The sequence below is a fragment of the Glaciimonas soli genome (assembly GCF_009497155.1).
Classification (GTDB): Bacteria; Pseudomonadota; Gammaproteobacteria; order Burkholderiales; family Burkholderiaceae_D; genus Glaciimonas; species Glaciimonas soli.
Genome location: NZ_WINI01000007.1, coordinates 295,494 through 352,510, shown reverse-complemented (window position 1 = coordinate 352,510; position 57,017 = coordinate 295,494). Strand labels below are relative to the sequence as shown.

General features: G+C 48.5%; 57 protein-coding genes (2 of these 57 cut by a window edge). 30 read left to right on the top strand and 27 right to left on the bottom strand.

From position 1 onward, the window contains the following. From coaBC to GEV47_RS13815, 5 genes are all read right to left on the bottom strand, one after another. Positions 1-1,011, bottom strand: the 5' portion of a protein-coding gene (coaBC, locus tag GEV47_RS13835; RefSeq protein WP_153235338.1) for a bifunctional phosphopantothenoylcysteine decarboxylase/phosphopantothenate--cysteine ligase CoaBC. 207 nt of this gene lie to the left of the window's left edge; 1,011 of the gene's 1,218 nt are visible here — the first part of the coding sequence; it begins with the start codon at positions 1,009-1,011; its stop codon lies beyond the left edge, outside the window. Between the two features lie 45 nt (positions 1,012-1,056). After that, on the bottom strand, positions 1,057-1,566 hold the full coding sequence (gene lspA, locus GEV47_RS13830) for a signal peptidase II (protein WP_153235337.1): 510 nt from the start codon (positions 1,564-1,566) through the stop codon (positions 1,057-1,059). Between the two features lie 84 nt (positions 1,567-1,650). Then, positions 1,651-4,548: an isoleucine--tRNA ligase gene (ileS, locus tag GEV47_RS13825; protein WP_153235336.1), complete on the bottom strand. Its 2,898-nt coding sequence runs from the start codon at positions 4,546-4,548 to the stop codon at positions 1,651-1,653. Between the two features lie 123 nt (positions 4,549-4,671). After that, the gene (locus tag GEV47_RS13820; RefSeq protein ID WP_153235335.1) at positions 4,672-5,649 is read right to left on the bottom strand and encodes a bifunctional riboflavin kinase/FAD synthetase; all 978 of its coding nucleotides are present in this window, start codon (positions 5,647-5,649) and stop codon (positions 4,672-4,674) included. Between the two features lie 179 nt (positions 5,650-5,828). Then, entirely contained in the window at positions 5,829-6,305 is a 477-nt protein-coding gene (locus GEV47_RS13815) for a YidB family protein (protein ID WP_153235334.1), read from the bottom strand. Positions 6,306-6,745: 440 nt separating this feature from the next. Between GEV47_RS13815 and GEV47_RS13810 the strand changes: the two genes are divergently transcribed. Beyond that, positions 6,746-8,779: a prolyl oligopeptidase family serine peptidase gene (locus GEV47_RS13810; RefSeq protein WP_153235333.1), complete on the top strand. Its 2,034-nt coding sequence runs from the start codon at positions 6,746-6,748 to the stop codon at positions 8,777-8,779. Positions 8,780-8,882: 103 nt separating this feature from the next. Here GEV47_RS13810 and GEV47_RS13805 read toward each other — a convergent pair whose 3' ends face one another. The 5 genes from GEV47_RS13805 to yjgA form a co-directional block, all read right to left on the bottom strand. Next, entirely contained in the window at positions 8,883-9,503 is a 621-nt protein-coding gene (locus tag GEV47_RS13805) for a lipid-binding SYLF domain-containing protein (RefSeq protein WP_153235332.1), read from the bottom strand. Between the two features lie 241 nt (positions 9,504-9,744). Continuing rightward, positions 9,745-10,419, bottom strand: coding sequence for an alpha/beta hydrolase (locus GEV47_RS13800; RefSeq protein ID WP_153235331.1), 675 nt, complete (start codon positions 10,417-10,419; stop codon positions 9,745-9,747). Positions 10,420-10,493: 74 nt separating this feature from the next. Continuing rightward, the gene (locus GEV47_RS13795; protein WP_153235330.1) at positions 10,494-11,510 is read right to left on the bottom strand and encodes a TRAP transporter substrate-binding protein; all 1,017 of its coding nucleotides are present in this window, start codon (positions 11,508-11,510) and stop codon (positions 10,494-10,496) included. A 46-nt stretch (positions 11,511-11,556) separates the two neighbouring features. Beyond that, positions 11,557-12,171 (bottom strand): molybdopterin adenylyltransferase, encoded by a 615-nt coding sequence (mog, locus tag GEV47_RS13790; RefSeq protein ID WP_153235329.1) that lies wholly within the window; start codon positions 12,169-12,171, stop codon positions 11,557-11,559. Continuing rightward, complete coding sequence (gene yjgA / locus GEV47_RS13785) at positions 12,158-12,805, bottom strand: ribosome biogenesis factor YjgA (protein WP_153235328.1); 648 nt, start codon at positions 12,803-12,805, stop codon at positions 12,158-12,160. Before yjgA ends, mog begins: the two co-directional genes overlap by 14 nt. A 260-nt stretch (positions 12,806-13,065) precedes the next feature. On the opposite strand from yjgA, the gene pmbA reads away from it, so the two are divergent. Then, a complete protein-coding gene (pmbA, locus tag GEV47_RS13780; protein WP_153235327.1) occupies positions 13,066-14,430 on the top strand; it encodes a metalloprotease PmbA in 1,365 nt (454 codons plus the stop codon). A gap of 190 nt (positions 14,431-14,620) precedes the next feature. On the opposite strand, the gene GEV47_RS13775 is transcribed toward pmbA, so the two are convergent. Then, positions 14,621-15,688, bottom strand: coding sequence for an NAD(P)-dependent alcohol dehydrogenase (locus tag GEV47_RS13775; RefSeq protein WP_153235326.1), 1,068 nt, complete (start codon positions 15,686-15,688; stop codon positions 14,621-14,623). A 340-nt stretch (positions 15,689-16,028) separates the two neighbouring features. Here GEV47_RS13775 and GEV47_RS13770 point away from each other — a divergent pair, with 340 nt between their 5' ends. Genes GEV47_RS13770 through GEV47_RS13760 form a run of 3 tightly spaced genes read left to right on the top strand, consistent with a single transcriptional unit; the run spans position 16,029 to position 17,284 of the window. Then, a complete protein-coding gene (locus tag GEV47_RS13770) occupies positions 16,029-16,577 on the top strand; it encodes a hypothetical protein (RefSeq protein ID WP_153235325.1) in 549 nt (182 codons plus the stop codon). Then, positions 16,577-17,077, top strand: a complete 501-nt coding sequence (locus GEV47_RS13765) for a hypothetical protein (RefSeq protein WP_153235324.1) — start codon at positions 16,577-16,579, stop codon at positions 17,075-17,077. Before GEV47_RS13770 ends, GEV47_RS13765 begins: the two co-directional genes overlap by 1 nt. Positions 17,078-17,122: 45 nt before the next feature. Then, complete coding sequence (locus GEV47_RS13760; RefSeq protein ID WP_153235323.1) at positions 17,123-17,284, top strand: SDR family NAD(P)-dependent oxidoreductase; 162 nt, start codon at positions 17,123-17,125, stop codon at positions 17,282-17,284. A gap of 85 nt (positions 17,285-17,369) precedes the next feature. On the opposite strand, the gene GEV47_RS13755 is transcribed toward GEV47_RS13760, so the two are convergent. Then, the gene (locus GEV47_RS13755; protein ID WP_153235322.1) at positions 17,370-17,900 is read right to left on the bottom strand and encodes a hypothetical protein; all 531 of its coding nucleotides are present in this window, start codon (positions 17,898-17,900) and stop codon (positions 17,370-17,372) included. A 161-nt stretch (positions 17,901-18,061) separates the two neighbouring features. On the opposite strand from GEV47_RS13755, the gene GEV47_RS13750 reads away from it, so the two are divergent. The 3 genes from GEV47_RS13750 to GEV47_RS13740 all read left to right on the top strand — a co-directional run bounded on the left by GEV47_RS13750 (position 18,062) and on the right by GEV47_RS13740 (position 20,504). After that, positions 18,062-18,304, top strand: coding sequence for a hypothetical protein (locus GEV47_RS13750; RefSeq protein ID WP_153235321.1), 243 nt, complete (start codon positions 18,062-18,064; stop codon positions 18,302-18,304). Positions 18,305-19,021: 717 nt separating this feature from the next. Then, a complete protein-coding gene (locus GEV47_RS19870; RefSeq protein WP_153235320.1) occupies positions 19,022-19,528 on the top strand; it encodes a DUF4189 domain-containing protein in 507 nt (168 codons plus the stop codon). Between the two features lie 226 nt (positions 19,529-19,754). Next, positions 19,755-20,504 carry an SDR family oxidoreductase gene (locus GEV47_RS13740; RefSeq protein ID WP_153235319.1) on the top strand — a complete coding sequence of 250 codons (750 nt, stop codon included), beginning with the start codon at positions 19,755-19,757 and terminating at the stop codon, positions 20,502-20,504. A 6-nt stretch (positions 20,505-20,510) separates the two neighbouring features. On the opposite strand, the gene GEV47_RS13735 is transcribed toward GEV47_RS13740, so the two are convergent. From GEV47_RS13735 to GEV47_RS13680, 12 genes are all read right to left on the bottom strand, one after another. Then, the gene (locus tag GEV47_RS13735; protein WP_153235318.1) at positions 20,511-21,401 is read right to left on the bottom strand and encodes a TauD/TfdA dioxygenase family protein; all 891 of its coding nucleotides are present in this window, start codon (positions 21,399-21,401) and stop codon (positions 20,511-20,513) included. Positions 21,402-21,524: 123 nt separating this feature from the next. Next, positions 21,525-22,271 carry an ABC transporter ATP-binding protein gene (locus tag GEV47_RS13730; RefSeq protein ID WP_153235317.1) on the bottom strand — a complete coding sequence of 249 codons (747 nt, stop codon included), beginning with the start codon at positions 22,269-22,271 and terminating at the stop codon, positions 21,525-21,527. Continuing rightward, positions 22,268-23,044: an ABC transporter ATP-binding protein gene (locus tag GEV47_RS13725; RefSeq protein WP_153235316.1), complete on the bottom strand. Its 777-nt coding sequence runs from the start codon at positions 23,042-23,044 to the stop codon at positions 22,268-22,270. The genes GEV47_RS13730 and GEV47_RS13725 overlap by 4 nt, the downstream gene beginning before the upstream one ends. Continuing rightward, a complete protein-coding gene (locus GEV47_RS13720) occupies positions 23,044-23,904 on the bottom strand; it encodes a branched-chain amino acid ABC transporter permease (protein WP_153235660.1) in 861 nt (286 codons plus the stop codon). The genes GEV47_RS13725 and GEV47_RS13720 overlap by 1 nt, the downstream gene beginning before the upstream one ends. A 38-nt stretch (positions 23,905-23,942) precedes the next feature. Next, positions 23,943-24,824 carry a branched-chain amino acid ABC transporter permease gene (locus tag GEV47_RS13715; RefSeq protein ID WP_153235315.1) on the bottom strand — a complete coding sequence of 294 codons (882 nt, stop codon included), beginning with the start codon at positions 24,822-24,824 and terminating at the stop codon, positions 23,943-23,945. Between the two features lie 77 nt (positions 24,825-24,901). Beyond that, the gene (locus tag GEV47_RS13710) at positions 24,902-25,276 is read right to left on the bottom strand and encodes a DUF1622 domain-containing protein (RefSeq protein WP_153235314.1); all 375 of its coding nucleotides are present in this window, start codon (positions 25,274-25,276) and stop codon (positions 24,902-24,904) included. A 55-nt stretch (positions 25,277-25,331) separates the two neighbouring features. Beyond that, a complete protein-coding gene (locus GEV47_RS13705) occupies positions 25,332-26,501 on the bottom strand; it encodes an ABC transporter substrate-binding protein (RefSeq protein WP_153235313.1) in 1,170 nt (389 codons plus the stop codon). 87 nt (positions 26,502-26,588) lie between these two features. After that, positions 26,589-27,983: an argininosuccinate lyase gene (gene argH, locus GEV47_RS13700; RefSeq protein ID WP_153235312.1), complete on the bottom strand. Its 1,395-nt coding sequence runs from the start codon at positions 27,981-27,983 to the stop codon at positions 26,589-26,591. Between the two features lie 171 nt (positions 27,984-28,154). Beyond that, positions 28,155-29,474 (bottom strand): molybdopterin molybdotransferase MoeA, encoded by a 1,320-nt coding sequence (moeA, locus tag GEV47_RS13695; RefSeq protein ID WP_153235311.1) that lies wholly within the window; start codon positions 29,472-29,474, stop codon positions 28,155-28,157. Positions 29,475-29,482: 8 nt separating this feature from the next. Beyond that, a complete protein-coding gene (gene mobA, locus GEV47_RS13690; protein WP_153235310.1) occupies positions 29,483-30,127 on the bottom strand; it encodes a molybdenum cofactor guanylyltransferase MobA in 645 nt (214 codons plus the stop codon). Between the two features lie 6 nt (positions 30,128-30,133). Further along, complete coding sequence (moaA, locus tag GEV47_RS13685; protein WP_153235309.1) at positions 30,134-31,282, bottom strand: GTP 3',8-cyclase MoaA; 1,149 nt, start codon at positions 31,280-31,282, stop codon at positions 30,134-30,136. A gap of 176 nt (positions 31,283-31,458) precedes the next feature. After that, positions 31,459-34,512 (bottom strand): Rne/Rng family ribonuclease, encoded by a 3,054-nt coding sequence (locus GEV47_RS13680; protein WP_153235308.1) that lies wholly within the window; start codon positions 34,510-34,512, stop codon positions 31,459-31,461. A gap of 923 nt (positions 34,513-35,435) precedes the next feature. Here GEV47_RS13680 and GEV47_RS13675 point away from each other — a divergent pair. From GEV47_RS13675 to GEV47_RS13665, 3 genes are all read left to right on the top strand, one after another. Further along, a complete protein-coding gene (locus GEV47_RS13675) occupies positions 35,436-36,461 on the top strand; it encodes an RluA family pseudouridine synthase (RefSeq protein WP_153235307.1) in 1,026 nt (341 codons plus the stop codon). Positions 36,462-36,553: 92 nt separating this feature from the next. Further along, the gene (locus GEV47_RS13670) at positions 36,554-37,213 is read left to right on the top strand and encodes an HAD-IIIA family hydrolase (protein WP_153235306.1); all 660 of its coding nucleotides are present in this window, start codon (positions 36,554-36,556) and stop codon (positions 37,211-37,213) included. 20 nt (positions 37,214-37,233) lie between these two features. Further along, positions 37,234-37,596 carry a Rieske (2Fe-2S) protein gene (locus GEV47_RS13665; protein WP_228124708.1) on the top strand — a complete coding sequence of 121 codons (363 nt, stop codon included), beginning with the start codon at positions 37,234-37,236 and terminating at the stop codon, positions 37,594-37,596. Here the strand turns inward: GEV47_RS13665 and GEV47_RS19725 are convergent. After that, on the bottom strand, positions 37,593-37,715 hold the full coding sequence (locus tag GEV47_RS19725; RefSeq protein WP_265588509.1) for a hypothetical protein: 123 nt from the start codon (positions 37,713-37,715) through the stop codon (positions 37,593-37,595). The two genes, GEV47_RS13665 and GEV47_RS19725, sit on opposite strands and share 4 nt — an antisense overlap. A gap of 63 nt (positions 37,716-37,778) precedes the next feature. Between GEV47_RS19725 and GEV47_RS13660 the strand changes: the two genes are divergently transcribed. After that, positions 37,779-38,729 carry a S49 family peptidase gene (locus GEV47_RS13660; RefSeq protein ID WP_153235304.1) on the top strand — a complete coding sequence of 317 codons (951 nt, stop codon included), beginning with the start codon at positions 37,779-37,781 and terminating at the stop codon, positions 38,727-38,729. A 673-nt stretch (positions 38,730-39,402) separates the two neighbouring features. On the opposite strand, the gene GEV47_RS13655 is transcribed toward GEV47_RS13660, so the two are convergent. Both GEV47_RS13655 and GEV47_RS13650 read right to left on the bottom strand, forming a co-directional pair. Next, positions 39,403-40,155, bottom strand: coding sequence for an SAM-dependent methyltransferase (locus tag GEV47_RS13655; RefSeq protein ID WP_153235303.1), 753 nt, complete (start codon positions 40,153-40,155; stop codon positions 39,403-39,405). A 26-nt stretch (positions 40,156-40,181) separates the two neighbouring features. After that, complete coding sequence (locus GEV47_RS13650) at positions 40,182-40,814, bottom strand: Maf family nucleotide pyrophosphatase (RefSeq protein ID WP_153235302.1); 633 nt, start codon at positions 40,812-40,814, stop codon at positions 40,182-40,184. Between the two features lie 137 nt (positions 40,815-40,951). On the opposite strand from GEV47_RS13650, the gene GEV47_RS13645 reads away from it, so the two are divergent. The 18 genes from GEV47_RS13645 to rnc form a co-directional block, all read left to right on the top strand. Continuing rightward, positions 40,952-41,449, top strand: a complete 498-nt coding sequence (locus GEV47_RS13645; protein WP_153235301.1) for a YceD family protein — start codon at positions 40,952-40,954, stop codon at positions 41,447-41,449. Positions 41,450-41,640: 191 nt separating this feature from the next. Further along, positions 41,641-41,823 carry a 50S ribosomal protein L32 gene (gene rpmF, locus GEV47_RS13640; protein ID WP_014006864.1) on the top strand — a complete coding sequence of 61 codons (183 nt, stop codon included), beginning with the start codon at positions 41,641-41,643 and terminating at the stop codon, positions 41,821-41,823. Positions 41,824-42,049: 226 nt separating this feature from the next. Then, positions 42,050-43,132 carry a phosphate acyltransferase PlsX gene (plsX, locus tag GEV47_RS13635; RefSeq protein WP_153235300.1) on the top strand — a complete coding sequence of 361 codons (1,083 nt, stop codon included), beginning with the start codon at positions 42,050-42,052 and terminating at the stop codon, positions 43,130-43,132. Positions 43,133-43,140: 8 nt separating this feature from the next. Beyond that, positions 43,141-44,127, top strand: coding sequence for a beta-ketoacyl-ACP synthase III (locus GEV47_RS13630; protein WP_153235299.1), 987 nt, complete (start codon positions 43,141-43,143; stop codon positions 44,125-44,127). A gap of 65 nt (positions 44,128-44,192) precedes the next feature. After that, on the top strand, positions 44,193-45,125 hold the full coding sequence (gene fabD, locus GEV47_RS13625; protein WP_153235298.1) for an ACP S-malonyltransferase: 933 nt from the start codon (positions 44,193-44,195) through the stop codon (positions 45,123-45,125). A 121-nt stretch (positions 45,126-45,246) separates the two neighbouring features. Next, positions 45,247-46,008 carry a 3-oxoacyl-ACP reductase FabG gene (gene fabG / locus GEV47_RS13620; RefSeq protein ID WP_153235297.1) on the top strand — a complete coding sequence of 254 codons (762 nt, stop codon included), beginning with the start codon at positions 45,247-45,249 and terminating at the stop codon, positions 46,006-46,008. A 193-nt stretch (positions 46,009-46,201) separates the two neighbouring features. Further along, positions 46,202-46,444 (top strand): acyl carrier protein, encoded by a 243-nt coding sequence (gene acpP / locus GEV47_RS13615; protein WP_153235296.1) that lies wholly within the window; start codon positions 46,202-46,204, stop codon positions 46,442-46,444. A 75-nt stretch (positions 46,445-46,519) separates the two neighbouring features. Further along, a complete protein-coding gene (gene fabF, locus GEV47_RS13610) occupies positions 46,520-47,761 on the top strand; it encodes a beta-ketoacyl-ACP synthase II (RefSeq protein ID WP_153235295.1) in 1,242 nt (413 codons plus the stop codon). Positions 47,762-47,866: 105 nt separating this feature from the next. Further along, on the top strand, positions 47,867-48,355 hold the full coding sequence (locus GEV47_RS13605) for a protein YgfX (protein WP_153235294.1): 489 nt from the start codon (positions 47,867-47,869) through the stop codon (positions 48,353-48,355). A 94-nt stretch (positions 48,356-48,449) separates the two neighbouring features. Continuing rightward, on the top strand, positions 48,450-49,052 hold the full coding sequence (gene rpoE / locus GEV47_RS13600) for an RNA polymerase sigma factor RpoE (RefSeq protein ID WP_153235293.1): 603 nt from the start codon (positions 48,450-48,452) through the stop codon (positions 49,050-49,052). Positions 49,053-49,110: 58 nt separating this feature from the next. Next, entirely contained in the window at positions 49,111-49,746 is a 636-nt protein-coding gene (locus GEV47_RS13595) for a sigma-E factor negative regulatory protein (protein WP_153235292.1), read from the top strand. Positions 49,747-49,760: 14 nt separating this feature from the next. Next, positions 49,761-50,777, top strand: a complete 1,017-nt coding sequence (locus tag GEV47_RS13590; protein ID WP_153235659.1) for a MucB/RseB C-terminal domain-containing protein — start codon at positions 49,761-49,763, stop codon at positions 50,775-50,777. A 22-nt stretch (positions 50,778-50,799) separates the two neighbouring features. After that, complete coding sequence (locus tag GEV47_RS13585) at positions 50,800-52,290, top strand: DegQ family serine endoprotease (RefSeq protein ID WP_153235291.1); 1,491 nt, start codon at positions 50,800-50,802, stop codon at positions 52,288-52,290. 110 nt (positions 52,291-52,400) lie between these two features. Next, positions 52,401-52,661 carry a glutaredoxin family protein gene (locus GEV47_RS13580; RefSeq protein WP_153235290.1) on the top strand — a complete coding sequence of 87 codons (261 nt, stop codon included), beginning with the start codon at positions 52,401-52,403 and terminating at the stop codon, positions 52,659-52,661. A 242-nt stretch (positions 52,662-52,903) separates the two neighbouring features. Beyond that, on the top strand, positions 52,904-54,697 hold the full coding sequence (gene lepA / locus GEV47_RS13575) for a translation elongation factor 4 (protein WP_153235289.1): 1,794 nt from the start codon (positions 52,904-52,906) through the stop codon (positions 54,695-54,697). Then, positions 54,694-55,611 (top strand): signal peptidase I, encoded by a 918-nt coding sequence (lepB, locus tag GEV47_RS13570; RefSeq protein ID WP_153235288.1) that lies wholly within the window; start codon positions 54,694-54,696, stop codon positions 55,609-55,611. Before lepA ends, lepB begins: the two co-directional genes overlap by 4 nt. Before the next feature lie 197 nt (positions 55,612-55,808). Further along, positions 55,809-56,186, top strand: a complete 378-nt coding sequence (locus GEV47_RS13565; RefSeq protein ID WP_153235287.1) for a DUF4845 domain-containing protein — start codon at positions 55,809-55,811, stop codon at positions 56,184-56,186. A gap of 156 nt (positions 56,187-56,342) precedes the next feature. Beyond that, positions 56,343-57,017, top strand: the 5' portion of a protein-coding gene (gene rnc, locus GEV47_RS13560; RefSeq protein ID WP_153235286.1) for a ribonuclease III. The gene runs 228 nt beyond the window's last position; the window shows 675 of its 903 coding nt (coding positions 1-675); the start codon lies at positions 56,343-56,345; its stop codon lies off the right edge, out of view.

The window sequence follows — 57,017 nt, the reverse complement described above, 5'->3', positions numbered from 1 at the left end:
TAAATTTTCAGATTCTGCTGCAAAACCGACGCAATAGGGAGCAGATGGTAGTGCTGCGACTGTTGCCAAAATATCCGGATTTTGTTCAAACGATAATGCGGGTGCACTGCCATCGGGATTCTTTTTCAGCTTTTGTTCGCTGGCGTTGGTGACGCGCCAATCGGCAACTGCAGCGACCGCGACAAAGATATCTTGTCCTGCAATCTTTGATAAAACGGCATCATGCATTTGCTGCGCACTGAGTACGTTGATACGTTGGACGCCGTAAGGTGCAGCGAGGGCAGTTTGGCCGGAAATCAACATCACCTCTGCACCGGCTTCGCGTGCTGCACGGGCAATTGCGTAACCCATTTTTCCGGAAGACAGGTTGGTGATGCCGCGAACCGGGTCAATCGCCTCAAAAGTCGGGCCGGCGGTTAATAACAAGCGTTTGCCGCGCAAGACTTTGGTCTGAAACGAGGCAATGATTTCTTCTAGCAGCTGCGCAGGCTCCAGCATGCGTCCCATGCCAACTTCACCGCATGCTTGCTCTCCTGCATCGGGACCGAGTAAAGCAATGCCATCAGCTTGTAATTGTTTAACATTGCGTTGCGTAGCGGGGTTTTGCCACATCTCGACATTCATCGCAGGTGCGATCAATAGTGGCATGCTGGCAGGTCGCGCCAGGCACAAGGTAGAAAGCAGATCGTCGCACACGCCGCGTGCCAGCTTGGACATAAAATCCGCAGAGCAGGGGGCGATCACAATCGCATCAGCATGCGTATCGCCGTGACGCGACAGATCAATATGCGGCATGTTGTTGTCGACACGAGCGTCCCACTGATCAAAAAAAACCGGCTTACCAGACAGCGCTTGCATGGTCACTGCTGTGATGAATTGTGTCGCTGCCTGGGTCATTACCACCTGTACCGACGCGCCTGCTTTGATCAAGGCCCGCGTTAATTCCGCCGCCTTATAACAGGCGATGCCACCGGTGAGCCCGAGTATTATTTTTTTGCCAGCGAGATCCATGTTTTCTCCTATTGCCGCTGCAGCCGTACTTAATTGACTGCGCGCTTACTTTTTCACGCGTCGCAGTTCGTCCAGTATAAACAATATTGCGCCGATACAAATTGCGCTATCGGCGATATTGAAAGCGGGCCAATGCGCGCGGCCAATGTGGAAGTCCAGAAAATCAATCACGTGTCCATAAGCGATGCGATCTGTCACATTGCCAATGGCACCGCCGAGTATCAACGACAGCGCCCAGCAAAACATGCGCTGACCAGCGTGACGCATCAGCAAGTAAATAATAAAGATTGCGGCGCCAATACCGATGGCAGTAAACAAATAACGTTGCCAGCCAGATGCCGCGCCAAGAAAGCTGAATGCCGCTCCCGGGTTATAGATCAACACTAAATTAAAGAAGTCGGTAATCGGACGCGATTCGCCGTAGGTAAACAAACGTGTGATGGTGACTTTGGATAACTGATCAGCCAACAGAACAATGGCGGCAATACCGAGCCAAGGCAGCAGGGCGGGAGTGGAAGAAGAACGGGGAGGGCTGGAACGTTTTTTAGTAGCCATAGTTATATGTGTAAGTGATGTTGCCGCATTAATTACATGCTTTTCTCCTCTCGCTCGCAAGCGAGCAAGAGGAGTTATTTGTTGTTAAGCAAAACGTCGTTCTTCGCCGCGACCGAACAAGTTCGCTACGCAACGACCGCACAAACCGGCATGTTCTGCATGCTGACCAACATCGGCACGATAATGCCAGCAACGTTCGCATTTTGGCTGCGTTGATGGCGTCACAACGATGGCTTGTTCCGCTTCGCTTGCCACCTGCGTAACGGTAGCGCCCGAAGTGATCATCACGAATTTCAGGTCGTCTTCAAGGCTACTCAGCAATGCAAATTTATCTGCAGTCGCTTTGATTTCGATTTCAGCCTGTAACGACGAGCCGATATTGCCGGCAGTACGCACTTCTTCTAACTGTTTAGTGACGTCGGTGCGAATGCTGCGTAACGCATCAAATTTAGCGATTAATGCAACGCCATTGTCGATCTCTGGCAAGCTGTAAAAGGTTTGCGTGAAAATGGTTTCATCGCTGGCGGCAAAAGCTTCTTTGCTAGCGAAGAACGCCCAAGCTTCTTCGGCAGTAAATGACAAGGTTGGTGCGATCAGACGCAACAAGGCTTGCGTGATATGCCACATCGCAGTTTGTGCCGAACGACGCGCGTGTGATGTGACACCGCTGGTATATAAGCGATCTTTTAAGATATCCAGATAGAAACCGCCCAAGTCTTCTGAGCAGTACATCTGCAATTTCGAAATCACGGGATGGAATTCGTAATCTTCATAGTGCTGCAAGACATCTGTTTGCAGTTGCGTCATGCTGGCAATTGCATAACGATCGATTTCCAATAATTCATTGATCGCGACCGCATCTTTGGCTGCATCGAAATCCGAGGTATTCGCCAGCAAAAAGCGCAAAGTGTTACGGATACGGCGATAGGTTTCTGTGACGCGTTTCAGAATTTCATCAGAAACGGTTATTTCCCCGGTGTAATCGCTGGAAGCCACCCACAAGCGCAAAATTTCCGCACCCAAGGTATTTGATACTTTCTGCGGTTCGATACCATTGCCCAATGATTTGGACATTTTCCGGCCTTCGCCGTCAACCACAAAACCATGTGTAAGCAAGGCTTTGTAAGGCGCGCATCCATTTAACATGGACGAAGTGAGCAGCGAAGAATGGAACCAGCCGCGATGTTGATCCGAACCTTCCAGATATAAATCGGCCGGGAAGCTATTTAACTGCTCTTTGTGCGAGCCACGCATCACGGTTTGATGGGTACAGCCAGAATCAAACCAGACATCCAGTGTGTCTTTGTTTTTGATATACATGTCTGCTTCGTCGCCCAGCAAATCTTTAGGCTCAATCGCTTGCCATGCTTCGATGCCCGATTTTTCGATTAACTTTGCTACTTGCTCCAGCAATTCAGGTGTGCGTGGATGCAATTCACCCGTTTCTTTATGGATGAAGAACGCCATCGGCACGCCCCATTGACGTTGACGTGACAAAGTCCAGTCAGGGCGATTGGCGATCATGCCATGCAGACGCGCTTTACCCCAGGTCGGGAAAAAGCTGGTTTCGTCGATCGCCTTTAAAGCAGTGGTGCGCAGACTATCACCACTGTCTTTTGGCGCGTTATCCATGCTGGCAAACCATTGCGAAGTGGCGCGATAAATGATCGGTGTTTTATGGCGCCAGCAATGCATATAACTATGATCAAACATCACCAGTTTGAACATGGAACCAACTTCTTCCAACTTGCTGCAGATCGGTTTGGATGCTTCCCAGATTGTCATGCCGTTAAACAACGGCAGCCATGAAGCATAGCGACCATCAGCCATCACCGGACTGATGATGTCTTCATCCTTCATGCCGTGCGCTTTGCAAGAGATAAAGTCTTCGATACCGTAAGCAGGAGCAGAGTGAACAATACCCGTACCGCTGTCGGCGGCGACATAATCGCCCAGATAAATCGGCGACAAGCGGTCATAACCTTTGTCGACGCTAGACAACGGATGTTTGAAATTGATCGACGACAAAGCCGCACCGGTACAAGTGGCGATAACGCTGCCTTCCATGCCATAGCGTTGCAAACAGTCAGCCACCAAATCTTGTGCCAGTATCAATAGCAGTGGCTCGCCATTACGCGTGGTTTGCACCAGTGCATAGATGATCTCAGGATGCACATTCAACGCTTGATTTGACGGAATGGTCCACGGCGTGGTGGTCCAGATGACGATATAACCTTGATCGGTTGGCAATTTGGCTAAACCGAAAGCTGCGGCGAGTTTTTCCGGTTCAGCAAACGGGAAGCCAACGTCGATAGACGGATCGCGTTTGTCTTGATATTCCACCTCCGCTTCTGCCAGTGCAGAGGCGCAATCAAAGCACCAGTTGACCGGTTTCAAACCGCGATAGACATAGCCTTTTTCCAGAATAGTACCCAGTACGCGCAACTCATCGGCTTCATTGCTGAAGTTCATGGTTTTGTAGGGATTATCCCATTCACCGAGAACACCAAGACGGATGAAATCAGTGCGTTGCAGGTCGATTTGCGTCTCAGCATAAGCACGTGCTTTGGCTTGCACTTCTGCGACAGGCAAATTTTTGCCGTATTTCTTTTCGATTTGGATTTCGATTGGCATCCCATGACAATCCCAACCCGGTACGTATGGCGCGTCAAAGCCCGACAGTGTGCGTGCTTTGATGATCATGTCTTTGAGAATTTTGTTGACCGCGTGACCAAGATGGATGGCGGCATTGGCATACGGCGGGCCGTCATGCAGAATGAATTTTGGGCGGCCTTTTGCAGCCTTACGAATCCGCTCGTATACCTTTTTTTCTTGCCATTCTTTGATCCATTGTGGTTCGCGTTTTGCTAAATCGCCACGCATAGGAAATGGCGTTTCGATCATGTTGACCGGATATTTACTTTGCGGCTTAGCTTCTTTGGCCGGTTTAGCTGTTTTAGGTGGCGTATTCTGATCGGACATAATTTTCTTTGTTTAAAATCAGTATGTTGACTGAGTGGTGAATGCGGTACTGCGTTTTGTGCCGATATATACCTTCAAAGACACACGCAGAAATTAGGGGAGAAAGAGCGGCTAACAGCCGCTTCAAATTCGATCTGTCGCAGAAATTGCTATGCTGCCTTGCTGCCGGAAATACGCACGTGCCTGGTCGACATCACGATTGATCGCAGCAGTTAACGTCGGCAAATCGACAAATTTTTCTTCATCGCGCAACTTGTGCAAAAACTCAATTTGCACCAGCTTGCCATAGCTATTACCGCTGTAATCCAAAACAAATGTCTCGAGTAACACGCGGCCGCTGTCATCTACGGTTGGACGGGTACCGATACTGGCGACGGCAGGTAAGGGGTGATCTGCCAAACCGTGCACTTGCACCACGAAGATACCGGACAATGCCGGGTGTTTATGTGGAACCCGCAGGTTCAGTGTCGGAAAACCGATAGTGCGCCCCAATTTCTGACCGTGCACCACATGACCAGAAATCGAATAAGCGTGACCGAGCAAGCTGTGTGCCTGGGCAAAATCACCTTTTGCCAATGCGGCACGGACTGCTGATGACGAAACGCGTTCACCGTCATTCAATACATTCGGCAAAGTATGCACCTGAAAGCCATATTTTTTACCAGCTTCGATCAAGGTTGCGACATTGCCAGCGCGACGTGCGCCAAAGCAAAAATCTTCGCCAACCATCAACCACTTAACGTGTAAACCTTGTACCAATATTTTTTCAATAAATTCTTGCGGAGACAGCGACGAAAAATGCGCGTTGAAATGTTCAACGATGACACGATCTATTCCTGCTTGTGCCAGCGCATTCAATTTGTCGCGCAGATTGGCAACGCGGGTTGGCAGATTGACCGGATGCTTGGACTGCTGCGCAAAAAATTCGCGCGGATGCGGTTCGAAAGTCATCACGGCTGCATCTATCCCCAATTCGGTCGCGGCTTTGCGTACGTGCGACAGCAATACTTGATGACCGCGATGGACGCCGTCAAAGTTACCGATGGTCAGTGCGCAAGGCGCACGTGACACAGCATTAGGAAGTCCGCGAAATACCTTCATAGAGGAATGATAAGAATACTATTTGCAAAACCTTAGATTATAAAGCCATTCGGGGCTTAGGCTGTGTTTAGTGGCGCAATGAAATCAAGGAAAGATGCTTAGAAATGTTGGCTAAATAAAAAATCGCCCGAAAGGGCGATTTTGATAACAAAATGATCAGTGTATTTTTTACATTGACATCAAGCTTGTTTATTGCCGCCCAAAAAGCCAGATAGTAAATTCCCCAACCCACCTAAGTCAGGTAGTGCTGCGCCAGCTGCTGGAACCTCACCATTTGGTGTCAAATGATTAATTGCACCCGGTAAAATTTCTGCCAAATGACCTGATACCGCTTCAGGAGTGATGCCAGCTGATTGTGCTAATTGTTGCAATAAAGGTGAAGAGCCCAATGCTGCATGGATTTGATCTGCAGAAACCGGGAGATTTGCACCGTTGCCAACCCATGATTTGACCTGGTCGCCCAGTCCGCTGGCTTCCAGTTGGCCCAGAATCGCGCCAATTCCACCACCCGCAGCGGCTGTGCCAGCAGCTTGCTGGCCGCTGAATGCGTTCAATAAGCCACTTACTATTGCTGCTTTTGGATCATTTGCCTGGCCTTGTTGCCCGCCCAATAGTCCGCCAGCTAATTGACCTAATACGCCGTCTAATAATCCCATGATTTTCTCCTGTATAAAATTGCTAATAAATTCGAATAAAAAATTAAACACCAGCCAAAGGCGACTTGTTCTGTCAATGTACATACCAGTCTGATAATTCATCTTACAACGCAGAAATAAGTTTGAATAGTTGCGACATGGAAAAATATGTAGGCAGTTGTCATCGCCGCATCACATTATGCTGTTACATGATGCGCCGAATTAGAATTTTTTACCGCCACAATGTTAAGGAATGTTAACGCGGAAAATTAAAGCGTATTAACTCGCGGTTGCCACGAGCGCGTCGCCAAACGTAGTTACGCAGTTTACCGGCGCAGCAATGCCAAAATTCAGTCGGGCGATGTGTGTTTGATGAGTATTAAAAAATTTCCACGAAGAAATTGATTGCTACAATAAGCGCACATTTTTTCCCGATAAAAATTATTCGTTGGTGACTGCATATGGCATTTTTAAATTTACAAAGAATCAGTTGTTGCATTCCGATTTTGCTGTTTTCATTGCTTGCAACTACGCCGTCAACGGTAGTTTACGCCAACACCAGTACGGCCACTTCACTTCCCAGCGTCGAAAGTTTTTTTGAGTACCCGGCGATGAGCAGCGTTGCTTTGTCTCCGAATGGCCGTAACGTGGCGATGTTAGTGGCGGACAAAGAGGGCAAGCTGCGGCTGGGCGTTATGGATGTGGTGGAGCGCAAACCTAAGGTGCTTGCCAGTCTTGATGATGCTGATGTTAGCCAGTTCCATTGGGTGAATAATGACCGACTGGTGTTTAGCGCTGGTGATCATACGATAGGGCAGGGGAATCAGCAGGGCGGGCCTGGTTTATACGCGATTGATCTCGATGGTAAAAATTTCCGGCAATTGGTGGATCGCAGTGCTTCGATGCTAACGGGTAGAAATTCCAATGTGCAAGGTATTTTGCCGTTCAATACTATTTTTTATACGACCGACGCTAAAAAAGATAGCGATGATATTTATGTTCTGCAATTAGGTACGCGCAATAATCTGGTGAATGATAGTCACCGTCAGCCAGCAAATTTATTGCGTTTGAATACCAGAACGGGTCATGCAACGATTATTGATCGCCCCGGTTTTACCACCGGCTGGATCATGGATCAGCAAGGCGAGCCGCGAGTAGCAACGACGGAAGATGGCGATATTGCTTCGGTATTTTATAAAGATACGAGCGATGAGAAATGGCGCAAACTGGCTTCATTCAATATTTTGTCGAATGGATTTATACCTGAATTTATTGGCCCGGATGGCGTTTTATATGTACGTTCGCATAATGGCGGCGATAAAGAATCTTTATATCGCTATGACTTAAGCAAAAATGCGATTGACCCGACGCCAGTGGTGTCGCTGAAAGGTTACGACTATGCGGGCTCGGTGGTCTATAACGACAAAAAATTCCTTGGTGTGCATTATGAAACTGATGCAGACGACACGCTGTGGTTTGACAAAGATATGCAAACGATGCAGCAGCAGGTCAACGCATTGTTACCGGGCACAGTCAATCGTATCAATGTTGCGCGCAGATCAGAAACGCCATATGTATTGGTGACATCATTTTCTGACGTGTTGCCGAGTACCTTTTTTCTATATGACAGTGCCGCGCAAAAATTGATACTACTCGGGCGGACGATGCCGCATATCGATCCGCAGCAAATGGCGACTAAAGACATGGTGCATTACAAGGCACGCGATGGTTTGGATATTCCGGCGTATTTGACTTTGCCGAATGTGGCAAAAGGCAAAGACAAGAAAAATCTTCCATTGGTCGTATTGGTGCACGGCGGTCCTTGGGTGCGTGGCGGTGATTGGCGTTGGAGCCGTGAAGTGCAGTTTTTAGCATCGCGAGGTTATGCGGTACTGGAACCGGAATATCGCGGTAGCATGGGTTTTGGCTGGAAGCATTTCCACGCAGGCTGGAAACAATGGGGTTTGGCGATGCAAGATGATGTCGCCGATGGTACCAAGTGGGCGATTGCGCAAGGCATCGCCGATCCAAAACGGATTTGCATCGCGGGTGCCAGCTATGGCGGCTATGCTACTTTGATGGGCCTGATCAATGATCCAAAATTGTATAAGTGTGGTTTTGAATGGGTGGGCGTGACGGATATTAATCTGATGTACAACGTGACGTGGAGTGACGCGTCCGATGAATCGAAGAAATATGGAACGCCGGTTTTGGTGGGGGATCAGGTAAAAGACGCTGCTCAGTTGAAAGCCACTTCACCACTGGAAAATGCCGCAAGGATTACGCAACCATTGCTGATGGCTTATGGTGGTTCTGATGTGCGCGTACCACAAATTCATGGCAGCAAATTTTATGATGCGGTCAAAGCTAATAATCCAAATGTGGAGTGGATCACCTATCCAGAAGAAGGACACGGCTGGCGCTTGATGAAAAATAACGTGGATTTCTGGACGCGGGTTGAAAAATTCCTGGATAAAAATATTGGCGCGCAGTGATCGTATCGTCGTAGCTGTATATATCGTGGCGCGAGGAAATTTGATCTGACAGTATCAACGGATAACTGCCAGATCAAATCGCGATTACAGTAAAAATAATGTGTTAATCAGGTGTATTGAGCTGAGCATCTGGTTTGTACATTACTCCACCCCAGTTTGCTTGCAGTAAGACACCTTGATCAGTGAATTGATAAACCGAAAGATTAGGATCAAAGGAGATGCTGCCATCCAAAGCAGAACCACCTTTACCATCTATCTTTGCTGTGGCATCGGCTGATGCGCTGACATCTGCACCGATTGAACGAAATTTTTCAAGTAATTTTTTGCTCTTGAAAATCACAACTTGTCGATAAGTTTTGTAACCGACTCCTGGACCCGTGCCAATTTTATCCAGACTCATATAGGTGTTTTGGCCGCTATCGTTGTCAACTAAAACACCATCCCCAAGTGAGCCTAATACCAATAAGACGTTGACTTGTCGGCCTTCAAATACGCCGTATCCTGCTGCTTGTTGCAGTTCATTTTTTGTTTCTGGTTTTTGTGTATAAAGCTGAGCGAGAGTGTCATCTCTCACTTTTAAGATGGCTGCACGTTTTTGGTCTTTTTGCGCTGCAGTCAACGTTGGCTGAGTTGGTGTGAGCGCGTCGATAGACGATCCTATGGTGCTGCAACCAGATAGCGTAATTGAGATGCTGAGTAAGAGTAATGATTTGTTTATTTTCATTTCTGATCTCTCTGTTATGTTGGTATAGGTGCCAGCTGGTGTGCAATTGCCTTAATATAAATAATTGTATTTTGAAAAAGTATATACCGATTAAGAAATTTGAAAGGTAGTTAAGTGAGGGACTCCCTCTATTGAAAGAGGGCATCCACGCCATTAAAATCTGTCGAAATTGAAAATTACAGACCTCAATGTGTCATTGATAGGGTATGTGCGTTGCGCACTACGCCCTATTTGAAAATACCTATGCGGCAGCCAAAACGCTACGCAACCATTTGCCAATATCGCCCACTTCGTCAGCACACACCGAATGCGGCATCATGTATTCATGCCATTCAATCTGATATCCAAGCTGCTTTAGCAAGTCGCGCGATTTTTCTGCGCGATCAAGCACAACAACTGGATCCATTCGACCATGTGCCATAAAAATAGGCGTGTCTTGATTGGCGACGTTGCGTTCGGCAGCTATTTTGTCTGACAGCGGTAAATAGCCGGACAAACACATCAAGCCAGCCAATTTTTCCGGATGACGCAAACCAATTTGCAAGGCCATCGCACAACCTTGAGAAAAACCAGCGATGATAATTTTATCGGCCGCGATGCCGCGTGCGCGTTCTTGTGCAATCAATGCTTCAATCTGTGTTTGCGATTTGCGCAATCCAGCTTCGTCTTCGCGTTGGATCAAATCTCCGGAACGAATGTCATACCAGGCTGGCATTACGTAACCATTATTGATGGTCACCGGCATGGTCGGCGCATCAGGGAAAATAAAGCGGATACCTGGGCAACCAGTTAAATCGAGTTCTTTTACGATTGGTACAAAATCGGAACCATCAGCGCCAAGACCGTGCATCCAGATAACACTGGCGGTGGGAGATGATGAGGTCGTGATTTCGGTGGTGTGGAGGAGTGTGGTCATGGTGTGAGTGGTTTTGACAGGATTGAAATACGTTGTTGATTGGTGGATGCTGGTTTATTGCCAAGATGTAGCGCTCAATTGTCTTTGAGTTTGTTCTTAATACAGGATCCCACAATATCGGTAGCATTGATTTTTTGCCGCCAGTTCGATATTTGCGTACGCGCGGCATTGCGCAGACTATCTTGTATCTCAGGCGCAGGTGTCAGATTCAGCGACACGTCATGCTCGCGCATACGCGTGTAATTGGCCTTGATGCGATCTTTGACGTTGTTCCATGAGGTTGCCGCTGTGCGCTTGGCGGCCTCGGTCAGTATTGCCTGCTGCTCCGGTTGCAACTGTTGCCAGACATCTTGATTAATAACGGTGTAACTAAGTGGTATGGAGTAGTTGATTGCAGTGAAATTTTTTAACTGTTCCCATAGTCGGTTACCAGCACCACCATCACCAGAGGACAGCACGGCATTCAGTTCTCCCGCAGCCAGCTTGGCTGGAACTGCCGAAAATGGCAGGTTAGCGCTATGTGCGCCAGCCAGTGCGAACACAGCGCGGCTATTCTCATCGTAGGTACGAATCTGCAGCGCCCGCAATGTCGCGGCATCAGTCATTGGTACCGAAGACCAGATGCCCGAAGGCGGCCAAGGGGTGATGTACAACAGATGCGCATTCAGTTTGAGCAGGTGTTGTTCTATCGTCGGTTGGGCGCAGTTCGCGAGTGCTCTTGCATCATCGAAATTGCTGACAGCGAACGGTAGTGAGGACAGCAGAAAGAGTGGATCATTGGCACCGATAATGCCGGAGAAAAGCGTCGCTATTTCGATTTTTCCTTCGCTGAGCGCATTAACTTGGGCATTGCCTTTGAACGGATTCTGATTTTCCTGTTCGGTGGTAATCGTCAATGTGTTTCCTGCCAATTGCTTGACGTTTGCTGCGAACTGCAAGTCGGCCACGGCAGTGATCGAGGTTGCCGGATATTCGTTAATCAGGCGCAGCGTCTGAGTTTGCGCTAGCAGCGGCGATGCCAGTGCTAGCGTCAAGATCGGCAGAAGTAAAGCTTGGGCAAGACGAGATTTAGAAATAGCTATTGGCAACATGTATGCTGTCTGCTGAATAGAGTGATGCGCGACGGGTTGAAAAGGATTATTTAGGTTTGATTGCCGACTTTGGTCGAAACACCTTACAAACCGCTTCGTTGGTTTCTATATACGGACCACCGATCAGGTCTATGCAATACGGAATGGCGGCGAAAATGCCAGCGATTTTTTGCTTGCCGTCGGTATCTTTCAAGCCTTCCAATGTTTCTTTGATCGCTTTGGGCTGACCCGGAAGATTCAGGATCAATGCCGCATGATCTGCTGTTTCGCGGATCACGGCAACCTGACGCGACAGAATCGCTGTTGGTACAAATTGCAAGCTGATTTGACGCATTTGCTCACCAAAGCCGGGCATTTCTTTGGTAGCGATGGCAAGTGTTGCTTCGGGCGTCACATCACGTCGTGCCGGACCTGTGCCGCCGGTGGTCAGCACTACATCACAATGCTGACCATCGACTAATTCGATCAAGGTTTTTTCGATGACATCACGTTCATCCGCAATCAAACGCGTTTCGATCTGCGAAGGCGTGGTGAGGGCGCTGGCTAACCATTCCTGCAAAGCCGGGATGCCTTGATCTTGATACACGCCAGTGCTGGCGCGATCAGAAATGGAGACTAAGCCGACTTTTAAAACACGCTCAATTGGATTAAGCATCGCCATATTGATCTTGTGCGTCGTTATCGTCTTGGGGATTATGATCTTCGAAATCATCATCGTCGTCATGATCGACATCATTATCGCCAGCGTCGGCCTTGGATTTTTGCAATTCTTTTAATAATTGGAAAATTTCGCGATAGGCTTTTGGCGGTTTGTTTTCAGCTTGTTCTTTACGAGCATTGCGTATCAACGTGCGTGTATGCTGCACATCCAGTTCAGGATGTTGTGCTAGTAGCAATGTTAATGCGCCATCATCCTTTAACAAACGATCGCGATGGCGTTCCAACGCATGCATATTGGCTGTGTCTGATTTAGATAAGCCTCTCCAGCTGTCTAGTGTTTTTTGGATTTCCGCGATTTCATGCGGTTCCAGCGTGCGCATTTTTTTACCGACATACTGGGTTTGGCGACGACGACCTTCGTGATCCTTGATTTGCTGGCACACGAGGATGGCTTCGCGCACGTCTTCTGGCATGGGAACGCGCTTGACGCGGTCACGCGATTCAGCGATAAGTTCTTCACCCAGCTTTTGTAGCGCAGTCATTTCACGCTTAAGTTGGGACTTTGAGGGACGTTCGTATTCTTGTTCAAACTCACTGGACTGAAAGCCGCAGGAGCCACGATTTGGATTTGGCATGATATTTATATGTGAGGACTTAAGCAGAGCGGTGACGGATAGGCCATTTAGTGCTCTTTACAGCGTATTTCAGAAAGAAAGTCATTAGTCTGAGATGGCAGTGCAGGCATAACCTTCGCCAATATCTACGGCATAAGGCCGTGAATATAAAGTGGCATATCCGTCACTGCTCTGCGTAACATCAGTAACTAAGGTGTAACTATTCTTGTAAACGACTGCTATGATAACCGTTTTACACGTTCTCTATAGAAAACCAGCTCATGAGCGCATCAGTATTTACATATAGTCAAGATCAATTACAGCAACTTTCTCAAGATGTTTTGCGCTACGCGCGAGAAAAAGGCGCGTCGCACGCCTCTGTCGATATCAGCGAAGGCAGTGGCCTTTCGGTGGCAGTGCGCAAGGGTAGCATCGAAACCATAGAACAAAATAAAGACAAAGGGATGGGCGTGACCGTCTATCTGGGAGAAGAAGGCCATACCCGACGCGGTAATGCCAGCACTTCTGACTTTTCCGCCAAAGCGTTGCAAGATACGGTTGAAGCCGCCTATAACATCGCTCGTTTCACGGCAGAGGATGACTGCGCTGGCCTGCCTGACGCTGACGATCTGGAAATGCATCCACGTGACTTTAAACTCTGTTCGCCCTGGTTGATTTCGGCCGAAGAAGCGGTGGAGTTGGCAAAACGTGGCGAAGCTGCTGCATTTGCAGTCGATAAGCGCATCACCAATAGCGAAGGTGCTGGCGTCTACGCGCAGCAATCGCATTTCATCAGCGCCAACACGCGTGGTTTCATGGGCGGTTACCCGTTCTCGCGTCATACGATTTCGGTAGCACCGATTGCCGGCAAAGGCAGCAAAATGCAGCGCGATGACTGGTACAGCTCGATGCGCGATCCGAAAAAACTGGCAAAGCCAGAAGCAATTGGTCGTTACGCTGCTGAGCGCGCTTTGGCGCGTTTGAACGCACGTCAGCTCGATACGCGTAAATGCCCGGTCCTGTTTGATGCGCCATTGGCTGCAGGCTTGTTGGGTGCATTTGTGCAAGCAGTGTCGGGTGGTGCGTTATATCGCAAATCGACTTTCTTGCTCGATAGTTTGGGCAAGACGGTATTTGCTCCACACATCCAGATTGTTGAAGATCCGCATGTGATCGGCGCGGTCGGTTCCGCACCATTCGATGACGAAGGCGTGAAGACGCATCAACGTGATGTGGTGAAAGACGGCGTGGTCCAAGGTTATTTCCTTTCTACTTATTCAGCGCGCAAGCTTGGCATGAAAACGACCGGTAACGCTGGTGGTTCACATAATCTGTCTATCACTTCTTCGCTGACCAAACCTGGCGATAACTTCAAAACAATGTTGAAGAAGCTGCACACTGGTTTGCTGGTTACCGAATTGATGGGGCAGGGCGTTAATTATGTGACTGGCGATTATTCACGTGGCGCATCTGGATTTTGGGTGGAAAACGGCGTGATTCAATATCCTGTAGAAGAAATTACCATCGCCGGCAATATGAAAGACATGCTGACGCAGATTGTTGCCATCGGCAGCGATACGCTGATTCGTGGTACCAAAGAGACTGGCTCGATTTTGATTGAGAGTATGACGGTGGCGGGTAATTAACTTTGTCAGATTGACTGCAAGATAGAAGCAAAAAAATGGTCATCGCCGGAATTTCCGGGATGACCATTTTTTATGATGCTAAGTCAGAACAAGTAAGCAATTTCAAAATCGTCGTCATCCCCGCGTTCGCGAGGATGACGTGGGTATTTTCAAATTAATTATTTGGTATTACTTAAGTAGTTGTATCAAATCAAGCAGCACTTTGTTCTTTTGTCAGAGATGCCATATCAATTACAAAGCGATATTTCACGTCGCTTTTGAGCATTCTTTCATAAGCCAGATTGATATCCTGAATCGGAATTAATTCGATATCAGAAGTGATGCCGTGTTCGGCACAGAAGTCTAACATTTCTTGCGTTTCTTTAATCCCGCCGATGAGTGATCCAGCCAGCGTACGACGCTTCATGATCAGGTTAAATACATTCGGTGATGGATGCGATTCGGCTGGTGCGCCTACCAATGTCATCGTACCGTCTCGCTTGAGCAAATTCAGAAAATTGTCCAGATTATGTGGTGCAGCGACAGTATTGAGGATGAAGTCAAAACTGTTGGCGTGTTCAGCCATTTGCTGTTCGTCTTTAGAAATGACGACTTCGTCAGCGCCTAAGCGTAATGCATCCTGCTTCTTGTCTGGAGACGTCGTAAATAACACGACATGCGCTCCCATCGCATGGGCAATTTTTACGCCCATATGACCAAGACCGCCCAAACCAACGATTCCCACTTTATGTCCTTTGCTCACGTTCCAGTGACGCAATGGCGAGTAGGTGGTGATGCCAGCGCATAGCAGAGGCGCGGCAGAGGCCGGATCGAGTTTGTCTGAGATGTGAAGAACGAATTTCTGATTGACCACAATGTTGTTAGCGTAACCGCCATAGGTGACGCCACCACTATGTTTGTCTTCAGCATTATAGGTGCCGGTGAAACCGTTTTCGCAATATTGTTCCAGGTCTTCGGCGCAACTTGGACAGTGTTGACAGGAGTCAACCAAACAGCCGACACCAGCCATTTCACCCACTTTGAAATTCTTTACATGCTCACCGACTTTGATCACCCGACCAATAATTTCATGACCCGGGACAGTCGGAAATACAGTGTTCTGCCATTCGTTGCGTGCAGTATGAAGATCGGAGTGGCACACGCCGCAATACAATATCTCGATCTGGACATCATGCGGCCCAGGTTCCCGACGTTCAAATGCAAACGGTGCTAACGGTGTTTGCGCAGTCTGCGCGGCATATCCAATAGCTTTAAGCATGGTAATTTCCTTTGTTGAGTAAAAACAAACAGCAACAAACAGCAAATTTCTGCCATTTAAGTCGATCATGGTAACGTCATCGGGAAAATAATTCTGAGCGACTCAAATTATGAATCGTCATCAAACAATGAAAGGTGAGCGGGGAGTACGTGTCGAAGAATAGTCAACTGATTGTGCATGATATCCGCTTTATCCTATCGAGCCGAAAGGAGGTGAATTTTCCAATTGCGCGTCATCACTTGCGTGGTTTTAACAATGTTTAAACCTTTTGCATGTCGAAGGAACAAAAAACTCCCATAGAATGTCAGTAGTCCTTCGTCTACTTTTATTGGGTTGAGTAATGCAGTCAAAACGGCAGTTAAAACAGCAGCAGGCAAAAAAGGTAAGTGCAGTTGTCATCATGCTGTGCGTCGCAATAGGTTTAAGTGGTTGTAATTCTCTCCTCACCGAAGGCTCAGCCAGCGCCGCTGGTGTCGGTGGTGCGGCGTTAGCGACTGCGGTGACCAATAACGCAGCGGTAGCAACTGGTATCGGTCTTGGTGTACAAGCCGGAGCACGCGCAGGCCTGCAATACTATCAACGTCAAATTCATGGGCAAGAGCAAGATACGATCGCACAATTGGCTGGCGACCTGCAAGTCGGTGGTGTGACGAACTGGGAATTTACGCCATCAATGCCGATTGAAGATGCTGGTAAAGGCCGCGTCACTGTCAGTCGTTTGATCAGCACGCAAACGATGAACTGCAAAGAAATCATTTTTTCGGTTGATACCGTCGAAAATAATCAACCACACAGCGCCTTCTACATTGCCAACATTTGCCGCGATGGCAAACAATGGAAGTGGGCTTCAGCAGAACCCGCTACCGAACGTTGGGGAGCGTTGCAGTGATGGCGGTAAGAGATCATTGTTACCGTTTATTTGCGGTTGGGTTGATGGCCGTCGTACTCACCGCGTGTAATTCAATTGGTGGATTTGCTGGTGCCGCTGCCGGCGTTGCTACCGGTGCTGTGAGCGCCAATCCTGCCGTGGGCTACGCAGTTGGTATTGGCGTACAGGCTGGCACTGATGCGGCGACTAAATACCTGTTTCGCAATATGCAGCAAGCTGAGCAAGATGCTTTAGCATCAGTGATCGGCCAATTGCAAGAAGGTGAGACCAGTTCGTGGCAGAACGATAGCAGGCTATCGTTTTCCAGAGGGCGCGGTAAAGTGACTGTCACTCGCGTGGTGCAATCGTCATTAACCGTTTGCAAGGAAGCTATTTTCTCATTGGATGATACTGACAAAATGAAGCGCGAATGGTTTACCGTGAGCGCTTGTCAGCAAGGTGAAAAGTGGAAATGGGCGGTAGCGGAGCCCGCAGTGGATAGATGGGGAAGTCTGCAGTGATGTTATTGTGAGGCTGTTCATAGGCAACCATATCAGGAGTAAACCATGCAACAACCAGTCATCATCATCACTGGCGCTGGTCGTGGAATCGGAGCCGCCACCGCAAAACTGGCAGCGGCCAAAGGCTATGCTGTATGCGTCAATTACCTTCACAATCAGAGCCCCGCTCAACGGGTAGTGGAAGACATCATTCGCAGCGGCGGCTGACGTTGCGATAGAGGCGGACGCTGCCCTTTGACCGGTGTCTGGTAGGCATTCTGCGAGAGCAGGGCGTAGTCGGATGTGCTGACCGTCATGGGGTGATCTCCTCGGCGGTCAACGTGGCGGAGAAGGTGCTGGTGGGATCTTTGTATTCCTCACGACGTGCGCGGCCGCTGTCCGTCAGGGAGGGCGCGTCTGGCTTGGTCGACTCTTCGTAGAAATGTTTGGAGAAGTAGGTGACGACTGGCGTGCCGGCTTTGATGTTCTTTAAGAAAATCGATGGGCTGAAATCCATCTTGCCGATCTTCAGCTCGATGCCGGCGGCCACCAGTTTCCATTGGCAAACGCCAAGGCCGTAGTAGTCCTCATCGACAAAGCGATCCGCATACAAGGTGCCCTTGTAGACGTTGACGCTCACATGCGTGAGTGTCAGGGGAATGTGCTCCTGCGGTACGACCGTGGCACCACTGATGGGCGTCAGCGGCACGCAACGACCATTGCTGACCTGGTAGTCAACCGAGCCGGCCACGCTGTCGAAGGAGCCCGGTGCCCCGTCGATCCTGAGCGTGATGTCGTAACGCTGCTTGGGAGTCGGATTCTGCTTGATATCAGGCTTTTTCATAGGACTACCGCAGGCGGTGGTGATCAGGGCAAGGGACAGGAGCAATGCTCCCCCAAAGAGCGGACCAAGAGCGGCCCTAGGTCGGATCATCAACATGACCGATACCTCCAGACTGTGCAACAGATGGTTTTGACCGGCGTGCGGCGACAGGCGGCGAGCACATGCCGATGGCTGACGTGATGCAGATGGTAGTGCATCATGGCTTCGCCTCCAGAGTGCATTCCTGGTCCTTCAGTCGTGAATCGCACGCCGACCTTGCCAAGATATTTCATCCACTGCGTGATTTCGTCCTTGGACGGCTCATGATGAAAGGCCACCTGCACGACGTAGGCGCCGTCATGTCCCTTGATCATCTTGAACCAGGCGATCTCTGGCTTGCGCTTTTCGTCGTTGAAGTGACATGAGTGCACCCAGAGCTGAAAGGCGTAACCGTTCTCGTCACCGTCCTTGACGGACGCGGATTCAGCGGTATTCCCGGTTCCCGACGCTCAAATGCAAACGGTGCTAACGGTGTTTGCGCAGTCTGCGCGGCATATCCAATAGCCTTAAGCATGGTAATTTCCTTTGTTGAATAAAAATAAACAGCAACAAACAGCTACAAACAGCAACAGACAGCAAATTTCTGCCATTTAAGTCGATCATGGTAACGTTATCGGGAAAATAATTCTGAGCGTTTCAAATTATGAATCGTTATTAAACAATGAGAAGTGAGGGGGAAGTACGTGTCAAAGAATAGTCAACTGACTGTTTATAATATCCACTTTATCGTGTCGAGCCGGGAGGGCGTGAATTTTCCAATTGCGCATCATCACTAGTGTTGTTTTAACAATATTTAAACCTTTTGCATGTCGAAGGAAAAAAAACTCCTATAGAATGTCAGTAGTCTTTCGTCTACTTTTATTGGGTTGAGTAATGTGGTCAAAACGGCAGTTAAAACAGCAACAGGCAAAAAAATTAAGTGCAGTTGTCGTCATGCTGTGCGTCGCAATAGGTTTAAGTGGTCAAACCGGCCAAACACAGCTGCACGGCAGTGGTGGGTTCAGCAATCTCGCCACAACGCCTCGCGGTCTCGCTCAATCCGTAGCCAACCAAGACGCCGTCAAATCCGGGGACATGCAAATATGAAAGCCTTCACTCTGATGTGCCTAATGCTTGTCATGAGCGCGATGTCTTTGCATGCAAACGCACAAAGTGCCGGATGCGCTCCTGGGGATATCCTCTCGACCGCCGGAGGCGTGAGCACCTGCTTACCGGGCAATGGGCCACCTCCGGAGCAATCTCAATCACTCGAACCCCCGCCCCCTAGGTGGGAATCGCGATGGGGCGCCATCGCCTCGGATGAGCCACATGGCGTGCTTGGCGTCTCCATCGACCAATTAAGCCAGAGCGCTGCAGAGCGAGCAGCCATGACTGATTGCAAACAAAAAGGCGGGGTCGCATGCAAAATAGAAATACCCTACCAGAACGGCTGCGTTGCGTTCACGGTAAGTGATTCTGGTTACAATGCCGCTGCCGATTCCACTATCGAGAAAGCCTCACAAAGAGGCATGAGCACATGCAAAAGCGCCGGCGCCAACAATTGTCACACTTACTACACCGCGTGCAGCCGTCCTGTCCAAGTTCACTAGACCTGCGCAAGAAGGTGAGACCAGTTCGTGGCAGAACGATAGCTGGCTATCGTTTTCCAGAAGGCGCGGTAAAGTGACTGTCACCCGCGTGGTTTACCGTAAGTGCTTGTCAACAAGGTGAAAAGTGGAAGTGGGCGGTAGCGGAGCCTGCGGTGGATAGATGGGGAAGTTTGCAGTGATGTTATTGTGAGGCTGTTCATAGGCAACCACATCAGGAGTAATCCATATGCAACAACCGGTCATCATCATCACTGGCGCTGGTCGTGGAATCGGAGCCGCCACCGCAAAACTGGCAGCGGCCAAAGGCTATGCTGTATGCGTCAATTACCTTCACAATCAGAGCTCCGCTCAACGGGTAGTGGAAGATATCATTCGCGGCGGCGGTAAAGCCTTGGCAGTAGCGGCTGACGTTGCGATAGAGGCGGACGTGCTGCGGTTGTTTAAAACCGCGACTGAACAATTGGGATCTGTCACTGCGTTGGTCAATAACGCGGGAATTTTGGAAACGCAGATGCGCGTTGATCAGATGGAGATTGCCCGATTGCAGCGCGTATTTAATACCAATATTATCGGCAGCTTTATTTGCGCACGTGAAGCAATCAAATGCATGTCTACCAGACTTGGTGGTAACGGTGGCGCAATCGTTAATCTTTCCTCTATCGCAGCACAGCTTGGTGCGCCAAATGAGTATGTGGATTACGCAGCTTCTAAGGGCGCAATTGATGCCATGACGATAGGTTTAGCCAAAGAAGTTGCAGATCAAGGCATCCGTGTCAATGCCGTGCGGCCGGGCGTGATATATACGGATATTCACGCCAGTGGCGGCGAAGCGGGGCGTGTGGATAGAGTCAAGGCCACGGTGCCGATGCAACGCGGCGGTACTGCCGACGAAGTAGCGCAGGCGATTATGTGGTTGCTATCTACAGAGGCATCGTACGTGACCGGAACATTTATTGATGTCTCAGGTGGGCGTTAATTAAAATCACTCGGGAATATCGCCCTCAACCGTAGTCCGATACAAAGTGCGCCGCAGATGCTCTGGTGTGATGGCAGCAAAATGCTGCGTACTACGGTTATCCCAAAACACCATATCGTGTGCTTGCCAATGATGACGATAAATGTTTTTCGCTGCGATAGTATGTTGATGTAAATACTGCAGCAGAGCGTCGCTATCCGCTTTATTCATGCCAACGATATGCGAGGTAAATCCTTCGTTGACGAACAATGTTTTTCGCCCGGTTTCAGGATGCGTTCTGATGACCGGATGTTCGACCTCAGGCACGGCATCTATCTGCTTTTGCGTCAGATCAGCACGCCACGGTGACAGCTTTTGCAAGCGACGATAACGGTACACATAAGAATGTACTGCGCGTTTTCCTACTAAAGTTTTTTTGATTTCCAATGGCAGCGTTTCATAGGCGTTGACCGTATTGGCGAACAGCGTATCGCCCTGCTCTGGTGGCAACTCCTGCGAGTGCAGCAATGAACCCAAACTTGGTTTTGGCATATACGATAAATCAGAATGCCAATCTGCACCCGCATCAACCAAGCCTATAGGCTGGCCATTTTCGATGACGTTGGAAACTACCAGAATTTCTGGATACCCGGCCAAATGAAAACGACTCAGCACGTGTTCTTGCAACGGGCCAAAGCGACGACTGAAAGCAATCTGCTGCTCTGGGGTGATGCGCTGATCGCGTAACACAATCACACCATAAGCCAGCAAAGCGCCACGTATGCTTGCTATATCGTGATCGGATACAGCCTGATGCAGGTCGAGGCCGATAATTTCAGCGCCCAGCGGTGTATCAAATGGACGGATTGTTAATGTCGAGGAATGCGTTGTAGCAGGGAGGTCGATAACGGCGGTCATGATGCGGCTTAATCATTGTTCATTCTCTTATTACACACCTGTTGTTGTGAGCGAACAAAGAATGATTCTTTATATGCTTATAAGAATTTTACGCATGCTTTTTGACTCAGCTTATTGACTCAGCTAACCACCCAAATACGCTTCCAGCACCTTAGGATTGTGCAGCAAGTTAGCGCCGGTATCGGCCAATACTATCTTCCCTGTCTCCAGCACAAAGCCGTGTTGGGCGATTCGCAAAGCTTGCCGGACGTTTTGCTCGACCAAAAATATCGTCAACCCAGTACGATTGATCTCTTGCACTATGCGGAATATTTCTTGCACCATCAATGGTGCCAATCCCATGGATGGCTCATCCAGCAGCAAAACACGTGGCTTTGCCATTAGTGCGCGGGCGATAGCGAGCATTTGCTGTTCGCCGCCAGAGAGATTGCCAGCTAATCCTTCCATGCGTTGCTTCAGAACTGGAAACAACGTATATACCCATTCCAGATCCAGTGCGACCTGTGCTTTGTCTTTGCGGGTATAAGCACCGAGCGCAAGGTTTTCTGCGACGGTCAGCGTGGTCAGTATGGCGCGACCTTCTGCAACTTGTACCACGCCACTCTGAACGATCTTGTGCGCCGATAATTTGCTTATGTCTACGCCATCGAATAAAACTTTGCCGCGCAATGGTTTGAGCAAACCGGAAATAGCCAGCAGAGCGGTGCTTTTTCCAGCGCCGTTGGCACCGACTAAAGCGGTAATTTCTCCTTGATTCAGAGTCAGATCGATACCTTTGACGGCGGCAATGTGGCCATATGAGACGGCCAGATCCTGTACTTGCAAAATTGGGTGCTGTTTTTGATTGAGCGAGTTGGTGTTGACGTTCATGCTGCTTCTTCCTTGCCCAAATAAGCTTCGATCACTTCTTGATTATTTTTGATTTGCTCTGGCGTGCCTTCTGCAATAATCCGGCCAAAATTCAATACGGCGATGCGATCGCATAAACCCATGACAAAGCGCATGTCATGCTCAATCATGAAAATGCTGAAACCACGTTGTTTGATGTTAAGAATTTCTGTCATCAACTCAGTTTTTTCGGATGGATTCATCCCCGCGACCGGTTCATCCAATAACAATAACTTGGGCTTGGTTGCTAATGCGCGCGCCAGTTCCAATTTCCGTTGCTCACCGTACGACAAGCTGTCTGCCAACATCTGGGCCTTGTGATCCAGCCGTACCCAAGAGAGCAATTCCAATGCACGCTCACGTGCTTGCGCTTCGCATTTGCGATAACCGCCAAGATTGAACAACATGCCAGCGAAGCCGTAATCCATATGATCATGCATACCGACCACGACGTTTTCCAGCAATGTCATTTCTTTGAAGACGCGAATATTTTGGAAGGTGCGCGCAATGCCGCGCTCGGTGATTTTGTGCGGCGCAATTTTACCGATGTCTTCACCTGCAAAAGTAATGCTGCCGCCAGATGCGCGTAACAGGCCAGTGATGAGATTCAGTACTGTGGTTTTACCAGCGCCGTTAGGGCCGATTAAACCGAAGATTTCTCCTTGCGGAACGCTTAGATTGACATCTTGCAGTACGTGCAATCCGCCAAAGCTTTTGCTGATATTGTTTAGTTGGAGCAGAGGTTGATTTTGCATCAAATGGCTCCTTTGTTTTTCTTGAAGAAGGCGCGTATTCTCCTTGGATCCCATATACCTTTCGGCAGATACAGAATCACCAACACCAAAATGATGCCATTGGCGGCGAGACGATAATCATTGAACTCGCGCAGTACTTCCGGCAATAACGTTAAAAACGTGGCGCCAATAACCGGACCGATCAGGCTGCTGATCCCGCCAAATACCGTCATCGTCAACAGCTCTACCGCTGGCTCGAAACCATAGTTGGCAGGGCCGATGGTGAAGGTGTAATGCGCATTCAAACCACCGGCAACGCCGGCAATTGTCGCTCCGATGACGAATGCCAACAGCTTGTAACCGGAAACATTGACGCCCATTAAGCGGGCAGCAATTTCATCTTCTTTAATCGCCTCAAATGCGCGCCCGATTTTGGAGCGGCGGATGCGTGCCAATACATATAAGGTTACGCCCAGCAGCAATACGATATGCCACCACTCGGTGATCGGAGGAATGCCATTTAATCCTAATGGTCCGCCGGTAATGTCCATATTCAGCAATACCACGCGAACGACCTCGCCAAAGCCCAGCGTCGCCATCGCTAAATACACACCGGATAATCGTAGTGTCGGAATTCCGATGATTAACGCCACCAAAGCGGGCAATGCGCCACCTGCAGCGAGTGCAATTGGAAATGGCAAGCTGGTATTCATCGAGATCAAGGCGGCGGTATAAGCGCCTATGCCCATGAAAGCTGCATTAGCTAACGACAGTAAGCCGCAAGACAGCGTGACATAAATCGACAGCGCCAACATCGCGTTGACGCCTATACTAAAGATGACTGTGTTGTAGGTTGCCCAGAAACCATCCCACCAATCCATGAAGTTAACGCCTCCTAAGCCTGCGAATAGTGCCTCCATCATGCTTTCCTTTCCAGCACTTTGCCAAACATGCCAGCAGGTCGAACCAGCAAAATCAAAAACAACAATCCAAAACCGACCGCATCACGGTAATCGCTGGACAGATATGCCACCGTCAACACTTCTGCAAAGCCAAGGAACAAGCCAGCGATCATGGCACCACGGATATCACCCATCCCACCCAGGATAATCACGGCGATACCTTTATGCAGCATAGGTTGCCCCATGAAAGGGGTAATCGCATTAAACGACAGGCCAACCAACACGCCCGCAGCTCCACCCAATGCTGCAGCGGCAAATGAAGTTAGATAAAACAAACCTTCGACATTGATGCCGAGCAGATAAGCTGCTTTTGGTGATTCAGCAATGGCGCGTAATGCACGGCCCAACTGCGTGCGGCGCATGACCAATAACAGAACCAGCATCAAGATAAACGCAATCACTACGATCCCTATTTGCACTGCGGTCACATGCAGATTACCTAGCGTGAAACTGTTCTCTGGAATCGTGCCAGCTGGGAAGCGTTTATTCTCTGCGCCAAATAAGCCTTGTGCCAAACTGGTCAAAATGATGGCGACGCCGATGGTCGCAATCATCGGCGCCAAGTGTGGCGCATTGCGTTTGCGCAGTGGTCGCAGTACCAGATAATCGACGATCAAGCCAATCAGTCCAGAAACCAGCATCGCTGCGAACATGGCTAGCCATAGCGGCATTGCCATTTTATCGACCAGCAGCAGAGCGACATAACTACCCAGCATGAAAATCGCACCGTGCGATAGATTGATTACGCCGAGTACGCCAAATACCAGCGTGAAGCCAAGCGCGAACAGCGCATAGACGCTGCCGAGAGAGAGGGCGTTGATGAGTTGTTGTAGAAGCATAGGGAAATTTTGGAATTTATCCCCTCTTCCGTTGGCGGAAGAGGGTTAGAGGGAAGGCGGTTACAAAGGTTCTGCGATTATTGCGCTTCGACACTTACTGAAGATTTCTTTCCGCTAGGTTTATCATCTTCTGAAGCCTTCAACTCCCGCTCCAGAAAGAAATTCAAAGCTGTTCGCAATACTGCAATTGCGGCCAGCTTGCCAATCTCATCCCAGGTCGGTGCTATGGCCGTTGTCAGAATATCGGCGCCGAGCAACAACTCCAGCGACAACGCCAATGAACTACCAAACTGAATACGCAGAGCCTGGTTGATACTGCCATTGTCTTGCTTGAAGATGTTTTGCAGATAGCCGTATAAAAATCGACATAGGGCTACTGCAATCACAACAGCAGCGATCATGTCAACTACGCTGCTTAATTCTTTGGTGATGAGCTCGGCGAGTTCTTTCATGGGGCGGCTTGATGTGTAAGTTGAAAGGGAAAACCAAACAGTCTACACAATCAATCTACTTCAACAACACAAACTTTCCGCCTTCAGCGATATTCACAATCGCATCTTGCTGTGCGTCGTAACCCACTTCTTTACCTTTTACTGCAGGCGCTTTACGGAAGGCGAATTTGCCAGTCGCGCCGTCGATTTTGACTGCAGGCAGGGCATCACGCAAAGCGATGCGGTCAGCTGGCAAATTCGCTGTGAGTTTGACGTTTTTCAATGCTGCCGCAACGACATGTAAAGCGTCATAGGCTTGTGCTGCAAACTGATCCGGATCGCTACCGAATTTGGCTTTGTAGGCTGCCATGAACGCTTTATTGGCTGGTGTCATGTTTTCGGATGACCACGGGCTGCCCATGATGGTGCCGTCGCCTGCCGTTTTGGCGATTTCAAATAGCTTGGGGGAATTCAATCCATTGCCGCCGATGAAAGGCTGTTTCATGCCGAGCGAGCGGGTTTGTAAAATGATGTTGGCGGCTTCTTCGGTCAGGCAAGAGCAAACGATGGCATCAGGATTACTCGCTTTGATTTTTGTCAGTTGCGCTTTGAAATCGACATCACCTTTGGCGTAAGCTTCAGTGGTCGTTACCGGAACATTCTGTTGCGCCAGCGTAGCTTTGAAAACGTCGTAACCGCTCTTGGTGAACGCATCGTCATTGCCGTAAATGATGGCGACTTTTTTCAAGCCGAAATGCTTGACAGCTGCTTTGGTGGTAATGGGCAAGACGTCCGCTTCCATCACAGAGTTACGGAAAGTAAACGGCCCCATTGCGGTAATGCCATCGGCAGTATTGCTAGTGCCGAATGCCACGACTTTTGACGCATTGGCAATCGGATCAGCTGCAAAGGCAGAATTGGACAACGTCGGGCCAAACACTAACAACACTTTGTCTTGAAAAATCAATTTTTTGAAAACGTTGATGGCTTCTTCTTTTTTGCCCTGTTCATCAGCAACGACTAATACCAATTTATTGCCATTGACGCCGCCTTGAGCGTTGACTTCATCCGCCGCTAGTGTGAAGCCATTTTTAATGGCAACGCCGTATTTCGCCGCCGGGCCGGTGAGTGCTGCAGCCAGGCCTAGTTTGACGTCTGCGGCTAGTGCTGAATGTGCCAGGGTTGCGCTTAATACGAGGGTGGTGACGGTTTTGAGGGCGGTGCTTAGCGGTTTAGTGAATTGCATAGAGATCTCCCGATAATGTTTTTATAGTGACATGCGATGCTACACGTTTTCCCCTCTCCCAAAAGTGGATGAGGGGAGTGCGCTAATTTACTTCAATTGCTCACGCAAATACGCAATTGCCAATCGTACCTGACGCGGTGCAGTACCACCAATATGATCGCGTGCGGCCACTGATCCTTCCAGCGTTAATACCTCAAATACATCCGCAGCGACCAACGGCGAAAATGTCTGCAACTGTTCTAATGACATCTCGCTTAAATCGCAACCTTGATCGACGCAATGACGTACTGCCAGCGCTACCGCTTCGTGCGCATCACGGAACGGCAAGCCTTTTTTAACCAGATAATCTGCCAGATCCGTAGCAGTAGCATAGCCTTGCAAGGCTGCAGCACGCATTGCCTCTGGCTTGACACTGATGCCGGTTGCCATATCGGCGAAGATGCGCAAAGTATCAGTTAGGGTATCAACGGTGTCGAACAGTGGCTCTTTGTCTTCTTGATTGTCTTTGTTGTAGGCCAGTGGCTGGCCTTTCATTAACGTCAGCAGGGCGATCAAATGACCATTAACGCGTCCGGTTTTGCCACGCGCCAGTTCTGGTACGTCAGGGTTTTTCTTTTGCGGCATGATCGACGAACCGGTACAGAAACGGTCAGCAATGTCGATGAAACCTACGCGTGGGCTCATCCAGATCACCAACTCTTCAGACATGCGCGAAATGTGCGTCATGACCAGCGCTGCCGCGGCACAGAACTCAATTGCGAAGTCGCGATCCGAAACGGCATCAAGTGAGTTGCGGCAAACGTCATCAAAACCCAAGGTACTGGCTACGCGCAAACGATCGATCGGGAAAGTCGTACCTGCCAACGCTGCGGCACCTAGCGGCAGGCGATTGACGCGCTTGCGGCAATCCGCCATCCGCTCAGCATCGCGGCCAAACATTTCTACGTAAGCCAGAATGTGATGGCCGAATGTGATCGGCTGCGCCACTTGCATATGGGTGAAACCGGGCAAAATAGTGTCGGCGTGTTTTTCTGCTAATGCCAGCAAAGATAAACGCAATTCACGCAACAAACCGTTGATGTCGTCAATTGCGCCGCGCAAATACAGGCGGATATCGGTGGCGACCTGATCGTTACGTGAGCGCCCCGTATGCAAACGCTTGCCGGCGTCGCCAACCAGTTCGGTCAGTCGTTTTTCGATGTTCAGATGCACGTCTTCCAAATCCAGTAGCCACTCAAATTTCCCGGAGGAAATTTCCTCCTGGATTTGGGCCATTCCTTTTTGAATCGCAGCATAGTCAGTGGCACTGATGATTTTTTGGTGCGCTAGCATGTCGGCATGCGCGAGTGATCCTTGGATATCGACTTGGGCCAGGCGCTTATCAAAAAAGACAGATGCTGTGTAGCGTTTGACAAGGTCGGAAACCGGCTCCGAAAAACGGGCGGACCAGGCTTCTGCTTTTTTGGAAAATTGTTCTGTCATGGTGTGATGCTCAGTTGAATGGTGAGTGGACTAAATTCTAATTAACACTGGATTATAAAACATGCGCGGCTTTACGCCGCAATGACTGTATTTGCCCGGGATATTTGATTTTCTGTAACTTGTTGCGCCATTTCCGCTAATGCGGAGATGCATTTTTCAATTACTTATTTATTAAGTCAATCCGTCAAACAAAATTACGTCAACCTGATCGCCCGTCGCTGCATCAGCTTGATCATGGCTTAATACGATGATGCAATTGGCTTCCGTCATGGAACGCAGAATGCCAGAACCTTGCGCGCTTGTCGGGCGCACTGACCAAGTACCGTCTTCTGTCGGACTCAACAACCCACGTTGATACTCAGTGCGGCCAGGGCGTTTGCGGATTGCGTTAGCAAGCGGTGCGCGCATTAAGGGTAACGGCGAAACTTGCGCACCCATCATCTGTAATAAGGCATCACGCACGAAGAAATAAAACGACACCATCACGGCGACAGGATTGCCCGGCAATCCGAAAAAAGGAATCGCTTGCTGGGTCGAACTATTGATACTGCCAAACGCGAATGGTCGACCAGGGCGCATGGCGATTTTCCAGAAAGCGACTTCTCCCAATTGCGCCATCATGTGCTTCGTATGATCGGCATCGCCGACCGATACGCCGCCGGAGGTGATGATTGCATCAGCTTGATCTGCTGCATCAAGGAAGGCTTTTTTCAGTGCGATTGGGTCATCTTTTATTACTCCCATATCGATCACCTCGCAACCTAGTCGGGTCAGCATGCCATGCAAAGTGTAGCGATTTGAATCATAGACGCAGCCAGGATCCAGCATGTCGCCAACCGCACGCAGTTCGTCGCCGGTCGAGAAAAAAGCGACCCGCAGACGGCGTTGCACAGGTACTTCAGCAATACCTAATGATGCTAATAAACCTAGGTCAGCAGGGCGCAAAATGCGACCCTGATGGAGTGCGGTGGCACCGGCTTGCAGATCTTCGCCTGCCAGGCGTCGATTGGCGCCAGCGATCACTGATGCCGCCGTAATCGTAATGTGTTCGCCTGTGATCGTCTGAACCAATTCTTGCGGTATCACTGTATCGGCGCCATCAGGTAGCAGGGCGCCGGTCATGATGCGTATCGCTTGGTTGGCCTCGACTTTCTCCAGATAAGCATGTCCGGCATGTGCAGTGCCGACGACTTGTAATACGGTATCGCCTTTCGCTTGCAAATCGATGCCGCGTAATGCATAGCCATCCATCGCCGAATTGTCGTAAGCAGGAACATTGATCGGTGACGTGATATCGCTGCCCAATACACGATCCAGCGCACTACGAATGGCGATTTTTTCGACAGCAGAAATGGGAGTTAAACCGTTACCAATGAAGCGACGGATAATGGCATGCGCTTGCGTTATCGATAATGCTTCTGGATCGTAATCGGAGAGGCAACTGATGGCGGCCGATAGGGCGTTTGCTGGCGACTTTTTAGGAGATGGCATCGGCTTTTTTAGTTTGAGTTTGCGGCTGGTGCTGATACGGATAATAACTCTTCCATTGTATTGATATTTTGAAAAGCAGCCGTGTCGTCAAACGGCACTTCAACGAAACGCTGACGACGATACCAGTTTTCGATTTTTCGACCGCCTTCTTGCAAGTAACAATCAAGGCCGTTGCTTAAGCTGGTTTTCAGCAGCATAAAAACCGGTTGAGCTTGTGTCGGCTTTTCTGTGTCAGTTGTCGCTATTGTTACTGCGACCGCCAGATCGGCTTCATTGGTTTCAAGCGCCGTAAATAAGCGCTGCACCAAGTCGTTCGGTAAAAATGGTGAGTCGCATGGTGCGGTAACCAAAAAGGGCGTCGAACAATGACGTAGACCTGCCTGAATACCAGCCAAAGGTCCGGCAAAATCATCATTTTGGTCGGGATAAACCGGTACGCCGAAAGCGGCATAGTCGAATAGATTGCGATTGGCATTGATGATGACAGTGGCAACCTGTGGCGATAGTCGGGCGATCACATGGGAAATCATGGCTACGCCGTTGAGCAGCTGCAGACCTTTGTCGACGCCTCCCATGCGATTGCCGCGCCCACCGGCAATGATGAGACCAGTGATGCAATCTGTATTGGAGGCGATGGTCTGATCTGTCTGCATAAGAAGTTATCCGCCAATGTAAGACATCTCTACTTTTTTTCTAGTAGATGTCAGGCCTTCCGTATTTTGTGATCGTAACTGGGAATATCTGTCTTCACGTGTGCGCCAAAGTTGTGCGATAACGGTCGCCAGTTCGGCGTCGCTGGCTTCTGATGTAGATGATTCGGAAGATAATTCATTACGCAACAAACCGCGTAAATCATGACCTTCAGTGGCGAATAAGCAGGTGTATAACTTGCCTTCTGTCGATAAGCGCGCACGGCTGCAGTCGCCGCAAAAAGCTTGTGTGACGCTGGAGATCACGCCAATTTCGCCACCACCTTCATCCGTATAGCGCCAACGTTGCGCGGTTTCACCAGCATAGTTAGCGGAGATTGCCTCCATGGCAAATGCGCTTTGTATGCGTGCTATGACTTCTGCCGATGGCACGACTTCATCCATCTTCCAACCATTGGAAGCGCCGACATCCATGTATTCGATAAAACGCAGGATGTAAGGTGAGTCTTTGAAATAGCGCGCCATTGGTAAAATTTCTTGGTCATTTACACCGCGCTTGACCACCATATTGACTTTAATTGGCGCCAGGCCAACGGCGTGCGCAACATCCAGTCCATGCAATACATCGCTAACCGGGAAGTCGGCGTCGTTCATCTGTTTGAAGATGGTTTCGTCTATCGCATCCAACGAAACCGTGACACGTTTGAGACCTGCGTCTTTCAACGCCTGCGCTTTTTTCGCTAATAACGCACCATTGGTGGTGAGCGTCAAATCAATCTCTTGTCCATCTGGCGTCTTCAGCGCGCTCAGCATGGCAATGAGTTTTTCAATATTTTTGCGTAGTAATGGCTCGCCGCCGGTTAAACGGATTTTATGTACGCCGTGGGCAATGAAGACTTTGGCCAGACGCGTGATTTCTTCAAATGTCAGTAATGCACTATGCGGCAGAAAAACATAATCTTTATCAAATACTTCACGCGGCATGCAGTACACGCAACGGAAATTGCAGCGATCCGTCACCGAAATACGCAAGTCATGCAACGGCCGTCCCAATGTGTCCGACAGCAAGCCAGTCGGCGTTTCCAGAACGCCAGCGCGCTTCAGCGGAGATGGGGCAAGGTGACGATGATCCGTCAGTGGGATGACTTTCTTGGTCATGATGTCATCTGATTAGAATATTAGAAATAACAGTATTGCAGATAAAAGAACAAGATAGCACGATGACGGGTTTGGTGCTGTAGTAGAAAATTAGCAATAAACCGAAAGAGAATGCAGACGTTAAAAAAGGGAGCTTTGAGGCTCCCTTCTTCATTTATAGCCTGCTTACTCAGTGCTTATTGATGCCGTTGTGTTTCCACCTGCACCAATGGCTCACTTGCTTGTGCTGGCTGTGGCTTGCGTTCACGTGGCACGCGTGGAGTGGCGACAATTTTTGACGCTTCCTCTTGTGCCGCACGTAGCTTGGCCGGATTAGTTGCTGCCAACGTCAACCCAGCAGATGCTAAAACACTTTGCAAATCGTCGATGCTGGCAGACGGGATGATAGGCGTAGGGGTTGGCGCAACAGTAATAACCGGAGCAACGATAACCGGAGCAACTGGAACGACAACAGCTGGAGCTGGTGCCGGAGCTGAAACAGTCTCGACTGCGGCCTCAGCTACGGTTTCAGTCGCTGGCATTGTAACTACTGGTGCTGGTGTCACAGGCTCCATTGATGCGACAGGTGCCGCTGGTGCCACAGGTGCCTCAACAACCGGCGCAGCTGGCGCAGGAATCACCACAGCAGGCTCAACCGGCTGAACCGATGTCGGTACCACCGTTGCAACCACTTCAGCAACACTCACCTCTGCGGTAACTTGCTGCGGTGCTGTTGGTGCAGCGATGGCATTGGACAAAGCCGAGGTTGTTTCAGCGATAGGTGCTGCTATTGCAGCTGCCGGCTCTGCTGGAACCGCTGGAATCGTTACCACGATAGGTGCAGCAGTAACTACCGCGGCGCTCTCAACCACACTTGCCCAACTGGCGTTTGTATTGTCACTACTTTCAACGATAGCTTCAGCGTTGTTTTCAGTGTCAGCATTGGTATTTTCACCAGTGTCGGTAGTCGTGTCGCGATCACGGCGATTACGGTTACGGCCACCGCGACGACGACGACGACGTGGCTCATCACCGGTTTCTGTCGAGGCATTCGCATCAACCTGTTCCGCATCCGGAGCAATATCAACAATCGCCGGAGGTGGCGTATTTAACAGAGCCTCATCCAGTTTTGGCGCATTAGCGTTTTCTTTACGTTCTTCGCGAGGAGGGCGTGGCGCACGCTCATTGCGACGACCGCCTTCGCGTCCTTCATTTTTCGTTTCTTTGTCGTCATTGCGAACATCGTTTTGTTCACGTGTTTCTTTAGATTCCGCTTTGGATTCTTTAGGTTCACGTGGCTCACGCGGAGGTCGTGGTTGACGTTGCGGTTTGTTTTCAGTTGCCGCAACATCGGCTACGGCTGCTTGCTTTTTGTTGCCACTGTCTGCCCGTGTTTCACTCGCTGTGCCATCTTCAGTGCGATTGCGGCCACTGCGATTGCGATTGCGTTGATTGCGATTGCGATCATTGGCACGCTCACCGCGTTCGCGGTTCGCAGCTTTGGTATCAACTACTGGCGCTGCTACAGGTTCTGCTGGTGCTTTAAAGAAGGCAATAATTTTCGAGAAGAAACCAGTGCCGACAGCCGCTACAACTGGCGCTGCACTAGCTGATTTGCGTTCTACCCGTTCAACGATAGGTGCTGGCTGGTCTGGCGTGATGCCTTTGACTACGGCTTCCTGACGCGGTTTGATATCTTCTTTTTTGCCTTTGCTATAGCTGATATCGGTATCAACTTGCTCGGCCATCGTGTAGCTGGCTTGTGTTTCTTCCAGGCGAGGATCATCGTGCTTCAAGCGGTCTAGCTTGTAGTGCGGCGTTTCCAGATGCTTGTTCGGAATTAAAATCACGGCAACGCGATGACGGGTTTCGATTTTGAGAATCTCACCACGCTTTTCGTTCAGCAAGAAACCGGCGACATCAACCGGTGCTTGAACGTGAATGGTTGCTGAATTTTCTTTCATTGCTTCTTCCTGAATGATACGCAGGACTTGCAATGCAGACGATTCAGTGTCGCGGATGTGGCCGGTGCCGTTACAACGCGGGCAAGTGACATGGCTGCCTTCGGACAGCGATGGACGCAGACGTTGACGTGACAATTCCATTAAGCCGAAGCGCGAAATCTTGCCCATTTGGACACGTGCGCGGTCATAGCGCAAAGCATCCTTCAGACGAGTTTCGACTTCGCGTTGATTCTTGGCATTCTCCATGTCGATGAAATCGATCACGATCAAACCACCCAAATCGCGCAAACGCAATTGACGCGCAACTTCTTCCGCTGCTTCGCAATTGGTATTGAATGCAGTGGTTTCGATATCGCTGCCACGGGTGGCGCGTGCCGAGTTGACGTCAACTGAAACCAAAGCTTCAGTGTGGTCAATCACAATAGCGCCGCCGGACGGTAGCGGTACGGTACGTGAATAAGCGGTTTCGATTTGATGTTCGATCTGGAAGCGCGAGAACAGTGGCACGTCATCGCGATAGCGTTTGACGCGATGCACCATATCTGGCATCACGTGTGCCATGAATTGCTGGGCTTGATCGTAAATGTCGTCGGTATCGATCAGAATTTCGCCGATATCCGGTTGGAAATAATCGCGGATGGCACGGATGACTAAAGACGATTCTTGATAAATCAGGAAAGCGCCATTGCCTTGTGTGCTAGCGCCTTCGATTGCGCGCCAAAGTTGCATCAGATAGTTTAAATCCCATTGCAACTCATCAACATTGCGGCCAATACCTGCTGTACGAGCAATGACTGACATGCCGCTAGGCAAGTCAAGTTTGTCCATGGTTTCACGCAGTTCTTGACGGTCTTCTCCCTCAACGCGACGCGAAACACCACCACCGCGTGGGTTGTTTGGCATCAATACCAAATAGCGTCCAGCCAGAGAAACGAAAGAGGTTAGCGCCGCACCTTTATTGCCGCGCTCTTCTTTTTCGACCTGAACCATGATTTCCTGCCCCTCACGTAATGCTTCCTTGATGGAAACATTACGTACGTCGACACCTTCTTTAAAGTAGGTGCGGGCGACTTCTTTGAATGGTAAAAAGCCGTGACGCTCTTCGCCATAGTTGACGAAGCAGGCTTCTAGCGATGGTTCGATGCGGGTAATGACACCCTTGTAGATATTGGACTTGCGTAATTCGCGTCCAGTAGTTTCGATATCAATATCGATGAGTTTTTGCCCATCAACAATAGCTACACGCAATTCTTCTTGCTGCGTAGCATTAAACAACATGCGTTTCATTTTTTTCGCTCCATGACCCTTAGGTCAATTCTATGTCGCTTAAGATTGCAGGCTGCAGCGTTCTTTCAACGCACCGCAACGTTTTTGCAACTTTGTCAGCGACAAAATAAGGGATGTACGCGAGGAGATAATGTCTGGGAGGGAACTGCCTTGGTGTGTCAGCAATCGTTCATAAAATGAAAGAAGCTGAGGGCACGACGGGGCGCGGATGTAGCGTTGCCGCATGTTGAATCAAGCTGCTATCAACTTTTTGCATCACAGTGGCGCGGTGCAAAATAAATTTTGCAAAAACATATTGCGCGCATAAGGCCAGCGGTGAGCTAAATTAATAGTTAACAACAAAACTTGAGCTCAACAAAAACAGCAAAAAGGTTCTTTAAACCAACGCACTACATCAACCAGCGAGCTTGTCACATTCAACATTCATCTTGAGAAAATTTTTCACCAATCAAAACGTATGTCAATCTCGCCGGACTTTATCCTATTCATCCAAACATGTAATCCAACATCCGTGCGCGTTACGGGTATCTCGGCAAACTTACTGCGCGGCGTAATCTTGAAGCTGCGATGCTCGCCGTACCCGTACGGCTGCACTTCTTTCTTCAATCTTCCGCCGCTCGCTACGGTTTTCCGAGCCACCCTATCCGATGACAACAACGGTGCGACCTTGATTCGCGCAGAGGTGATGCGTACACAATTTTCCATCAAATTTGCAAATTGGCGAGGCTGGTGGAGACGCCCCTGTGTAGAATGCTCTTTTTATTCTTACACCAGCAGTGACTTGTTGATTTATAAATATCATCACCGCCGTGAAACAATTATATATTCAAAATGAAGGACTTAGCGATATTTTCTGGCGTAATAGCTTAAGGACTTCATAATAGGCAGAGTAAGTAGCAAGCAGATTCAAACATAGAACAAGGATGTCAGTGGTTATTAAGCATAAACAGCAAAAGTTTCCCGATGGAAAAAACGTGCCGGAGGTGCCTGCGGCCGCTCCAGCTCCCGTATTGCAAGTCCAATTGGTGACGATTGCAGAGGAAGAGGCTGGACAACGTATTGATAATTTTTTATTGCGCGTTTGCAAGGGCGTACCCAAAAGTCATATTTATCGTATTTTGCGTTCCGGCGAGGTACGGGTAAATAAAGGGCGTATAGACCAGACCTATCGGTTGATGACTGGCGATGTAGTGCGTGTACCGCCGATTCGTCTGGCAGAAAAGTCGGAAAAAACAGTGCCCGGAGCGGAATTTAAAATCCTGCTGGAAGATAATCATTTGTTGATTATCGATAAACCAGCCGGCGTCGCGGTGCATGGTGGTTCCGGCGTCAGTTATGGCGTGATCGAGCAATTGCGTGCGGCACGTCCCGATGCCAAATTTTTGGAGTTGGTGCATCGTCTGGATCGCGATACGTCCGGGATTTTGTTGTTAGCCAAGAAACGCTCTGCGTTGACCAATTTGCATGAGCAAATGCGTGAGGGCGACACTGATAAGCGTTATTTGGTATTAGTGCATGGCGATTGGCAAAATGCGCGTCAACATATCAAGTTGGCATTGCATAAATATACTGCCGCCGATGGCGAACGTCGGGTGCGGGTGCAAGAAGATGGACAAGCTTCGCATACGGTTTTTAGTTTGATTCGAAAGTATGGTGAGTTCGCCTTGCTGGAGGCCGAATTAAAAACGGGTCGTACGCATCAGATTCGTGTGCATTTGTCGGCTAGTGGTTTTGCGATTGCCGGGGATGACAAGTATGGGGATTTCTCACTAAATCGTGCCTTACAGAAGGCCGATGGCGACCGAATTGCATTCAAGCGCATGTTTTTACATGCATATCAAATTACCTTTGCGCATCCGGAAACAGGTAAGCCAATAACCATCAAAGCACCTTTGCCTCAGGAATGTGAGCGTTTCTTGAAAAGTTTGCCTCAAGATGCCGTTAAATAACTTGGATTGCATAAAAGGAACTTGCAGAACTTGCGTTACGTAAACCTTGGCAAGGTAAAATAAACAACTTTGCAAATAAATTGACTGGGCATATGGCGCGGAAAAAATTTGATTTAATCGTATTTGATTGGGATGGAACGCTGATGGATAGCACAGCAACCATCGTGAAATGCATTCAGGCAGCAGCAAAAGATCTGGGGATACCTGTTCCCGATCGGGAATCTGCAGCACATGTGATCGGCCTTGGGCTAGCAGAGGCGATGCAAGTCGCAATGCCGGGTTTGAGCCCGGCTATGTATCCCAAAGTGGTTGAGCGTTATCGCTATCATTATCTGGCGCAAGACCAGGATTTGGTTTTGTTTGACGGCGTGCCTGAAATGCTGACTGATTTGTCGCAGCAGGGTTATTTCTTGGCAGTTGCCACGGGGAAAAGTCGCGTCGGTTTAAACCGGGCTTTAAATGCCACAAAGTTACTGTCTGTATTTGATGCAACGCGTTGTGCGGACGAAACATTTTCCAAGCCGCATCCCGCCATGTTGCAAGAATTGACGCGCGAACTTGGGCAAGATATGCAGCGCACTGTGATGATCGGTGATACCACGCATGATGTGCAAATGGCAATCAATGCTGGTGCCGGGGCTATCGCGGTTACCTTTGGTGCGCATCCATTGGATCAATTACAGGCATTGCAGCCGTTATTTACGGCCAATTCGGTGCCGCAATTGCACCAATGGCTTAACGAAAATGCCTGAGTATGCATAATGACAATAAGATGCAGATCGAAATTTGCCCTTCTGTAGAGTTAATTGAGCGCGGCAAGGGCGTGCGTTTTGACGTGATGACGGAGGGTAGCGCAGCGACTGCCTTTGTGGTGCGCTATGACAGTAAAGTGCATGCTTATCTCAATCGTTGCGCGCATGTGGCAATGGAGCTCGACTGGAACGAGGGCGAGTTTTTTGAATCTAGTGGTCTTTATATTATGTGCGCGACGCACGGCGCTGTTTATACGCCGGAACAAGGAAAATGCGTAGGCGGTCCTTGTCGCGGTGCGAGTTTGCGTAAATTGTTGGTGGAAGAACGTGATGGCGCAGTGTTTTGGCAGCCGGATGATGTAGTAAGGGCTGTGACGTTTTAATGCCAGGATTTATACAAAATCGCCGCGGTTGCGTTACCGGCTTCCGCACGGAGTCGTGTCGGTGCGCCTTGCTGTGGCACTTTTGCATAGGTCTTAAATCCAGGTTTGAATAACCCCATCTCAGCAAGCTTCTAATCGCTTAATTTGAAGCAGCCGGAAGATGAATAAAATGAAGTGAGAATATGGAAACGCCAAAAAAAGAAGGATGGGAACGCGAATTGCTGGAAAAATTGGCTGCTGGCTCGTTAAAAGAGCAGCGAGCGCGTCGTCGTTGGGGTGTTTTCTTCAAATTGGCGACTTTAGGTTTAATTGTCTTTGGGTTTTGGTACGCAATCCATTATCAAAGCACTGATACGACAGTGGTAGGGCGCCATACCGCGGTTGTTAATCTTAATGGCACGATTGACGCCGATGGCAATGGTTCGGCTAGTGTCCTGATTCCAGCGCTGGATAGTGCTTTTGCTGCAAAAGATTCGGTTGGTGTGATTTTGCATGTCAACAGCCCTGGCGGCAGCCCGGTGCAAGCGGGTATGATCAATGATGAAATCGTGCGTTTGCGTAAGCAATATCCGAAAAAGCCCCTGTATGTTGTTGCCGATGAAATGTGTGCATCGGGTTGTTATTACATTGCCGTAGCTGCTGATAAAATTTTTGTCAACAAGGCCAGTATCATCGGATCTATTGGCGTGCTAATGGACGGTTTTGGTTTTACGGGTTTGATGGATAAAGTCGGAATTGAACGACGTTTGCTCACAGCCGGCGAAAATAAAGGCATGCTGGACCCATTTAGTCCGGTCAATCCAGCGCAGAAAGCTTATGCGCAAGAAATGCTAAGCGACATTCACCAACAGTTTATCGATGTGGTGCGCAAAGGTCGCGGGACTCGCTTAAAAGAAACGCCGGAAACTTTTTCAGGGCTGTTTTGGATCGGCACCAAGGCGATCGATATGGGCCTGGTCGATGGCTTGGGTACGGTTGATAGCGTTGCTCGCGACGAACTGAAAGCCGAAGATCAGGTCGATTACACCAAGAATGAAGGCTTGCCAGAACGCGTTTTAAAGAAATTTGGCGTTGCAGTTGGTGCTGGTGCATTTGAAGCAATGATGAATAATCAAAAGCCAACTTTACGTTAATTGTTCATGATTAACGTATTGCGTGCCTTGCGCTTTTACGATCCTGTTCTATAGTGAAGGTATCCAACGTAGGATAAAGGTAAGGCGAAATTTGAGGAGGCGATTATTGGAACTACAAAATCGTTAATCAATTGGCAGTAATTGTTGGGTAGTAAATTGATGTATCTGGAGCGACACACCCCTCGCTGTAGAATGACAATTTAGTGCTGAACATCAAACGCATTGCGGATGCGAAAACCGAGAAGTTTTCGACTTCTCTTTAAAATGTCTTTCGAGACCTGCAGAAAATACAATACGGCGACAGCGCAATACTGTCGCCGTTCTGCTTTCTAATGGCGATTTCATCAACCGGAGCAAATAGGCCAATCTCGAATCTGCGATGCTCGCCGTACGCCTGTACGACTGCGCTTCTTAATTCGACCTTGGCCTATTTGCTACGATTGCTGAAGTCGCTGAAAAAATGATGATGATTTTTTAAAAATATTATTTATGGAATTTACGGAAAGCAGGGCTGGGTACGGTATTTTTGTACTCAGAAAAGGCGGGAATCGGGAAGAAAGAAGTTAGCTTCTGAAATGACAATTCAGTCCTGGCCGATCCGATATCTATGCCATGAGACCGTGAGCACAACAATACCGCGCCCAGCCCTGTTTTGCGTAAGCGCGGTCTTCACTTATTCAGCCAGTAATAAAAATACCGTTGGCTTTTTATGGAAATCTGGCCCTTTATTCGCTGCGAGAGCTGTTTTCCAGCGGGCGGCGGTTTGGGTTTTGATGGTTTCTGACGGGAGCGTTAAGTCTGTTGCTACGCAAATAAGTGTGTTTGCCTGGCAGGTGGTGCTTAGTGCTTCTAAAAATGCGCTGTTGCGGTACGGCGTTTCAATAAATAACTGGGTCTGTTTCTCTTGACGCGAGCGCAGTTCTAACGCTTTGATGCGTTTTGTGCGTTGTTCGGCGTCGGTTGGTAAGTAGCCATTAAAAGCGAAACTTTGACCGTTGAGGCCGCTACTCATTACGGCTAATAAGAGCGATGAAGGGCCAACCAATGGACGCACTTGTATGCCGTGCTCATGCGCCAAGCGTACTAGATTTGCGCCTGGATCGGCAACCGCTGGTACGCCTGCTTCAGAGATTAAGCCTGCGTCTTGGCCGTTTAATAGCGGTGCCAGCAGGGCGGGCAGTGCTGCGGCAGGAGTATTGACGTTGAGCTCGGCAATCGTGATGCTTTGTAATGGCTGGGCTAACGGGTGTGCCGCGTTCACCAACTTTAAAAACGCGCGGGTAGTTTTTGCATTCTCGGCAATGAAATAAGCTAATTTCGCGGTGGTGGCTTGGACTTCGGTTGGGATCACGGACAGGAGCGGATCGCTAACTGACTCTTCGTTTGTACCGAGGGTGTTGGGTATTAAGTAAAGGGTGCCGGTCATATGTGGTTTATTTTTAATGTAGTGAACTATTGTGTAAAGAAGGATACGCCGGCACGTCTTAGCATGCCGGTAAGTGCAATCAATGGCAAGCCAGTCAACGCAGTGGGGTCGATGCTCTCAATTTTTTCAAGTATAGCGATGCCTAGTCCTTCATTTTTTGCGCTGCCTGCGCAATCATAGGGTTGCTCTATGCGTAAATAGGCATCGAGCTCAGCATCTGGCAGGTCGCGAAAAGTAACAAAAGTCTGGATGTTTTCAAGCTGAAGCTTGGGTTCTTGTTTACTGCCGTCCCAGACGCAAAGTGCGGTGTGGAAAATTACGCGTCGACCGCGCATTTTTTGTAATTGCAGCAAGGCATTTGCGTGATTGCCAGGTTTGCCAATTTGCTCTCCATCCAACGTAGCAACTTGATCTGAGGCGATTATTAGTGCATCAGGGGCAATAGCAGCGATGGCTTGTGCTTTTGCCTGTGCCAAGCGCATTGCTGTGGTTTCCGGACTTTCGTCGGGGAGTGCGGTTTCATCTATATTGGGAATGCAAATTTCAAAGGGAATTTGTAGTCTGGATAGCAATTCTTTGCGATAAGGGGAGCTGGAACCAAGTATCAAACGCTTGCAGCCGTTGTTGGTTTTAATTGATGATTGTTGCGAAGATGTCATAGTTTGGCTGTGTCTGAGCAAATATTCGCGTAAAGTGCGGCAAAAATGCGCTAACACTTTGACTAGTAAGAGGAAAGACTGTTATTATCGCAGGTTTTCCGGATTCGGCTTACTCGGCTTGATCTCAGGGGATGAGCATGACAACTACTTATAATATTGATCCTTTCGACTATTCGCGCTTGAAAGAGCGTCGGGAGGGCGAAATAGCTGTATCAAAATTGCATCGGCTAGCTGGCGAGGCTGCGGATAATTCAGGCGTTTTAAGTTGGGCCCTGGTTGGTGGTGTTGATCATTTAGGGCATGCGCAGCTTACAATATCGGTGTCCGGTACTGTGCAGATGATGTGTCAACGTTGTTTGACGCCATATGCATTTGAAATTGATTCCGAATCTGTATTGATCTTGGCAAAAGATGATGCAAGCGCGGATGAAATTGAGGTGATGTTGGATAACGATCAGGTAGATGTCGTGGTGGTTTCCGAAATAAAAGACATTTTGCAGTTGGTTGAGGATGAGGCATTGTTAGAAATTCCACCTTCTCCCAAGCATGAGGTTTGTCCGGACGCATCAGCGCTTGAGGCGCTCAAAGCGGTTAAAAAAGAATCGCCATTTGCGGCGTTGAAGAATTTGAAATGAATTGCGGTAACATTGTCGCATTAAGTTTTATTGTTAAAAATGTGGCAATGCGTAGTAAATCCGCGCCCTAACAGCATGTAGCGCGGCAGGAATTTCTGGTTTTGTTGAGTAGTAAGTGCGCGTTAATTGTTTGTTTCCGCACTGCAGGGCCGGATATGTTAAAATTTTAGATCTTAGATTCAGGAGTTATCATGGCAGTTCAGCAAAATAAAAAGACCCCATCGAAGCGTGGCATGCACCGTGCACACGATTTCTTAGTTGCACCTCCATTGGCTATCGAGCCAACTACAGGTGAAACACATCTGCGTCACCATATCAGCCCTAACGGCTTTTACCGTGGTCGTAAAGTATTGAAGACTAAAAACGACGAGTAATCTCCTCGTTGCTGGTCAAAAAAGCGGCGCCATTGAGCATTCAGTGGCGCCGCTTTTTGCGTGTCAAAAAGCTTGTGTTGGCTTGTGTATGGCTTTAATTGTGCAGTAATGTGCGTTAATGTAAGTATCTGCTTACAATTTTTAAGGTGAAATTTGTGACAAGCCAGTTTGACGCATATCAAAATTGTTCCATAATGTCGGTTGGCATCAGCACTGAATAAAAACAATGACAATTAAAATTTCTATCGACTGCATGGGCGGTGATCATGGTCCATCTGTTACGGTACCTGCTGCCATTTCATTTGCTAATCGTGAGCCGGAAGCTGAACTGATATTGGTTGGTTTGGAAGAGCAGATTCAGGCTGAGCTGAAGAAGCATAAAGCGTTATCGCATCCACGTTTGTCAGTGTTGCATGCATCAGAAGTTGTGACGATGGACGATTCAATCGAAACTGCGTTACGTCGCAAAAAAAATTCCTCCATGCGCATTGCTATCAAACTGGTGAAAGATGAGCAGGTGCGTGCCTGTGTCTCTGCCGGGAATACCGGGGCGTTAATGGCGGTATCGCGTTATTTGCTTAAAACCATTCCCGGCGTTGATCGCCCTGCGATTTGCACTATTCTTCCTAATCAAAAGGATGAGCCAACCTATATGCTGGATTTGGGCGCAAATGTAGATTGCGAACCTCAGCACTTACATCAGTTTGCGCTGATGGGGTCAGCCTTGGTAGCGACGATGGAAGGTAAGGCAAAGCCGACTGTGGGCTTGCTCAATGTCGGTGAAGAGGATATTAAAGGTAATGAAGTGGTCAAGCAAACGGCAGAGTTACTGCGCGCCGATCACGAAAAAGGTATATTAAACTTTTACGGTAACGTTGAAGGCAATGATATCTTTGAAGGCACGACGGATATTGTGGTGTGCGATGGTTTTGTCGGCAATGTGACGCTCAAGGCTTCAGAAGGGTTGGGGCGTTGGGTGAAGAGCGTGCTGACGACAGAATTCAAAAGCAGCATTCTCAATATGTTGGGCGCTTTGATTGCTAATGGTGCAATTAAAGCGATTTCACGTCGCTTGAATCCATCTCGTTACAATGGCGCTTGCTTGCTTGGCTTGCGTGGTTTGGTGTTTAAAAGCCACGGCGGTGCGGACACCTATTCGTACGAATGGGCGATCAAGCGTGCATTTGATGCGGCAAAATATGATGTTTTGTCGCGCGTTACAACGACAATTGCCGAATTGATGCCGCAAACTGATCAAGCATCTTTGCCACCAACGGCAGATGCCGTACTCATTGAATCGTCTAAATAGAAAACAGTATGACTACTTACAGCAAGATTATTGGAACCGGAAGTTATCTGCCGCCAAAACGTGTCAACAATCATGAGATCGCGGCACAATTAGCGGCAAAAGATATTGAAACCTCTGATGAATGGATAGTCTCACGCAGCGGTATTCAGGCACGTCATTTTGTTGAAGATGGTGTCTATACAAGTGATCTCGCTGTTGAGGCGTCGAAACATGCACTGCAGGCAGCAGGCATGCAGGCTAACGACATTGATTTAATTATTGTTGCGACTTCCACTCCGGATCATTTTGGTGGTTTCCCAAGTACCGCCTGCATCGTTCAGCAAAAGCTAGGTATTACCACTGGCGGTGCTGCATTTGATGTGCAAGCGGTATGCAGCGGTTTTGTCTACGCTGTATCGGTTGCGGATGCATTCATCAAGGCCGGTGCGTACAAGAATGTGTTGGTGATCGGGGCCGAAGTGTTCTCCCGCATTTTGAATTTTGAAGATCGCACGACTTGCGTCTTGTTCGGTGATGGTGCTGGAGCCATTGTGATGACTGCATCAGAAGAGCCGGGTATCTTGGCGACAAAATTACATGCTGATGGACGTCATTCAAATATTTTATGTGTGCCTGGTAAGGTTGCAAACGGTGCCATAGAGGGTAGTGCGTTTTTATATATGGACGGCCCTGCAGTATTTAAATTGGCGGTATCGGTACTGGAAAAAGTTGCTAACGAGGCGCTGCAGATAGCAGGTATTCAAGCATCGGAAATTGACTGGTTGGTTCCGCATCAGGCAAATCTTCGCATCATGCAAAGTACTGCAAAAAAACTTGGTTTGCCACTGGAAAAAATGGTGGTGACCGTAGATCAGCATGGAAATACTTCCGCTGCATCTATTCCTCTGGCGTTAGATACGGCCGTCCGTGACGGTCGTATCAAGCCAGGACAAAATGTGATGATGGAAGGCGTCGGTGGCGGCTTTACGTGGGGTGCGGTCTTGGCGCGGATGTGATTTTTATCGTCATCGCTTTCATCTTTCTTACTCCTATCAATTCAATAAAATAATATTCGATAAGTATGATTAAATTTGCATTCGTATTTCCAGGGCAAGGTTCACAAGCTATTGGCATGTTGAACGGTTTTGCTGACAATCAAATCGTGAGAGATACGGTCGCAGAAGCGTCCGATGCTCTCAATGTTGATTTGGCGAAGATGATTGCCGAGGGGCCAAAAGAAGATCTCGACTTAACCACGAATACCCAGCCCGTCATGCTAACCGCAGCTGTCGCTACTTACCGCGCTTGGTTGGCCGCTGGCGGCAAAATCCCTGCATTGGTTGCGGGTCATAGTTTGGGTGAGTATTCAGCATTGGTGGCCGCCGGCGTGATTAATTTTAAAGATGCCGTGCCGTTGGTACGCTTCCGTGCGCAAGCTATGCAGGAGGCGGTACCGGTAGGTAAAGGTGGCATGGCTGCCATTCTAGGATTGTCGGATGAGGATGTGCGTACTGTCTGCCTGGAGTCCGCGCAAGGTGAAGTGGTTGAGCCGGTCAATTTTAACGCCCCATTACAGGTGGTGATTGCTGGTCATGCGGCAGCCGTTGAGCGTGCTTGCATCGCTGCAAAAGAAAAGGGTGCAAAGCGTGCCTTGATATTGCCAGTTTCAGCGCCATTTCACTCTTCGTTATTAAAGCCGGCATCAGATCGTTTGCGTGACTATATGCAGGAGTTGACTTTCTCAGCACCTCAAATTGCTTTGATAAACAATGTTGATGTTGCTGTTGTCAATGACGCGAATGTAATTAAAGATGCGTTGGTGCGACAAGCTGCTAGTCCGGTACGTTGGGTGGAAACAGTGCAAAAAATCGCCGCAGAAGGCGTGACCCATGTGATAGAGTGCGGCCCGGGCAAGGTTCTTGCTGGCTTAATTAAGCGGATTAATGGTGATTTGATCGGCGACGCGATTGTGGATCAGGCATCCTTGGATCGGATGCTGGAATCACTTCAATAAATAAAATAGGGCTTACGCAAAATCGTTCCGACGGCCATATGGTGCTTTGCCATATTTCCATGCTGTCCGAGGTGATATACCTTGCCATAACAATTTTGTGTAAAGCCTGGAGAAAATGAAAATGCAGAATTCAAATACGCAAAACCAAGATTTACTGGGTCAAATTGCTTTGGTGACCGGCGCATCGCGCGGTATCGGTAAGGCTATCGCCTTAGAGCTGGCCCAGCGTGGCGCAAAGGTGGTCGGCACTGCTACTTCGGAAGTCGGTGCTGCTGCCATTACAGAGTATTTGGCTGCACATGGTGGTAAAGGTGTGGTGTTGAATGTCACAGATGCCGCTGCTTGCGCCTCTGTCATTGAATCGGTGCAAAAGGATTTTGGCGGCCTTTCTATTTTGGTCAATAATGCGGGAATTACGCAGGATCAACTGGCAATGCGGATGAAAGAGGAAGAGTGGGATGCTGTCATTTCGACTAATCTCTCTGCAGTTGGCAGATTGTCACGTGCGGTATTGCGTGGCATGATGAAGGCCAAATATGGACGCATCATTAATATTACTTCGGTGGTCGGTTCTTCTGGCAATGCCGGGCAAATGAATTATGCGGCAGCGAAAGCGGGTGTTGCTGGAATGAGTCGCGCTTTGGCCCGTGAAATCGGTAGTCGCAATATCACTGTCAATTGTGTTGCGCCGGGTTTTATTGCTACTGATATGACGAAATCGTTGGGTGACGAGCAAACAGCCTCACTTTTGCAGCAAATTCCGTTGGGTCGCTTGGGTGCTGCGGAAGATATTGCAGCCGCAGTTGGTTTCCTTGCCTCGACGCAAGCTAACTATATTACAGGAACGACATTGCACGTTAATGGCGGCATGTACATGAATTAATAAGACTGGTAACTGTAGTTGATGTTGCCAAGTTTAAATAGCTGTATCTATCTAAGAAGTAAAGTAGTCATTGTTTAAGTGTTTTTAATAGTAAATTGCTGATTTTTGGCAACCAATGTTGAAAATGGATTTTCTCTGCGCAAACCTGCTAAAATGCGCGCACTTTCTGTAACCTAACAACTGGAGGCATCACATGTCGGATATCGAACAACGCGTTAAAAAAATCGTCGCTGAACAATTAGGCGTCGCAGAAGCGGACATTAAGAACGAATCGAAATTCGTTGATGATCTTGGCGCTGATTCGCTGGATACCGTTGAACTCGTCATGGCACTAGAAGACGAATTTGAAATGGAAATTCCTGACGAACAAGCTGAAAAAATCACATCAGTACAAGAAGCCATTAATTACGCTACAGCGCACGTTAAAGCTGCGTAATTAAGTAGCTTATATTTGCTTGAGTTAGCCACAAGTTAACTTGTGGGTTAACTAAATAAGTATCAGGAGAATCGCTTGAGTCGCACACGTGAACGTCGTGTTGTGATAACCGGCCTGGGTTGCATTTCACCAGTTGGCAATACTATTGCTGATGCATGGGGTGCAATTACTTCAGGTAAATCGGGTATTGCAACCATTACCAAATTTGATGCCTCTGCTTTTTCCACGCATTTCGCGGGGGAAGTAAAGGGGTTTGATGTTGAAAAATATATGCCTGCCAAAGAGGCGCGGCATATGGATACTTTCATCCATTTTGGGATGGCTGCAGGGATTCAGGCAATAGAAGATAGCGGTATACAGGTAACAGATGAAAATGCGGAGCGTATTGGCGTCATTATCGGATCTGGTATCGGTGGTTTGCCGCTGATCGAAGAAACGCATACTGAACTGACCAATCGCGGACCGCGTCGTATCAGTCCCTTTTTCATACCGGCTTCCATTATCAATATGATTTCCGGTAATTTATCGATCAAGTACGGTCTCAAGGGTCCGAATTTGGCGATAGCAACAGCATGTACCACAGGTTTGCATTGTATCGGCCAAGCTGGTCGCATGATTCAGTACGGGGACGCTGATGTCATGGTTGCTGGTGGTGCTGAGTCAAGTATTTCACCGCTGGGTCTTGGTGGCTTTGCTTCGGCACGTGCTTTGTCATCACGCAATGACGATCCGGCGACTGCATCGCGTCCATGGGACAAAGATCGCGACGGTTTTGTGCTGGGTGAGGGCGCCGGCGTGCTGGTACTCGAAGAGTATGAACATGCTAAGGCTCGTGGCGCGACGATCTATGCAGAGTTGCTCGGTTTTGGCATGAGCGGTGACGCCTATCACATGACTGCACCAAATTTGGACGGTCCTCGACGTTGTGTCGTTTCTGCGTTAAAAGACGCGGGCATCAATGGCGATGAAGTGCAGTATTTGAATGCACATGGCACATCGACACCGTTAGGTGATCAAAATGAAGCCAATGCGATTAAAGCGGCTTTCGGCGATCACGCTTATAAAATGGTGATTAACTCGACTAAGTCCATGACTGGTCATTTGTTGGGTGGTGCCGGTGGCTTGGAATCGGTATTCACCGTACTAGCTCTGCATCATCAGATATCGCCTCCGACTATCAACATTTTCAATCAGGATCCTGAGTGCGATCTTGATTTCTGCGCCAACACTGCCCGGGATATGAAGATTGACATTGCCGTCAAAAATTCATTCGGCTTTGGTGGTACCAACGGCACCCTGGTTTTTGGCAAAGCCTAAACCTATAATGAAAATCCCACCGCAGTTAAGTTTCAGTGGTGGGATTTCATTATGAGCGCTGCTATATTTCATTTCAGTTTTTAGTCGTTCTTTGGACATAACACAATGTCGATAGCTGTCTCGACTAGAGTTTATCCTTCCACTATCTTGCGGATGATGGTGGCTATGCTGTGCGCAGCCGTCATGATGGTTGGAGTGCTTATAGCCTTCGGTGTCATCGGACATTTGCCGTTGATTGTGAATCTATTGATTGGTATGGTCAGCATTGTTTTTGGCATAGCTGCGTGGCGGTATTATTCGCGCCTGCGCCAGGTTAATTACATCAGTATTTCCCATCTCGGGCAAATCAGGGTGGGTGACATTCTATCCGATACGCAAACTGCTCCCACTCAGCTTGACGTGGCTTATTTGCAAAGTGGTTCTACACTTTGGTCGCATTTATTATTATTACGATTGCGCTCAGATAATGGACAGATGAAAACGCTAATTATCTTGCCGGATAGCGTCTCGGAGGATGTTTTTAGATCCTTATCAGTAGCGCTTCGCTGGACGGCATTACGCCAGCCCGCGTTAGTCGTAGATCACGGAATTTGACTGACAGCAGTAATTTCAAGGTTGAACTTTTTATATTGTATCCAGTCCATAGTGGGACTTGCGTGGATGTTGCAAAACAACAAAGGAATGGGGATTGACCACAGAACGCGAAATTGATCAGCTTCTTGTCGAGCGGGTGCAGCGTGGCGATAAAAAGGCGTTCGAGCTTTTGGTGTTGAAATACCAACGTAAGCTGATGCGTCTTGTGTCGCGGCTTGTTCGCGACCAGGCAGAGGCAGAAGATGTCGTGCAAGAAGCTTTTATAAAAGCTTATCGTGCGCTGCCGCAATTTCGTGGTGACTCGGCGTTCTATACCTGGCTGTATCGTATCGGCATTAACACTGCAAAAAATTATTTAGTGACGCAAGGCCGTCGGGCGCCGACCTCAACTGAAGCAAATTCTGAAGAAGCAGAAACTTTTGACGACGGAGAGCAACTAAGGGATATAAACACTCCAGAATCATTGTTGGCCACCAAGCAGATTGCGCAAACGGTCAACATTGCAATGGAAGCATTGCCAGAAGAGTTACGAACCGCAATCACCTTAAGGGAGATTGAAGGTTTGAGTTATGACGAAATTGCAGAAGCAATGGGATGTCCGATTGGCACAGTACGCAGTCGAATATTCAGAGCACGGGAAGCTATCGCAGATAAGTTGCGGCCGTTGTTAGGGACAACGACCGACAATCGTTGGTAAAAAGCGAAATAGCGGTTTTATGGGAGTAAGGGGTTGGCCGGTTTTAACTAGGTGACTTATGAATACCAAAGAAATATCCCAAGAGCAGATATCTGCCTTGGCTGACGGGGAATTATCAAATACGTACGTGGATTCAGCTTTGGCAGCATTACGCCAGACTGAAAATCGCCTGTCGTGGGACGTTTACCACCAAATTGGTGATGTATTACGTTCGGATGACATGGCGTTTAATCTAAGTACCGATTTCACTTCGAAATTGATGGCGCGCTTGGAAAGTGAGTCGGCAATAATTGCAGCGCCACGAGTGATAGCGCAATCTGATGCAGTGCATCAAGTAGTTGCCAATGGCAGCACTGCGGCAGTTGACAGGCATATCATGCGACGATTCGGCTTGCCTGGCATGGCAGCAGCAGCGGCAGTCGCTGCGGTTACTTTTATTGCCTTGCCGCAAATGAGAGGTGACCGCCAATCATTTTCACCAACGGCTGTCTCACAATTGGCAATGGCTTCAACCCCCAATACCGGTGCTACAAGTGCCCAAATGCTTGCTGCTTCACGCGCGTCTCATCCAGAGGTTTTACGTGATCCAGGCATTGATGAGTATTTGTTGGCGCACCAACGCTTTTCACCAGCTCTTTATAGCACCGCGCAATATGCACGTTCGGCGACATATGCCCCTGATGCTGATAATTGAGATTGATGACTAATATGCGGCAAGCTAAGGCTTTGTTTCGAATTTTGCTTATCTTATCTTCTCTGCTTGTGCTGACAGCACAAGCGGAGGGTATTGATGCAAATAAATTCGCGGATAAAAATGAGGCGCAAACTTTATTGAAAAGAATTCAGTCTGCGGCCCAAAGATTGAATTACTCAGGTATCTTTGTCTATCAACAGGCAAATCAGATGCGTGCTTCGCGCATAACGCATATCCTGGAAGGCAAGAACGAGGTTGAGAAGCTGGAAGTCTTGGATGGCAAGCCGCGTGAGTATATTCGCCACAATGAAGATGTCATTTGCTATATGCCAGATAGCAAAACGATGTTGGTTGACAAGCGAGTTACGCAAGATGTTTTCCCTGCGATTCTGGCGTCGATCCCGCCCGATCTCACCGACTATTACAATGTGAAAATTGGCGAGACGGGGCGTGTGGCCGGGTATGATTGCCAGGCGGTGTTGCTTGAGCCTAAAGACGATATGCGCTATGGCTATAAATTATGGGCGGAGAAAAATACCGGCTTGCTATTGCGTGCACAAACGTTGAATAGCAAGAAAGAAATCATAGAGCAAATAACCTTCACGCAAGTTGGCATCGGTAACATTGATCGTAGTCGTGTTAAAGCTAGTTTTACGAATACGAACGGCTGGAATGTACAGCGTACAACGATGGCGCCAACCAATCTGAATGAATGGACAGTGACAGGTATGCCGCCAGGGTTTAAAAAAGTGCGTGAATTAAAGCGGATAGCTATTGATCCGCCTCCTCCAAACAGTAATACTGCTCCTGTGCGACGTGAGGTGTCTCAGATTGTGTTCTCAGACGGACTTGCGGCTATTTCTGTGTTTGTCGAGCCAACCACACAAAGCAGAACTGAAGGCTTCATGCAGCAAGGTGCATTGAATGTTATCGGTAAACGACAAGGCGATTATTGGTTGACTATTGTCGGAGAAGTTCCTTTTGCGGCGATTAAACAAGTTTCAAATTCGATTGATCTCAAAAATAAGTAAAACTGATTTTTATCTCATTCATATGAAAATACTCTCCCCATCTCGTCATATTTTATCGGGCGCCATGCTCGTTACAGCGATGGCTTTTTTTGTGCCCGCTGTGCTTAATTTGAACTCACAAGCAGTTGCTGCGTCAGTTGCCGGTTTGCCTGATTTTACCGATATCGTTGAAAAAACAGGCCCGGCGGTCGTCAATATTCGTACTACGGAAAAAATCAAACTCGATAGCGATTCTGGTGCTACCGGCGACGATGCTGAGATGCAAGAATTTTTCCGCCGCTTTTTTGGCGCGCCTCCTGGGGCGCTAGGAAAGCAAACGCCGCCGAGGAGTCGTAAGCCTGGTGACAAAGATAAACAGCAAGAAGAAGTGCCGCGTGGAGTTGGCTCAGGTTTTATTATTTCTGCCGATGGTTATATTATGACCAATGCGCACGTGATTGATGGCGCCAGTGAGGTGTACGTCAAACTAACCGATAAGCGTGAATTTAAAGCGAAAGTCGTTGGCTCAGACAGCCGTTCCGATGTGGCACTGCTAAAAATTGAAGGTACTAATTTGCCGCGTTTGACGATGGGTGATTCGGACAAGATCAGAGCGGGCGAATGGGTGCTGGCGATAGGATCGCCATTTGATCTGGAAAACACAGTTACATCAGGCATCATTTCAGCGAAAGCTCGCGATACTGGCGATTATTTGCCATTGATCCAAACCGATGTTGCAGTGAATCCGGGTAACTCCGGCGGGCCGTTAATTAATATGCGCGGAGAAGTGATCGGTATTAATTCGCAGATTTATAGTCGCTCTGGCGGTTTTATGGGTATCTCTTTTGCAGTGCCGATTGACGAGGCTATGCGTGTTGTCGAGCAGTTGAAAACTTCAGGCAAAGTGACGCGCGGTCGTATTGGCGTCCAGATCGGTGAGGTAACGAAAGAAGTTGCTGAGTCACTCGGTTTGCCGAAGGCGCAAGGTGCGCAGGTGGCACGGGTAGAAGCTGACGGTCCTGCTGCAAAGGCGGGTATTTTGGCCGGCGATATTATTCTGAAATTTAACGGTACGCCGATTGAGAAAGCCAATGATTTACCTCGCTTAGTCGGCAGTATTAAGCCAGGTTCGCGCGGCACGGTGACTGTCTGGCGTAAAGGTGTTAGCCGCGATTTCACGTTAACCGTGACAGAATTGGCAAGCGATAAAGAGGAAGCTGCTGATAGCAAGGATGGTGCAGGCAAGCCAGAACAAGTTGCCAATGCCCTGGGTTTAATTGTGAGCGACCTGAGTGCGGCCAAAAAGAAAGAGCTTGATATAAGTTCAGGCGTGATGGTCGATGGTGTGGAAGGCAGTGCTGCACGTGCCGGTTTGCTTGCTGGCGATGTGATTCAGCGCCTGGACAATACCGACATTAAAGACGCTAAGCAATTTAATAGTTTAGTGGCAAAGCTTGACGCGAATAAGATGGTTGCGGTTTTGGTACGACGCGGTGAATCATCGCAGTTTGTACCGTTGCGTCCAACGAAGTAATTTTCTCTCAGGCTACTTGGTCGCCATTTGTTTGAGCGGAGCTGCAAACCGTAAGGGTTTGCAGCTTTTGTTCTTTTAGTGCTGACGTTCAGCGAGTTGATGCTTAATTTATGTCCGATATACATTTCACCCTATATACGCGTTCCTATTGTCATTTGTGTGAGGATATGCTGCAAGCATTGCAACAATTGCATGGAATGCAGCCGTATTTGATTAAACAAGTCGACGTTGACGCTGATCCCGCGTTGATAAAGTTGTACGATGAGCTAGTTCCGGTATTAATTGGCCGGAAAGGTGATCAGTTACCAGTGCAACTATGCAACTATTTTCTAGATGTGGGCAAAGTACAAGCATTTTTGCAAGGGGAATAGCGGCTTTCCCCTCTGAAATCCGGTAAAATGGCGGGATTAAATAAACTGTCATAAATAGCGCTCGGCAGGCTGATCATGGTCCTGCCTAGAGCGCTTTTTTATAGTGATTCCATTTTCACATCAATCGTGAACCATATTGATGGCCCAGATTCTGTCAAGTCGTTACGTCCGTAATGTCTGCGAGCCTCCCACGTGTTCACGCATGATCTGAAAATGGAATAACGTGTCTTAATAGAACCTTAATGAAAAACATTCGTAATTTCTCCATCATCGCTCACATCGACCACGGTAAATCTACTCTGGCAGATCGCATCATCCAATTTTGTGGCGGCTTAGCTGACCGTGAAATGGAGGCGCAAGTTCTCGACTCTATGGATATTGAGCGCGAACGTGGGATCACGATCAAAGCCCAGACAGCCGCGCTTTCTTATAAAGCAGTTGATGGCCAAATTTATAATTTCAATTTGATTGACACGCCTGGCCACGTGGACTTTAGCTACGAAGTGAGTCGTTCACTCTCTGCTTGCGAAGGTGCACTGTTGGTCGTCGATGCATCGCAAGGCGTAGAGGCGCAAACCGTCGCCAACTGCTACACAGCACTGGATTTGGGATTGGAAGTTGTACCCGTCTTGAACAAAATTGACTTGCCGTCAGCAGACCCGGAAAACGCCAAATCGGAAATCGAAGACGTGATCGGCATTGATGCGACCGATGCAGTGCAATGCTCAGCAAAAACCGGTTTGGGTGTGCAAGATATTTTAGAGACCATCATCACCAAAATACCGGCGCCAAAGGGCGATCCTGATGCACCTTTACAAGCATTGATCGTTGATTCCTGGTTCGATAATTATGTTGGTGTCGTGATGCTGGTACGCATCGTCAACGGAACTTTGCGTCCGAAAGACAAGATCCAGTTGATGGCCGCAGGTTCACAACATTTGACCGAGAACATCGGCGTATTTACACCGAAATTGCAACCACGTGATGTTTTGTCCGCCGGCCAGGTGGGCTACATCATCGCGGGTATTAAAGAACTGAAAGCAGCGAAGGTCGGCGATACCGTCACATTGGCGAACAAGCCAGCAAAAGAGGCATTACCTGGTTTCAAGGAAGTACAGCCACAAGTATTCGCGGGTTTATTCCCAGTCGAAGCCAATCAATACGACGCTTTGCGCGATTCATTGGAAAAGCTCAAATTGAATGACGCGGCGTTGCAATATGAGCCGGAAGTGTCACAAGCTTTGGGTTTCGGATTCCGTTGCGGTTTTCTGGGGCTATTGCACATGGAAATTGTGCAAGAGCGCCTGGAACGCGAATTCGACATGGATTTGATCACAACCGCACCAACGGTGATCTATGAAGTGGTGATGCGCGATGGCAGTATTTTGATGGTGGATAACCCCTCAAAAATGCCGGATACGACAAAGTATGAAGAAATCCGTGAACCTATCGTCACGGTAAATTTATATATGCCGCAAGAGTATGTCGGCTCAGTTATTACGCTTTGTACGTCCAAGCGCGGTGTACAAATCGATATGAATTATCACGGCAAGCAGGTCAAACTGATTTATGAAATGCCGATGGCTGAAATCGTATTGGATTTCTTCGATAAGCTCAAATCGACTTCACGCGGTTACGCGTCGATGGATTATGAGTTCAAAGAATATCGTTCAGCGGATGTAGTTAAGGTCGATATGCTGATTAACAGCGAGAGGGTCGACGCTTTGGCCATCATCGTGCATAGAGCCAATAGTACTTATCGTGGCCGCGCGGTTGCTGCCAAGATGCGCGAATTGATCCCGCGTCAAATGTTTGATGTGGCCATTCAGGCTGCCATCGGTGTGAATATTATTTCTCGTGAAAATGTGAAGGCTTTACGTAAAAACGTATTGGCCAAATGTTATGGCGGTGATATCAGCCGTAAGCGCAAATTATTAGAAAAGCAGAAAGCTGGTAAGAAACGTATGAAGCAAGTGGGTTCCGTAGAAATCCCGCAAGAGGCATTCCTGGCAATTTTACAAGTGGACGAAAAATGACATTGCAATCAATTTTAGGAAATTTCGCATTAATTCTGTTTGTGCTGATGATCGTAACTGGCGTCATCTGGTTTTTAGATCGCTTTTATCTCAGCAAGCAGCGCCGCGCTAAAGCTGATGCAGCACTAGCCGCATTTGATGCTCGCAATGTCAAATTACGTGCTGAAGGAATCAAGTTAGAAAGCAGTGGCCGCGTGGAGTTAGAAGCAAATATATTGCGCCAGCCAACTTGGGTAGAGTATTCAGGTAGCTTTTTCCCTGTAATTGCGATGGTGTTTTTTCTCCGATCGTTCTTATATGAGCCATTCAAAATTCCGTCGAGCTCGATGGTGCCAACTTTATTGGTGGGTGACTTGATTCTGGTGAACAAATTTACATACGGTATACGTTTGCCTATTGTTAATAAAAAAATTATTGAAGTGAATCAGCCACAGCGTGGCGATGTGATGGTTTTTAAATATCCTAAAGATATGTCTTTGGATTACATCAAACGCGTGGTCGGTGTTCCTGGCGATAAAGTCGTCTACCAAAACAAGCATTTAACGATTAATGGCAAAGCACTTTCCTATGCGCCATTGCCAGATTATTTGAATGAAGACAGTTTGAGCTACTCGCAGCAATTTAAAGAAAATCTTACCGGGGTTGAGCACAAAATTGCGATTGTGCCGCAAGCACCTACGATTAATTTGAGTGGCGTCCAGGACTTCCCATATAAATCAAACTGCACTTATAATCCGGACGGTTTTGCTTGTATAGTTCCACCTGGAAACTATTTCATGATGGGCGATAATCGGGATAATAGTGAAGACAGCCGCTATTGGGGTTTTGTGCCGGATGAAAACATTGTTGGAAAAGCATTTTTGGTATGGATGAACTTGAGTAATTTGAAGCGTATAGGTACTTTTTTTAACTAATAACAAAAGACCTCATTCGTAACCCACTCTCAGCAAGCTGACAGAACCAATTATTGCGCCTGTGATGCTGGCCGTACCAACGTACGGCTGCGCTTCTCGGCTCTCGGCTCTCGTCTTGATTGGTCAACTTTACCTGAGGCTACGGTTTCGAAAGAGCTCTAACAATTAGCCATAACAACTACTATCGGAGCTAAAGAATGTCGAAGATTTCCAAGAGTTTGCAAAAGCAACAAGGTATCACGCTGTTCGGCTTAATTTTTTGGTTAGCAATTCTTGGTTTTATCGCAATGATCGGTGCAAAAGTGGTACCGACATTTATTGAATATAATTCAATTAAAAAAGCTATTGCCAGTGTCAAATCGCACGGTGGTACGGTGCAAGAAATTCAGAATGCCTTTGATCGTCAGACTGATGTTGGTTATATTGACTCCATCCACGGTAAGGATCTGGACGTCAGCAAAAATGGTGACGATATTGAAATTAGTTTTGCGTACCAGAAGAAAATCCCCATCATTACACCTGTTAGTTTGTTAATAGATTACTCAGGAACTACAGCAGCATCGCCTGCTAAATAGGCTGGCAAGTGATACAGTAGCCCCTAAAGGATGTTCGCAGAACTGCCCGGGCGGCGTTATCCTTGCTGGCAGTACTTTAAAAGTACTGACTTTGTTGGGGTGTCGCACCGGGAAAGTTTTGAATAAGTCCGGAAAGAAGTAAGAAGAAATCATCAAATGGACATCACGTTATTGCAAAATCGGCTAGGCCATACGTTTCAGGATGCTACATTACTGCAGCAGGCCTTAACGCATCGCAGCCATAGCACCTTGCATAATGAGCGCCTGGAGTTTCTCGGTGATTCGATTCTGAATTGTGTGGTCGCCTCTCTGTTATTTGATCGTTACACCAAAATCGATGAAGGTGATTTGTCACGGGTTCGGGCTAATTTGGTGAAGCAACAAACACTGTACGAAATTGCTCAGCGATTAGAGTTATCGCAATTTTTACGTCTGGGCGAAGGCGAACTCAAATCTGGCGGTTTTCGCCGACCATCGATATTGGCCGACACGCTGGAAGCGCTGTTTGGCGCCATTTTTTTAGACGCGGGTTTTAATGCGGCACGTGACGTGATACGCGCACTTTACATTCCGATTTTAGAGACCGTTGACCCTAAAACTTTAGGTAAAGACGCAAAGACTCTGTTGCAAGAGTATTTGCAAGGCAAAAAAATTGCGCTGCCACAGTACAACGTCGTGGCAACACATGGTGCTGCACATAACCAAGAGTTTGAGATTGAATGTCTGGTGCCGAAATTAGATATTCAAGTATTTGGCACTGGCGGTAGTCGTCGTGCCGGTGAGCAGGCAGCGGCCAAGCTGGCATTGGAAGCAGTGCAACGTGCATTGGTC

What these genes read in the sequence shown, in the direction of transcription:
- GEV47_RS13655 (WP_153235303.1), bottom strand. Translation starts at nt 40,155, where the DNA reads ATGACCGGCACCCTTTACTTAATACCCAACACCCTCGGTACAAACGAA.
- GEV47_RS13765 (WP_153235324.1), top strand. Translation starts at nt 16,577, where the DNA reads ATGGCGGTAAGAGATCATTGTTACCGTTTATTTGCGGTTGGGTTGATG.
- GEV47_RS13580 (WP_153235290.1), top strand. Translation starts at nt 52,401, where the DNA reads ATGTCCGATATACATTTCACCCTATATACGCGTTCCTATTGTCATTTG.
- moeA (WP_153235311.1), bottom strand. Translation starts at nt 29,474, where the DNA reads ATGCCATCTCCTAAAAAGTCGCCAGCAAACGCCCTATCGGCCGCCATC.
- moaA (WP_153235309.1), bottom strand. Translation starts at nt 31,282, where the DNA reads ATGACCAAGAAAGTCATCCCACTGACGGATCATCGTCACCTTGCCCCA.
- GEV47_RS13710 (WP_153235314.1), bottom strand. Translation starts at nt 25,276, where the DNA reads ATGAAAGAACTCGCCGAGCTCATCACCAAAGAATTAAGCAGCGTAGTT.
- GEV47_RS19870 (WP_153235320.1), top strand. Translation starts at nt 19,022, where the DNA reads ATGAAAGCCTTCACTCTGATGTGCCTAATGCTTGTCATGAGCGCGATG.
- GEV47_RS13590 (WP_153235659.1), top strand. Translation starts at nt 49,761, where the DNA reads ATGCGGCAAGCTAAGGCTTTGTTTCGAATTTTGCTTATCTTATCTTCT.
- GEV47_RS13650 (WP_153235302.1), bottom strand. Translation starts at nt 40,814, where the DNA reads ATGACATCTTCGCAACAATCATCAATTAAAACCAACAACGGCTGCAAG.
- GEV47_RS19725 (WP_265588509.1), bottom strand. Translation starts at nt 37,715, where the DNA reads ATGGGGTTATTCAAACCTGGATTTAAGACCTATGCAAAAGTGCCACAG.
- lspA (WP_153235337.1), bottom strand. Translation starts at nt 1,566, where the DNA reads ATGGCTACTAAAAAACGTTCCAGCCCTCCCCGTTCTTCTTCCACTCCC.
- argH (WP_153235312.1), bottom strand. Translation starts at nt 27,983, where the DNA reads ATGACAGAACAATTTTCCAAAAAAGCAGAAGCCTGGTCCGCCCGTTTT.
- rpmF (WP_014006864.1), top strand. Translation starts at nt 41,641, where the DNA reads ATGGCAGTTCAGCAAAATAAAAAGACCCCATCGAAGCGTGGCATGCAC.
- GEV47_RS13675 (WP_153235307.1), top strand. Translation starts at nt 35,436, where the DNA reads ATGTCAGTGGTTATTAAGCATAAACAGCAAAAGTTTCCCGATGGAAAA.
- acpP (WP_153235296.1), top strand. Translation starts at nt 46,202, where the DNA reads ATGTCGGATATCGAACAACGCGTTAAAAAAATCGTCGCTGAACAATTA.
- fabD (WP_153235298.1), top strand. Translation starts at nt 44,193, where the DNA reads ATGATTAAATTTGCATTCGTATTTCCAGGGCAAGGTTCACAAGCTATT.
- mog (WP_153235329.1), bottom strand. Translation starts at nt 12,171, where the DNA reads ATGGCGATGCTTAATCCAATTGAGCGTGTTTTAAAAGTCGGCTTAGTC.
- GEV47_RS13810 (WP_153235333.1), top strand. Translation starts at nt 6,746, where the DNA reads ATGGCATTTTTAAATTTACAAAGAATCAGTTGTTGCATTCCGATTTTG.
- plsX (WP_153235300.1), top strand. Translation starts at nt 42,050, where the DNA reads ATGACAATTAAAATTTCTATCGACTGCATGGGCGGTGATCATGGTCCA.
- GEV47_RS13670 (WP_153235306.1), top strand. Translation starts at nt 36,554, where the DNA reads ATGGCGCGGAAAAAATTTGATTTAATCGTATTTGATTGGGATGGAACG.
- yjgA (WP_153235328.1), bottom strand. Translation starts at nt 12,805, where the DNA reads ATGCCAAATCCAAATCGTGGCTCCTGCGGCTTTCAGTCCAGTGAGTTT.
- lepA (WP_153235289.1), top strand. Translation starts at nt 52,904, where the DNA reads ATGAAAAACATTCGTAATTTCTCCATCATCGCTCACATCGACCACGGT.
- GEV47_RS13565 (WP_153235287.1), top strand. Translation starts at nt 55,809, where the DNA reads ATGTCGAAGATTTCCAAGAGTTTGCAAAAGCAACAAGGTATCACGCTG.
- lepB (WP_153235288.1), top strand. Translation starts at nt 54,694, where the DNA reads ATGACATTGCAATCAATTTTAGGAAATTTCGCATTAATTCTGTTTGTG.
- GEV47_RS13760 (WP_153235323.1), top strand. Translation starts at nt 17,123, where the DNA reads ATGCAACAACCAGTCATCATCATCACTGGCGCTGGTCGTGGAATCGGA.
- GEV47_RS13740 (WP_153235319.1), top strand. Translation starts at nt 19,755, where the DNA reads ATGCAACAACCGGTCATCATCATCACTGGCGCTGGTCGTGGAATCGGA.
- GEV47_RS13805 (WP_153235332.1), bottom strand. Translation starts at nt 9,503, where the DNA reads ATGAAAATAAACAAATCATTACTCTTACTCAGCATCTCAATTACGCTA.
- GEV47_RS13725 (WP_153235316.1), bottom strand. Translation starts at nt 23,044, where the DNA reads ATGCAAAATCAACCTCTGCTCCAACTAAACAATATCAGCAAAAGCTTT.
- GEV47_RS13795 (WP_153235330.1), bottom strand. Translation starts at nt 11,510, where the DNA reads ATGTTGCCAATAGCTATTTCTAAATCTCGTCTTGCCCAAGCTTTACTT.
- GEV47_RS13660 (WP_153235304.1), top strand. Translation starts at nt 37,779, where the DNA reads ATGGAAACGCCAAAAAAAGAAGGATGGGAACGCGAATTGCTGGAAAAA.
- GEV47_RS13595 (WP_153235292.1), top strand. Translation starts at nt 49,111, where the DNA reads ATGAATACCAAAGAAATATCCCAAGAGCAGATATCTGCCTTGGCTGAC.
- GEV47_RS13775 (WP_153235326.1), bottom strand. Translation starts at nt 15,688, where the DNA reads ATGCTTAAAGCTATTGGATATGCCGCGCAGACTGCGCAAACACCGTTA.
- mobA (WP_153235310.1), bottom strand. Translation starts at nt 30,127, where the DNA reads ATGCAGACAGATCAGACCATCGCCTCCAATACAGATTGCATCACTGGT.
- GEV47_RS13735 (WP_153235318.1), bottom strand. Translation starts at nt 21,401, where the DNA reads ATGACCGCCGTTATCGACCTCCCTGCTACAACGCATTCCTCGACATTA.
- GEV47_RS13815 (WP_153235334.1), bottom strand. Translation starts at nt 6,305, where the DNA reads ATGGGATTATTAGACGGCGTATTAGGTCAATTAGCTGGCGGACTATTG.
- GEV47_RS13730 (WP_153235317.1), bottom strand. Translation starts at nt 22,271, where the DNA reads ATGAACGTCAACACCAACTCGCTCAATCAAAAACAGCACCCAATTTTG.
- GEV47_RS13605 (WP_153235294.1), top strand. Translation starts at nt 47,867, where the DNA reads ATGTCGATAGCTGTCTCGACTAGAGTTTATCCTTCCACTATCTTGCGG.
- GEV47_RS13720 (WP_153235660.1), bottom strand. Translation starts at nt 23,904, where the DNA reads ATGGATTGGTGGGATGGTTTCTGGGCAACCTACAACACAGTCATCTTT.
- GEV47_RS13680 (WP_153235308.1), bottom strand. Translation starts at nt 34,512, where the DNA reads ATGAAACGCATGTTGTTTAATGCTACGCAGCAAGAAGAATTGCGTGTA.
- GEV47_RS13750 (WP_153235321.1), top strand. Translation starts at nt 18,062, where the DNA reads ATGCCGATGGCTGACGTGATGCAGATGGTAGTGCATCATGGCTTCGCC.
- fabG (WP_153235297.1), top strand. Translation starts at nt 45,247, where the DNA reads ATGCAGAATTCAAATACGCAAAACCAAGATTTACTGGGTCAAATTGCT.
- GEV47_RS13645 (WP_153235301.1), top strand. Translation starts at nt 40,952, where the DNA reads ATGACAACTACTTATAATATTGATCCTTTCGACTATTCGCGCTTGAAA.
- GEV47_RS13630 (WP_153235299.1), top strand. Translation starts at nt 43,141, where the DNA reads ATGACTACTTACAGCAAGATTATTGGAACCGGAAGTTATCTGCCGCCA.
- GEV47_RS13820 (WP_153235335.1), bottom strand. Translation starts at nt 5,649, where the DNA reads ATGAAGGTATTTCGCGGACTTCCTAATGCTGTGTCACGTGCGCCTTGC.
- GEV47_RS13755 (WP_153235322.1), bottom strand. Translation starts at nt 17,900, where the DNA reads ATGAAAAAGCCTGATATCAAGCAGAATCCGACTCCCAAGCAGCGTTAC.
- GEV47_RS13585 (WP_153235291.1), top strand. Translation starts at nt 50,800, where the DNA reads ATGAAAATACTCTCCCCATCTCGTCATATTTTATCGGGCGCCATGCTC.
- GEV47_RS13800 (WP_153235331.1), bottom strand. Translation starts at nt 10,419, where the DNA reads ATGACCACACTCCTCCACACCACCGAAATCACGACCTCATCATCTCCC.
- GEV47_RS13665 (WP_228124708.1), top strand. Translation starts at nt 37,234, where the DNA reads ATGCAGATCGAAATTTGCCCTTCTGTAGAGTTAATTGAGCGCGGCAAG.
- GEV47_RS13770 (WP_153235325.1), top strand. Translation starts at nt 16,029, where the DNA reads ATGCAGTCAAAACGGCAGTTAAAACAGCAGCAGGCAAAAAAGGTAAGT.
- pmbA (WP_153235327.1), top strand. Translation starts at nt 13,066, where the DNA reads ATGAGCGCATCAGTATTTACATATAGTCAAGATCAATTACAGCAACTT.
- GEV47_RS13705 (WP_153235313.1), bottom strand. Translation starts at nt 26,501, where the DNA reads ATGCAATTCACTAAACCGCTAAGCACCGCCCTCAAAACCGTCACCACC.
- GEV47_RS13715 (WP_153235315.1), bottom strand. Translation starts at nt 24,824, where the DNA reads ATGCTTCTACAACAACTCATCAACGCCCTCTCTCTCGGCAGCGTCTAT.
- ileS (WP_153235336.1), bottom strand. Translation starts at nt 4,548, where the DNA reads ATGTCCGATCAGAATACGCCACCTAAAACAGCTAAACCGGCCAAAGAA.